Origin of the sequence: Halomonas sp. B23F22_10 (genome assembly GCF_043496975.1) — a bacterium.
In the GTDB taxonomy this organism is placed as follows: Bacteria; Pseudomonadota; Gammaproteobacteria; order Pseudomonadales; family Halomonadaceae; genus Halomonas; species Halomonas smyrnensis.
In genome coordinates this window covers 54590-109379 of the sequence record NZ_JBIEKF010000003.1, presented here as the reverse complement: position 1 = coordinate 109379, position 54790 = coordinate 54590, and the positions used below count along the sequence as shown (strand labels likewise).

Genomic DNA, 54790 nt, shown 5'->3' with positions numbered 1-54790 from the left:
ACCCCTCGCTCCAGCTTGCCCCGGCATACCCCACACTAGCTGGAGTGGGACATGCCGGAACCGTTGCGGGCTTCCCAGTCACTCGCCGCCCGCATGCCTCTCTGCTGATCGACGAACAGGCAGATCAGGATGGCGACGATGAACAGCCCCGCACACAGCAGGATCGAGGCCTTGAGCCCGACCACCGACTGCAGCAGCCCCAGGGCGACGATGCCCACCACCCCGGCGAGCTTGTTGGCCAGGCCCCAGAAGCCGAAGAACTCGGCGGCCTTGCGGCTCGGCGAGAACAGCCCCACCAGGGCACGGCTGGCAGACTGGCTCGAGCCCAGGCTGAGCCCCGCCAGGCAGCCGACCAGCAGGAACAGGTGCTGGGCCTGCCAGTCGAGGCCCAGCGCGGCGTTGAACCAGGCGGTGAGCGCGGGCGTGGCCCAGATCGCCAGGATCGCCGCCACCCACAGCACCAGGGTGATCAGGTAGGTCCCCCGGGTGCCGATGCGGTCCTGGATCGCGCCGAAGCCGATCGCCCCGGCGGCGGCGGTGATCTGCACGATGATGAACATGACATTGCGCACCGACTCGTCCCAGCCGATCACCTGGGCGCCGTAGATGAAGGCGAAGGCGATGATGATGTAGACCCCGGCCATGGAGAACAGCAGCGACACCAGGAAGATGGCCAGGTCGCGGAAGCGTCGCAGCTCGTGGAGGGTGGTCGAGACCCGCCGCCAGGCGATCGTGCGATAGGACAGGCCGCTGTTCTGCGGCGTGCCGCGCTCCTTCACCCACAGGAAGGTGGGAATGGCGGTGACCAGGAAGAAGCCGGCGGCGAAGGGCCCGACCCAGCGGATGCGCTCGAAGTTCTCGGCGCTGGCCTCGCCCAGCACCACCAGGGTGAAGCCGGCGGCGAACAGCCCGCCGACGTAGCCCAGCGCCCAGCCGAAGCCGGAGATGCGGCCCAGCGACTCCGGCGGCCCGAGCCCCGGCAGGAAGGCGGCGATGAAGGACTCGCCCATGGAGTAGGCGTAATTCGAGACCACGATCAGGATCAGCCCCAGCCACACGTGGCCCGGGGCGACGAAGTAGAGCAGCGCCGTGGCGACGATGGTGACCACGTAGCTGGCGAACAGGAAGCGCTTCTTCTCCGCACGGTAGTCCATCACCGCCCCGCACAGCGGCCCGGTGATCACCACCAGCAGGTAGCTGATCGCCAGCGCCAGGCTCCACAGGAAGTTGGCCCAGCGGTAACCGTCGCCGCGGTCGCCGACGATCACCGTGGTGAACAGCTCGCCGAACACCACGGTGATGATCAGCAGGGTGTAGGCCTGGTTGGCGAAGTCGAACATCGCCCAGCCCAGGATCTCCTTGCGCGAGGCCCGGGGCGTCGCGGGCGCGTCGGCGGTGGTCACGCTCATGGCGGGGCATCCCTGTCGCGAAAGAGGCCAAGATAGCAGCCGCGCCTCTCGCCGACTATCGACGACACCTCGGTGACGCCATCGACAATAGCTCGGGGCTGTTCCGGCGACGAGTCTGCGAGCGGGGCCGGCCCACCGGGGCGCTGTGACCCCATCCCTGGGCGCTAACTTTTACCATCCATGGCAAAAACCCCCTCTTCGCCCCGTCGCCGGCGCCCCTGACTCCTCCCTCCTACTCCCCCGCTACACCAGATCCCGCGGAATCGTCTCGTCCCAGGTGCGCGCGAAGATGCGGGTCTCGCCCTCCCAGGTGTCCAGGGTGGCGCGCAGGCGGAAGCTGTCCGGGTCGCTGGTCATCAGCGTTCGGGTCAGGGTGCGCACCTCCCAGTCGCCGCGCCGGAAGGTGCGTTCCCATTCGGTCCAGCCGCTGACGCTGTCGTAGCTGCCGTAGGAGTAGCGGTAGCGCTCGGTGACCCGGCCGGCGATCTCCAGGTCGATGGCGTCGAGCCGGTAGCGCCCCTCGTCGTTGATCACCTCGAGGGTGGTCTGGTCGTTGGCCAGGTCACGGATCACCCGCCAGCTCTCCTGGGTGGGTTGGATCAGGGTCTTGGCGATCGGCGGTGCGCCCTCGGGCTCGAGGAAGGCCGGCAGCGCCGCCTCCTCCTCGGGCTGCGGCGCGCGCACCGGCAGCATCAAACGGCTGCGCCCGGGGCACAGCGTCAGGGTGACCGGCCGCGGCGCCGGCCAGGCCAGCGGCCAGTAGCTGGTGGACAGCGACAGCCGGATCGCGTGCCCGGCCGGGAACTGCTGGGCGATGTGCTTGAGCGCCACCGTCACCCGATAGCGCCGGCCGGGCTCCAGCGGCTCGGGATGCTCGTCGCTGTCGCGATGGGTCAGGTTCAAGAGGCCGTAGGACACCCGGGTGGCCTTGTCGTCCTCGGCGACGTCGATCAGCCGCAGCGCCACCATGGCCACCGGCCGGTCGGCCTCGAGCTCCAGCTCGACCGTGGGCTGGCCGCAGATCTCGATCGCCGCCTCCAGCCGCGGCGTCTGGAACACCAGGCAGCCGCCGTCCTCGTCGCGCTGGTCGTGGGGCAGGTCCGGCGGCGCGTTGTAGGAGCACCACTTGCCGGCATAGAGCCCCACCGACAGCGGCGAGCGCAGCGTCATCACCTCGTCGTCCCCCGCCACGTCCGGCGCCTCGGGCAGCAGGTCGTGGCCCACGCTCAGGCGGAACGACGCCGGCACGATGCGCGGCGACGGCCAGCCCGGCTCGGCCACCCAGCGCCCCGGTCGCTCGGCGTAGCGCGCCGAGGGCGGCACCGACTCCTGCATCCACACCCGCAGCATCGGCTCGTCCATGATCCCGGTGTCACGGCCCTTGAGCCACTGGTCCCACCAGCGCAGCGATTCCTGCAGGAAGCCGATGGCCGGCCCCGGCACGCCCAGGTGCGGATACTTGTGCGACCAGGGGCCGACCAGCCCCTTGCGCGGCACCTCGAGCCCCGCCAGCAGGCGGAAGACGGCGTTGCAGTAGCCGTCGGCCCAGCCGCTGATGGCGTACACCGGACAGCGGATGGCGGCGAAGTCCTCGCACACCGAGCCGTGTTTCCAGTAGTCGTCGCGGCGCTGGTGCTCGAGCCACTGGGCCAGCCACAGGCCGCTGCCGTCGAGGCGCTCGAGCCACATGTCTCGCCAGCGGTCGCCGACCAGCGCCGGGTCCGGCGGGCAGGCGTTGCCGTCGAACATGGTCGAGGCCCAGGACAGGTTGTCGCCCAGCAGGCAGCCGCCCATGTGGTGGATGTCGTCGGCGTAGCGGTCGTCGGTGGAACACAGGGTGATCACCGCCTTGAGCGCCGGCGGCCGCAGGGCGGCGATCTGCAGGCCGTTGAAACCGCCCCAGGAGATGCCGATCATACCGACCTCGCCGCTGCACCAGGGCTGGGCGGCCAGCCACTCGATGATCGCCACGCCGTCGGCCAGCTCCTCGGGCAGGTACTCGTCGGTGAGCACGCCGTCGGACTCACCGGTGCCGCGGATGTCGACCCGCACCCCGGCGTAGCCGTGGCCGGCCCAGTAGGGATGGCTCTGGACGTCGCGGGCGGCGGTGAGGTCGCGCTTGCGATAGGGCAGGTACTCGAGGATCGCCGGCACCGGGTGCTCCTCGGCGTCCACCGGCCGCCAGATGCGGGCCGCCAGGCGCGTGCCGTCGGCCATGGGGATCCAGGTTTCCTGCTCCTGAACCCGGCGGGGAAAGTCCTCGACGATGCGCATCCTGCTGCCCTCCTTCTTCAGCCCACGATGTCCTCGAACTCGAAATTCAGCCGCGCCGCCAGGCGCTCGTAGTGCTCCAGCAGCCGCTCGGCGCGGTCGGCGCCCATCCAGACATGCGCCAGCGCGAAGCTGTAGCTGTCCTGCTCCGGCAGGGTCGACAGCCGCTGGCCGGGCGCCACCTGCAGGTGGATCACCGTGCCCGGGAAATCCGCCTCCAGGGCGGCGATCTCCTCGTCGCCCGGCACCCTGACGGCCACGGCATCGACGAAGAACACTCGATAGAAGAACTTGGCCGCCACCGCGAACTCGCCCCGGCGATGCGGCATGCCGGGCCGCCGGCCCAGCGCCAGGTCAACGGCGACCTGCTGGTGGCTGGCGCCGTCGACCTTCTCGAACAGGTCGCAGTGCGACTGCGACAGCCGGGTGTTGATCTCGAGCAGCCAGATGCGGTCCTGCACCTCGTCCCAGAAGAACTCGATGTTGAACGCCGAGTTGTCGAAGCCGATGTGGCGCATCACCCGCTCGGTCAGCTCGCGCATGATGGCCTGGACGGCCTCGGGCAGCCCGGACGGATAGCGGTAGTGGAAGAAGCTCAGCACCTGGGGATAGCGCAGCGAGTCGACGATGCCGTAGCTGACCACCTCGCCCTCGAAGACGTAGCCCTCCACGGTGCACTGCCAGCCGCCGATGATCGCCTCGGCCATGCAGAAGTGGCCTTCCACGGCGGAGATCTCGCCCGGCAGCCGGGCCTGCTCGAGCACGGTGTTGAAGGGATCGGCGATCAGGCCGATCTCGGCGCGGAGGCGCTCGATGGCATGGTAGAAGTCTTCCGGGGTGTCGATGCGAAAGCCCAGCCGCGAGCCGGAGGACTTGATCGGCTTGACGAAGAACGGGAAGTGGAGCCCCTGCTCGCCGATGTGCGTCAGGGCCTCGTCGTCGAAGGGATCGAAGGCGGTGAAGGCCGGGATGTGCGCCGCGATGACCTCCTGCTGCACCCGCCGGCTCCAGTACTTGTGCTCGCACTTGAGCAGGCTCGACAGCGTCGGCGAGCGGGTGCCGAAGCGCTCGCAGAGGATCGGCAGCATGGTCGAGACGGGGAAGTCCATGTAGCCGACGATGGCGTCCACCGTGCCGTCGAAGGCTTCCAGCTGGGCGGTGGACTCGTCGAGCATGGCGGCGATGTCGAAGACCTCGGTGTCGTAGACCGCCTCGGGGGCGATGACGCCGTGGAAGCGGCAGTCCTCCGCCCCCTTCAGGCCCTCGAGCCGCTGACGATTGAAGTCGTCCAGCCCCACCACGAAGACGTTGCGTACTGCGGTGTTCATGATCGCTCCCTGCCGCCCGACGGCGGCGCCACGGGCCGATCCCGGGCGCCGTCACGGCGACGCGAACATTACTCCTGCAGCATAGTCCAGCCGGCGACGCCTCAGACGCCGCGCGCTCGCCTCGATGGCCTCGAGGGCGGCCCACTCAGGGAGACAAGAACAGCAAGGAAAAGCGGCGAAGGGGCCGGCAACGCCGGGATCAGCGCTTGTCTGTCCCCGCGGGCTCGCCGGATTCACGGGCCAGGCGCTCCACGGCATCGCCGCCCTCGCGGGTCAGCCCCTCCAGCCGCTCGATCTGCTCGCCCAGCCGCGGCAGCGCCTCGCGGCGATAGCTCGCCAGGTCGTCGACCGCCGCCATGACGTCGGCGAAGGCGCCCTCGAGGGCCTTCATGTCGAGGTTGGCGGAGGCGGCGCGGGTCTGGATGTCCACGCCCTGCTGGCGCAGCGCCCGGGCGGTGCCGGCGATGGTCTCGCTGGTGGTGGCGTTGAGCGACTCGACGCGGTCGAGCACCAGCCGCTGGTTGGCCAGCGCCAGGGCCACGGTGGCCGCCACGCTCAGCGCCGACACCGTGACGTTGACCGCCCGGTCGACGCCGCGCATCAGTTCGCGGTTGTTGCGGATGATCACCTCCAGCGCCAGCACGCCCTGCTGGCACACCGCCTGCTGCTGCTGGAGGTCGAGGATGCGCTGGCGCAGCGGGAACAGCAGCTCCTCCTCGACGAAGGCGCGGCGGTCGTCGTCGGCGATCTCGTCGCGGGCCGCCATCAGGCGCTCGTCGATCAGCCGCCCCAGCGACACCTGACGCTCGAGCTGGTCGAGGGTGGCGCGCATGGCCTCCTGGTCGTCGGACAGCGTCAGGTTGTCCCGCTCCAGCATGTCGCGGCCGCCCTGGAGATCGGCGATGATCGCCTCCAGCGCCTGCTGGGCGGTCTCGAAGCGGTGGAAGTAGCGCTGCAGCCGGCTGCTGGCGCCCGGCAGCAGCCGACGCAGCCGGTCGAAGCGGCCGGGCTCGAGGCGATGATGGCGCGGGTCCAGGTCGTCCATGCGGCCGCGCAGCGCCACCAGCGCCTTGGCGACCGGCCCGCCCTCCTCGCCGTGGCGAGCCAGCTGGCGCAGCGGCGTCTTCAACATCTCGCTCTGGCGCGCGGCCTGCTGCTGGAGCTCGAGGCCCATCTCGTCCACCGCCCGACGCTGGCGGGCGGCGGCGCCCTCGGCCTCGTCGCCCAGGGTCTCGGCCACGAAGGCCTCGGCCATGGCGGCGAGCCGCGGGTCCGCCGCGGCGCGCCCGGCCTCGTCCGCCGCCGGCCGCTCCAGCTCCTCGGCGATGCGTTCCACGGGCGGCAGCGACAGCGGGCTGCCCTCGGGCTGAGGCGCGTCGGTCATTGGCAGGCTCTCCTCTTCTCTCGCTGATGCCATGTCTTCTCTGGCTGTGGCTGCCGCGAATGACCGCGGCCAGGACGTGCCGCCAGTCTATCCGGCGCGCCCGGTCAGGTCTCGCGGCCGTAGCGCCCGGCGCCGTCAATGAAGCGGCGCAGCTCCTCGCAGGCCTGGTCGGCGCCGACCCGGGCCCGCGGGCGGCCGGTGACGATGCGCGACAGCGCCACGCTGGTGTCGTCCAGCGCGGTCAGCGCCGCCTCGTTGCGCGCCGCCAGCCGGCGCAGCGATTTCTCGGTGTCCTCGATCAGCGCCAGCCGGCGGCGCAGGGCGTCGGTCTCGTTGGCCGACAGATTGCCGGCCTCATGGCCGAGGCGGCGACGGATGAAGTCGACGTCGAGGCCGGCCACGCCGCGGGCCTGGGAGGCCATGGCGGTGAAGTTGTCCACCGCCCCCATGCACACCTCGACCACCAGCGAGCGGGCCCGCTCATGGGCCAGCTCGCCGGCCGTGAAGCGCGAGGCCATGACCTCCAGCACGTTGCCGTAGCGGCTATAGAGGCGGTCGACCTGGGCGGCGTGATCGGCACGGTCGACTTCCAGCAGCGCCCGCTTGGCCCGGCACAGCGCCTGCACCACCTCGTCGGCGTCGGCCGGCGGATGGTCGGGATCGAGCTCGCTGACGCCGGCCTCCCGGGCCGACTCATGGCGGCGGCGGGTGGCCTCGGCGCGCAGCATCTCCTCGAGCCGGCGCTTGTGCCGCCTCCCCCGGAACCGCCGCCAGCGCCGTTCCAGCGGCAGCTCCACGGCGATGGCGGCGAGCCCCGCCAGCCAGCCGCCGAGGCTGGGGTCGAAGCCGCCCCACAGCGAGGTCAGCCACATCAGCAGGCTGAGGAAGGGCACCAGAAAGGCATAGCGCACCACCACCTGCCAGCGGCTGGGATGCTCGACGGCCAGCGCCAGCCGCGGGCTGGCCAGCCCCGCCAGGCACCAGGGCAGGCAGGTCAGGAACAGGCCGTAGGCGGCTCCCTGAAGGAATCCCAGCATGGCGTCGTCATGGCCTCCCGTGGCTACTCTCTGTGATGACGGTCTCATGATGAGGCCAGCACGGCCATCCCGCCACCCCAGGCGGGGTGTCGTTGATCGTCCACAGTTGGCGCAGCGGCAGGGATTCGCCCACCATGGGTAACATCGGCCGGCAGCGTAGCGGCCGACTCCCCTGCAACGAAGCCTCCAGCACCGGAAGGAGATACACCATGAAACGGACCCTGATGCTTAGCCTCGGCGCCCTGCTGACCCTGGCCCTGGCCGGCTGCGGCACGACGACCGGCGAACGCGCCGCGAGCGGTGCGGGCGTGGGCGCCGCGGTGGGTGCCGGCGCGGCGGCCGTGACCGGCGGCGATGTGAGCCAAGGCGCCGTGATCGGCGGCGGCGTGGGCGCCGCCACCGGCGCGGCCACCGACGAGGAAGACATCAACCTCGACGAGCGCTGATCGCGCTCAGCGGCAGACCCGCCAGCCGCGCAGGGCCAGGTGGAAGTGATCGGCATGCGCGGCGTTGTATTCCGGGCCCAGCACGGTGCCGAAGACATCACAGGCGCCCTGCCGGGCCCGCTCCAGGAAGTCACCCTCGGCATCGTCGCCGCCCCAGTCGCCGGGCAGCGCGATGCGCCGACCGTCGGCCAGCCGATAGGCGGCCACGTCCAGCGCCTCCGCCGTGGCGTGCTGGCTGCGCCGCCCCTCCTCGCGGCCATAGATATTGCGGCAGGCGAAGCTGCCGTAGTGCTCCACCGTCGCCACGGGCTGGCCGAACAGCGCCCGGGCGGCGGGCTGCAGGCGATGGCGCTCGTAGCGCAGCCAGGCCACCGCCAGCGGACAGGTGGCCACGAAACTCGAGCTGAATCTCACCCCCGAACGCTCCAGCCGCACCACGTTCTCGAGCGGGCAGCCCGCCACCGGCTCGTGATCGGCCAGCGGCGTATAGGCCAGCGCCGGCTCGTCGCTGCGCGCCAGCACCGCCAGACACGCCTCGGGATCGTCCTGCAGGCGGCCGAGCTTCCAGCGTGTCACCGGCGTCGGCGGGTCTTCCACGGCCAGCGGCCGCCAGGGATTCCAGCCGGCGGGCAGCTTCCACACGCCCTTGTCGAAGGCGATGCCGACGCCGACCAGCCCCAGCAGCAGGATCAGGGTCCTCCCGCGCATTCACTCACCTCCCCTCGTGACGCATCCATGTCAGGCATTCGTCCTCGGCCTACCGTCTCACAAGACCAGGCTGACGATCAGCGCCGCGCCTCCCATCAGCAGGGCGGTGATCACGGCCAGGATGACCAGCCGATCCAGCCAGCGATCGAGGAGCGTCCAGTCGAGGCGGTGCGACCGGCGATGCGGGGTGGCCCCGCGTCGTCGCGACGGGGAGCCCGGGGACCTGGGCGACATGAGCAAGCTTCCTTGTGCATCCTGTCTTCTGAGCTTAAGGGGGGCGCCGCAACGAAGCCAGCGGGCGCGTCCATTCGGCCACGGCCATTGTGTCGCGCCGCGGTCGCCCCCATATAACCTTGAGCAAGCTAATGACTGGAGCCCTCATGCCCCGCCTCAACGAGATTCCGCTCTCGGTGCTCGACCTCGCCCCGATCCGCCAGGGCGGCAGCGCCGCCGAGACCTTCAACGACAGCGTCACCCTGGCCCGGCTGGCCGAGCGGCGCGGCTTCGAGCGCTTCTGGCTGGCCGAGCACCACAGCATCGACGGCATCGCCAGCGCCGCCACCTCGGTGCTGATCGGCCACGTCGCCGGCCAGACCTCGCGCATCCGCGTCGGCAGCGGCGGCATCATGCTGCCCAACCATCCGCCGCTGGTGATCGCCGAGCAGTTCGGCACCCTGGAAACGCTCTATCCGGGCCGCATCGATCTGGGCCTGGGCCGCGCCCCGGGCGCCGACGCCGCGACCATGGCCGCCCTGCGCCGCGACGCCTTCGCCGGCGTCGACGACTTCCCCCAGCGCCTCGAGGAGCTCAAGGGCTATCTCGACGACGAGCGCCCCGGCCAGCGGGTGCGCGCGGTGCCCGGCCAGGGCACCCGGGTGCCGCTGTGGCTGCTGGGCTCCAGCGACTACAGCGCGCGGCTGGCCGGCCGCGAGGGCCTGCCCTTCGCCTTCGCCGCCCAGTTCGCGCCGGCCCGGCTGCACGAGGCGCTCCGGGACTATCGCGACAACTTCCGGCCCTCGGCGCTGCTCGACGAGCCCTACGCCATGGTCGGCCTGCCGGTGATCGCCGCCGACAGCGACCTGCAGGCCGGGTACCTGGCCAGCACCGCGCGTCAGAAGTTCCTCGGCCTGGTGCGCGGCCAGCGCATCCTGGCCCTGCCGCCGACGGAGCACCTGGACTGGTCGCCGCTGGAGCAGTCCCAGGTCGAGCAGTTCCTGGGCGCGGCGGTGATCGGCGGCCCGGAGACCGTGCGCGAGGGCCTGGAGGCCTTCCTCGAGGCCACCGGCGCCGACGAGCTGATGCTGCACACCGACGTCTACAGCCTCGAGGATCGGCTGCGCAGCTACGAGATCGTCGCCGACCTGTGGCAGGCCGGCGACTGACGGACAAGAGACGGAAAAAGGCGGGAACGGAGCCGGGCCGGCGGCCTACGCCGGCCCGCCGAGCGGCAGCCGGATGCGCGCCGCCAGCCCGCCCAGCGGCGCCGCCTCGAGGGTCAGCCGGCCGCCGTAGAGCGCCATCAGGTCCTCGACGATGGCCAGGCCCAGGCCGCTGCCCGAGCGCCGCTCGTCGAGCCGCGCGCCCCGTGCCAGCGCGGCCTCGCGCTGCTCGGGGCTCATTCCCGGGCCGTCGTCCTCGATATCGAGGCGGGCCTCCCCGGCCTCGCCGGCGACCCGCAGCGTCACCCGGCCCTGCGCCCAGTTCAGGGCGTTCTCGAGCAGGTTGCCGACCATTTCCTGCAGATCCTGGGCGTCCACGCGCAGCGACAGGGCATCCTCGAGCTCGGCGTCCAGCACGATGCCGCGCCGCTCGGCCAGCCGCCCCAGGCCGTCGATCACCGGCGCCAGCGCCTCGTCGGCCCGCACGCGCCCGGCCAGCGAGGCGCCGCCGGCGGCCGAGGCACGGGCCAGATGGTGGCGCACCGCCTCGTCGAGGCGGGTCAGTTCGGCGCGAATACGCTCCGGCTCGGGATGGCGACCGGCCAGGGTGCCCAGCACGCTGATCGGCGTCTTGAGGGCGTGGGCCAGGTTGCCGGCGGCGGCGCGACCGCGCTCGATCAGCCGGCGATCGCGGGCCAGCACCTCGTTCATGGCCCCGGCCAGCTCGCCGAGCTCCGCCGGCAGGCGGGTACCGAGGCGCGCCTCGCGGCCGGCCTCCACCTCGCGCAGATCGGCGTGCAGGCGGCGCAGCGGCGCCAGTCCCCAGCGGATCTGCGCCGCCAGCCCGCCCAGCAGCAGCACGCCCAGCGTCAGCAGCGACAGCCACAGCAGCCACTCGAAGCGCGCCACCTCGTCATCGAGCTCCTGACGCGACACCGCCAGCCCGACCCGCAGCGGGCGAGGATCGTTGGCCAGCCGGATGCGGCGCTCGATCAGTCGCAGCGGCTCGCCGCGCGGCCCGGTGATGTCGCGACGGGTCACGCCATCGCCGCTCCCGCTCAGCGGCAGCCGCTGGTCCCACAGCGAGCGCGAGATGCGCGTCGTGCCCTGGCCGTCGCCGACCTGCCAGTACCAGCCGGAGAACACCCGCTCGAAGCGCGCGTCGCCCAGCGCCGGCGCCACCGTCAGCCGGCCGCTCAGCGGCTCGCGCTCCACCGACGCCAGCAGCACGCGCAGCATCGAATCCAGGCGCTCGTCGAAGGAGGCGGTGACGGTCTGGCGGAAGGTGTAGGCGAGCCCGCCACCGGCCAGCGGCAGCACCACCAGCACCAGCACCCCGGCGGCCAGCAGCAGTCGGCGCGCCAGGCTCCAGCGGGTCGGGATCACGTCGGCTCGTCCTCCGGCGCCACCAGCCGATAGCCCTGGCCGCGGCGGGTCTCGATGCGCTCGCCGCCGAGCTTGCGCCGCAGCCGGCTGATCTGGACGTCGATGACGTTGGAGTCGGGCTCGTGGTCGCGGTCGTAGACGTGCTCGGCCAGCTCGCTGCGGCTGACCACTCGCGGCGTGGCGTGCATCAGATAGGCCAGCAGCCGCGATTCCTGGGCGGTCAGCGAGACCGGCCGCCCGGCCAGGGTCACGCTGCCGGTGTGGGTGTCGTAGGACAGCGCGCCGGCACAGAGCACCGGGTGGGCGTGGCCGTGGCTGCGCCGCACCAGGGCATGCAGGCGGAACAGCACCTCGGCGGTCTCGAACGGCTTGGTGACGTAGTCGTCGGCCCCGGCGGAGAAGCCGGCGGCCTTGTCGGACCAGCGCTCGCGGGCGGTCAGCACCAGCACCGGCAGGGCGATGCCGTCGTCGCGCCACTGGGCCAGCCAGCGGGTGCCGTCGCCGTCGGGCAGCCCCAGGTCGAGCACCACGGCGTCGTAGCGCTCGGTGCGCAGCAGGTAGTCGCCCTCGCCGCCGGTGCCGGCGGCCTCCACCAGCAGCCCGGCCTCGGAGAGCGCCTCGGAGAGCGCCTCGGCCAGCGCCCGATCATCCTCGATCAGCAGTACCTTCATTGGCGTCGCATGCCCTCGATGTTCACTCCCTCGATCTCCATCAGCCGTCCGTCCTCGGCATCGAACTCGAACTCCACCACCTGCCCCTGGGGGCCGAGCATCTCGATCTCGTAGCGGCGCTCGCCGTCCTCGTGATCCAGCTCGATCTCCAGCACCTGGCCGCGATAGCGCGCCTCGAGCCAGTCGAGCACCTCGGTCAGGGGCACGATGCGCCCGCTGTGCACCGCCTCGTGCAGCGCCTGCCATTGCTCGTCGTCATCGCCCTGGGCGCCGATCATCGGCCCGCCCAGGGCGGCGACCAGCAGGCTCGCGGCGAGCGCCCCGGCCAACCGGCGGGGCCGCCGCCATCTTGAAAACGTGTTCATGGCGGCAGAGTGCCAGACGGCGCATGAATGCACCATTAACGCCGCCGCCAGCGGACCGACAGCCGCGCCCAGGCAGGCCGAGGGAACGCCTCGCCCCGCCGGGCCGCGACGTGAACCGAACGTGAACGGCGGCGTCAGCCCACGGCAAGACGACCGGTGCGATAACGACATCACGAGGCCGCACTCGAGGCCTCACCCCGACGCCACACGACAAGGAGAGCCACGATGAAGACGCTCACTCACTGGATCGCCCCCCTGACCCTGGCCGGCATGACCGGCACCGCCCTGGCCGATGGCGGCGGCCTGAGCCAGGATGATCTGATGCGCCTGCTCGACGGCGCCGATGCCTACGGCTTCAGCCACTATGCCGAGCTCGACCTCGACGACGACCAGCGCCTGGAGCTCGAGGGCTGGCGCAACGACGGCTGGGGGCTCGAGGTCGACATGCGGGTCGAGGATGGTACGCTGCTTCACGAGGCCCAGGCCCGCAGCCAAATCCCCGACTGGAGCCTCACCGGCGACCAGCTGCGCCAGGCGCTGGCCAATGCGCACCGCAACGGCCTGCAACGATTCTCCACCCTCGATGTCGATGGGGTCGACGATATCGAAGTCGAAGGCCTCGACGGCGACGGCCGCGAGCTCGAACTCACACTCGATCACGGCCTGAAGGTCACGGGAGTGGAACATGACTGATCGACGCCAAGGGCAAGACCACAACGCCGCCTGGATGGCGGCCCGCCAATGGCGGGAACGGGCGCGCCAGGCGCGCCCGACCGGGGGCATGAGCGGCCCCCGGCTGGTGCTCACCTGGCTGCTGTTCGGCGCCATGATGATCGTCGGCACCCTGCTCGGCCTGGTGTTCCTGCTGGTCGGCTGGCTGATGCTGCCGTTCCTGCGCCACCGCATGAAGAAGCGCATGGAGCAGATGCGCGCCGAGCAGGCCGAGGACGTGGGCGGCGGCGCCCATCGCGAGGCCTCGTCCCGGGAGCGCGAGGCGCGCCGGGGCCGCGGCGTCGGGCATGACACCCTGGAAGGCGATTACGTGGTCAAGGACGACGAGCGCTAGGGCCCCGGCGGCGATTCACAAGCGGCCTAGTCCCGACGGCGCTCGTCGCCGATTGCCTCCCCGTCCCGGCGAGCCAGCTCGCCGCGCAGCGCACCCACCTCCTCGCGCAGGGCGCGCACCTCGCCGTGCAGGTCACGGATCAGGTCGCGATTGGCCCGGTGCAGCCGCGACTGCTCGCTCTCCTGATCATCGACGAACAGCGAGCCGACGTAGGCGGCGAAGCTGCCGAACAGCCCCACCCCGGCGATCATCAGCGCCACCGCCACCATCCGCCCCAGGGTGGTGACCGGGAAGAAGTCCCCGTAGCCCACCGTGGTCACGGTCACGAAGGCCCACCATAGCGCCTCCTCGGCGGTGTCGATGGCGCTCTCGGGATTCGGCCCCTCGACCAGCAGGATGGTCACCGAGCCGAAGGCCACCAGCAGCAGGGTCGCGGTGGCGGCCGAGGCGAAGATGCCCTCGGCGCGATTGCGGAACAAGAGCCGCCAGATCATGTGCAGCGACTTGATCGCCCGCAGCAGGCGGATCACCTGCACCACCCGCACCAGGCGACCGGCGAACAGCAGCCCCGCCGGGATGCTCGCCACCAGGTCGATCCAGCCCCAGCGCATGAACCACCACTTGTTCGGGGCGGCCCGGAAGCGCACGCAGAAGTCGGCGAAGAAGAACAGGCAGGCCACCAGGTCGAGATAGTGCAGCAGCCGCGAGACCTCGGGCCGCAGGTCGAAGAGCACGTCCACGGCCAGGGCGCCGAGCACGTAGAAGGACAGGATCAGGATCAGCAGCTGAAAGGGCGTGAGGCGTTCGTTCATGGCGGGGCGGTCAGCGTCCGTGGCACGAGCCTTCGCACCTTACGCCCCCGGCGCCCGCTTGTCGCCCCGGCTCCTCGAACGAGGGCCGGGGCGAGACGCACGACGGGCCTAGTGCGCCAGCATCTGCTCGGCGATCGCCTCACCGTTCATGCCGGCGGGATAGAAGGTCGGCCAGTTCTCGACTTCTTCCAGCAGGGCCTGGCGATCGTCGCCCCAGTACAGGTGGTAATGATGGGCATCGCGGGGGGCGATCGCGTGATCGCTGAACTGGATGAACGCCGGCAGCGCCTCTCCGCCGGATTCGCGTTCGAAGACATAGCGGACCCCGCGATTGCCGGCCGCATAGGTCAGGATCTCGTAGCCGTTGTAGGCGTACTCGCCGGTACGCGTGCCTTCCGCGTCCTCGAAGGTGACCTCGTTGCCGTCGATCACCAAACCTTCGACGTCCGTGCGATATCCCGCCTCGTAGACGCGCCTGACGTCTGCGGCGGTCTTGTCTTCATCATCCCCCGCCTTGGCGGCCATCACCGGATCGAGAGTGCCGTCCTGGAGGTAGGGATAGACCGACTGCCACTCGCCCTGCCAGTCCGCCAGCGACCGGTCCTCGACCTGGTCATCGTCGAAGTAGCCGGCCTGGATATCCTCGTCGTGGGCAGGCTCATGGCCGTGAGCGTGATCGTGGCCGTGATCATGGTCATGGGCATCATCGGACGCTTGGGCCAAGGCTCCCTGACCGCCGGCCATCACCAGCAGACCGATGGCCATAACGCCGAGTTTTCCGGGGTGTGACATGTTCGCTACCTCTCCTCAGGGTGGTCGATCTCGCCGGGCATCCGGCATTAAAGCAATGTTATAACATACCTAAATAGGCGCACGAGGCCCGACTCGTCGTCGAGGCTCAGGTGAGCCCGGCGACCCCCAACCCTCTGCTATCCGAGCGACGCCGACCTGAGCACCATGGCCAACTGATCCAGGCGCACCGACACACACGCATCGGCCGGCAGTCTCTGCCGGCCGATGCGTTGTCGGGCATTTGACGAGCGTGCCGGCGCGCTACTCCAGCGGCTCGTAGGGCAGCCCGACGTAATTCTCGGCGATGGTGGTGAGCCCCGCCTCGGAGCCGGTGACGTAGTCGAGCTCGGCCTGCTGCATGCGGGTGCCGAAGTCCTCCTCCTCGGAGAACTTGTGCAGCATCGAGGTCATCCACCAGGAGAAGCGCTCGGCCTTCCAGATCCGCTTGAGGCAGGTCTCGGAGTAGCGCGGGATCAGGTCGGTGCGGCCCTCCTGGTAGACCTTGATCAGCAGCCGGTAGAGGGTGTTCACGTCGCTGGCCGCCAGGTTGAGGCCCTTGGCGCCGGTGGGCGGCACGATATGGGCGGCATCGCCGACCAGGAACAGCCGACCGTACTGCATCGGCTCGACCACGAAGCTGCGCAGCGGGGCGATGCTCTTCTCCAGCGACGGGCCGGTGACCAGCGCCTCGGCGACCTCGTCGGGCACGCGGCGCTTGAGCTCTTCCCAGAAGCGCTCGTCCGACCAGTCCTCCACCTTCTCGTCCAGCGGCACCTGGATGTAGTAGCGGCTGCGGGTCTCGGAGCGCATGCTGCACAGCGCGAAGCCGCGATCGTGTCGGGCGTAGATCAGCTCGTCGGCCACCGGCGGCGTGTCGGACAGCAGGCCCAGCCAGCCGAACGGATACACCCGTTCGAACGCCTTGATGCGGTCTTCGGGGATCGAGCGCCGCGACACGCCGTGGTAGCCGTCGCAGCCCGCCACGTAGTCGCAGTCGAGACGCACCGTCTCGCCGCCCTTGTCGAAGGTGACGTAGGGGCTGTCGCTCTCGAGGTCGTGGGGCTGGACGTTGTCGGCCTCGTAGATCGTGGTACCGCCGCCGGCCTCGCGGGCCGCCATCAGGTCGCGGGTCACCTCGGTCTGGCCGTAGACCATCACCTGCTGGCCGCCGGTCAGCGCGGCCAGGTCGATGCGCACCCGGCGGTTGTCGAAGGCCAGCTCGACGCCCTCGTGGGGCAGGCCCTCGGCGTCCATGCGCTCGTCCACGCCGGCCTCGCGCAGCAGGTCGACCATGCCCTGCTCCAGCACGCCGGCGCGGATGCGACTCAGCACGTAGTCGCCGCTCTTGCGCTCGAGGATGACGTTGTCGATGCCCTGCCGGCTCAGCAGCTGGCCCAGCAGCAGCCCCGAGGGGCCGGCTCCGATGATGGCGACCTGTGTCTTCATGGCGAACTCCACCGTGTAGGGGTTTATCGTTGTAGAGTTGCATTTTTCCCTTAACCGGCCGCCGTTATAAGGCAATTTCGCCGCCAGAAATTGGACATTCCCGGCATTCATGACCGACATTGGTCGTAGCCCCACTCAGGATGCGCCGCCATGCCCGACTCCCTCGTGCCCGTATTCAAGCTCTACGGCGAGACTCGCCAGTGGCCGACGCCGGACCTGCTGCACTGCGAGTCGATCCCCGAGCGCAGCCAGCGCCACGACTGGCATATCCGCGCCCACCGTCACGCCGACCTCCACCACCTGCTGCATCTCTCGGCGGGCGGCGTGCGGCTGGAACTGGAGGGCGGCAGCCGGGCCTTCGATGCCCCGCTGCTGATCGTGGTGCCGGCCATGAGCATCCACGGTTTCCGCTTCTCGCCGAACACCGAGGGCCACATCGTCACCCTGTCGCGCCCGCTGGTCGAAGGGCTGCAGCAGCGCCTGGGCGACCAGGCCGGCGTGCTGGCCCGCCCCGAGGCCCATCCCCTGACCGCGCCACGGCAGCGCGAGCGCATCGCGACCCTGATCGGGCAGATCGACGACGAGTATCGCCACCCGGCCCCGGGCCGTCGCCGCCTGCTGGAGGCCCTGATGGAAGCGCTGATCGTGGAGGCGGCCAGGCTGGCCGCCCCGGCCGCGGCTACCCAGGGGCCGGCGCCCCGGCAGCGCGATGAGGCCAGGACACACCTGCAGGCGTATCAGACGCTGATCGAGGCGCACTACGCCGAGCAGCCCGGCATCGAGTGGTTCGCCGAACGGCTAGGGATCACCAGCGCCCACCTCAACCTACTGTGCCGACGTCTGGCAGGCCGCAGCGCCCTGCAGCTGCTCCACGAACGCCTGCTGCTGGAGGCCAAGCGCCAGCTCATCTACACCAACCTGACGGTGGGCGAAGTGGCCGACGGGCTCGGCTTCTCCGAACCCGCCTACTTCACGCGCTTCTTCAAGCGCCTTGCCGGCACGCCGCCGCGCGACTTCCGCCGGCACCAGACCGAACGGGAAGAAGAGCCGTCCGGTACGCCCTGAGCCTGCCTCACGCCAAGCGCCGACGGCCGCCAGCCGCCAGCCGCCAGCCGCCAGCCGCCAGCCGCCAGCCGCCAGCCGCCAACGCACCACGTTCGTCGCATTGTCGCGATCGACGCGACTGCGAGGCTCCTGACTGCGCAGTGCAAACATTAGTTCGTAATGCGCACAAAGGCGGGTGCCACATTTTCGGCTCCTGCCCCTGATCAGGAAACCGACACGTCATGAATCTACGCCCCCTTCCCCTCCTGCTGCTCGGCCTGTCGGCCGGCATGTCCGGCGCCGCTCTCGCCGAGACCGAGGTCGTCATGCTGGGCACCGGCACACCGGTGCCCAACGGCGACCGCGCCGGGGCCGGCGTGGCCGTCATCCACGACGGCGAAGCCTATGTGTTCGACGTCGGCGCCGGCGTCGTCGAGCGCACGACCCAGGCCGCCGAGCGCCACGGCATCGAGGCCCTGAGCCCCATCAATATCGACCATCTGTTTCTGACACACCTGCACAGCGACCACGTGCTCGACTATCCGGAGCTGCTGGCCACCTACTGGTGGCGCCGCAGCGACCCGCTGCAGGTCGTCGGCCCGCAGGGCACGCAGGCGATGAGCGATGGCATCTACACCATGCTGGCCGAGGACACCCAGACCCGCCTGGCAGACAAGAGCCCGGTCACCAACCCCGACGCGGCCTACGCCGTCGTCACCGAGATCGAGGGCCCGGGGGTGGTGTTCGACGAGGACGGCGTGCGCATCGAGGCCTTCCCGGTCTCCCACGGCCACTGGGACAAGGCCTTCGGCTTCAAGGTCACGACCCCCGACAAGACCGTGGTCATCTCCGGCGACACCTCCCTCAACGACGAGGTCCAGCGCCAGGCCGAAGGCGCCGATATCCTGGTCCATGAGGTGATCAGCCGCAACGGCTGGGAGGAGCTCCCGGAGCAATGGCAGGCCTATCACCAGTACGCCCACACCCTCACTGACGAACTGGCGGGGCTGGCCACGGCTGCGGAGCCCGACCTGCTGGTGCTCTACCATGTGCTGTACTACGTAGCACCGATCGAGTCCGCCCTGGTGGAGGTCCAGCAACAGTACGACGGCGAGGTGGTGCTGGCCGACGACCTCGACGTCTACCGCTGATCGCTCGCCCACTAGCCTTCGTCCCGTACCGCCCCGCCGCGGCCGAAGCTGCCGGAAGATCATCGTGTCTGACCCACATGAAAAAAACCGGCCCTAGGGCCGGTTAATCCATCGCCTGTGGGCAGGCAAGGTCAAAAGGAAGTCACGCGATCAGAAGTGGAACTGGGCGCTGGCCTGCAGACGGCTGGCATCCACTTCCTCGCCGTTGATCCGCTCCAGGTCTATGAGCTGGTACTCCATGCCCACCGTCATGCGCGAATTGACGTCCCAGATCAGATTGACGTGCGAGTACTGCACGGTATCGGCCAGGCTCTGGAAGCCCGGGGCGTCGTCAGGCAGGTCCTGCTCGACCCGCGAGGTACCGATGGAGCTTGACCAGGCGTCGTTCCAGCGATGTTCCAGCGACACGCCGACGCTCTGCAGGTCGACGGCCTCGAGGTCGCCATTGGCGTCCAGGTAGGCATCCGGCGCCCGATTCTTGGCGGCCCCGGGCGGCACGAAGTCCAGGTAACCTCCCAGGCCACTGCCCACCATCATGTTGCCCTTGAGTGTGGTGCTCCCCATTGGCAGCGCCCCTTGGGCGATCACGCCATAGCCAGTGGTGCTCTCGTCCTGACCGCTCACCGCCGAGTCGGTGGAGAACTGCCGCACCACCCCGGAGATCCCGAAGTTGCGCTTGTAGCGATAACGCAGGGTCAGGTCCGGCAGCTCGGTGTTCTCATCAACCGTGCCACCGGGGCCGGCATCGGAGATGGAGTACTCGGGATTCTCGAGGGCCACCGCAAAGGTGTTGCCGCCCGCCTGATGGGTATAACGCACCTGCTCGGGCCGTCCGGCGGCATAGCCGATAGGATCGCCAAGCTTGAGCGTCCGCGGTGCGCCAAGGAAAAGCATGGCGTTGGACCAGGTCTGACCCGCCAGAAAGCCGTTGTACTCGCCGTAGGCGTGGCGCAGGTTCCAACTGTTATCGGGGACGAAGTGGCCCTCGACATAGGTCTTGAGCATCTCGTCACCGAAACGCGTCTGGGTGCGGAAGTTGAGGCGAGACTCCTGGGCGGTGAAGGTCGTCTTGCCGTCGGTGGCATTGCCTTCACTGGCGGCTGCCAGCGGATCGGTGACCTCGCCAAGGTCATAGTCGAAGTCGTAGAGGGCATCGAACTTGACGTAGCCGCCGAAGGCGACATCGGTGTTGGTGCCGGGAATATTGAAGGTACTGCGATGGGCCCAGGGCGGGCCCACGCGGCTCGGCTCGCCGGTGACTACCGGCTGGCCAGCCTCGACCACATCGAAGGCAATGACGCTCTGGGCAGGCAGGAGGCTGGCCGGCAGCAGGGCCAGCAGCAGAGTCTTCTTGGCTTGCATATCGATCTCTCTAGTTGGTTGTTATGTATGCGTTGAACAACATTGTTTTTATGAAATAAAAACTGAATCAGAACTCTTTTGAGTCTCAACACCTCCTTTTTACGCAGCAGTCTGGGGCGCCACCGATTTCTCGGTGGCGCTCATCTCTGAGTGAATGACGGGATTAGCGCAGGCTTACAGCAAGAACAGGCCGGTCAGCGCGGGGAACAGGATCAGCAGTGCCAGGCGCAGGAAGTCCGAGGCGATGAACGGCGACACGCCGCGGAAGATCTCGCCCAGCGCCACGTGCGGCGCCATGGCCTTGATCACGAACACGTTCATGCCCACCGGCGGGGTGATCAGCCCCAGCTCCACGGTCAGCACCGTGACGATGCCGAACCACACCGGGTCGACGCCCAGTGACTGGATGATCGGGAACACCACCGGCACCGTGATCACCAGCATGGCGATGGCATCCATGAACATGCCGAGCACGAAGTACATCAGCAGGATGCACAGCACGATCACGATCGGCGCGAGGTCCATGCCGTAGAGGAAGTCGCTGATCGAGAACGAGATCCGCGACACCGAGATGAAGTAGCCCAGGGTGTCGGCACCCACCAGCATGAAGAACACCACCGTCGACAGCGACAGGGTCTCCTGCACCGCGCGCCACAGGTCGCGCCCGCGCAGGCCCTTGGCCAGGGCATAGAGCAGGGTGGCGAAGGCCCCCACGCTGGCGCCCTCGGTGGGCGTGAAGATGCCGAAGTAGATGCCCAGGATCATGATCAGGAATACCGCGAAGAACGGCACCAGTCCGCCCAGCGAGGCCAGCTTCTCGCGCCACGGGGTGGCCTCGCCGGCCACGGCCAGCGACGGCTTCATGCGCATCACCACGGTCACGGTCAGGGCGTACATCACCAGCCCCATCAGCCCCGGCACCAGCCCGGCCATGAACATGTCGCCCACCGACTGCTCGGTGAGGATGGCGTAGATCAGCAGCGCGATGGACGGCGGGATCATGATGCCCAGGGTGCCGCCGGCGGCCAACGCCCCGGTGGCCAGGCCGCGGTGATAGCCGTAGCGCTCCATCTCCGGCAGCGCGACGCGGGTCATGGTGCTGGCGGTGGCCAGCGACGAGCCGGAGATCGCCGAGAACACCCCGCAGGAACCCACCGCGGCGATGGCGAGCCCGCCCTTCCAGCCGCCGCAGATCACCCGGGTGGCCTGGAACAGCTTGCCGGCCATGCCGGAATGCGCCGCCAGTACGCCCATCAGGATGAACATCGGCACCGCGCTGAAGCTGTAGTTGGACAGCACCTCCACCGGCACCGTCTTGAGCTGGGCGATGGCCGCGTCCCAGCTGATCACCTGGGCGAAGCCCACCACGCCGACGATCAGCATGGTCAGCGCCACCGGCACGCGCAGGATCATCAGGATCAGCAGCGCGCCGAGGCCCAGCGCGCCGATCATTTCACTCCCCATGGGACACCTCCGACTCGTGACCGAACAGCGCGCCGAGCAGCGCCTCGATCAGGCTGCGCACGCCCAGCAGCAGGCTCAGCAGCGACGCCGCGTAGTAGATGGGACTCATCGGCAGGCGCAGGTCCTGGGTCACCTCGCCGTGGGAGGCGGCACTCTGCGCCGAGTCGAACAGGCCCAGGCAAAGGATCAGGCCCAGGGCCGCGAAGCCCAGCAGATAGACCCCGTGCAGGCGATGCTTGATGGCCGGCGCGAGGCCATGGGAGAAGGCCTCCACCACCACCTGGCTCTTCTCGACGTTGGCGGCCATGGCCGCCAGCAGCGAGCACAGCATCAGATAGCTGACCAGCTCGACGCTGCCGGTCACGCGCAGGGCGATGGCGCCCTCGGAGAGGCGATACAGATAGCGGGTGCTGACATCGGCGATGGTCACCGCCAGCAGGGCGACCAGGGCGACGCCGGCCACCACCCGACAGACGAGGGCCAGCCCGCGGCTGGCCCGTTCCAGATAGGCCGTCATCATGGCTTATTCCTGGGGAGCCGCGCAGGACTCGCTGGCCGCCAGCGCCGCCTCGTAGACCTCGCGGCCCGGCAGGCCGCGCTCCTCGAGGCCGGCGAGGTAGCCGTCGATGCCGTCCTGGAGCGGCTTCTGCCAGTCGGCGTCCTGCAGCGGATCGGCGATCTCGCGGATGGTATGGCCGGCCTCGGCGGCCTCCTGCTTGCCCTCGCGGTCGAGGCGGTCGAACACCGCGCCGGCGTTCTCGGCCCACTGCATGCCGGAGTTGTCGTCGATCACCGCCTGCTGCTCGGGGCTCAGGCGGTCATAGGTGCGCTGGCTCATGGTGGCGACGAAGATCAGCGAGTAGAACGGCACCTCGGTGTGGTGCTCGGTCAGCTCGTTGAGGCGAAACACCTTCATGCCTTCCCAGGGGAAGCTCAGGCCGTCGATCACGCCGCGCTGCATGGCGGTGTAGATGTCCGGGGCCGGCATGCCGACCGGGCTGGCACCCATGTTCTCGAGGATATCGCCGGCCACGGAGGTCGGGCGGCGGATGCGCAGCCCCTCGAGGTCCGCGGGCACCTGCACGTCGGTGTCGATGGTGTGGATGCCCCCCGGCCCGGTGGTGAACATGAACAGCGGGCGGGTGTCCTCGTACTCGGCGTCCAGGTGGCCGTCGTCGTAGAGGCTCTGCAGCACGCAGGCGCCCTGGGTGGCGTTGGTGGCCACGCCAGGCAGCTCGACGATCTGCGACAGCGGGAAGCGCCCGGCGGTATAGCCCTGAGCGGTGGCGCCGATGTCGGCGATGCCGTTGGCCGCCGCCTCGTAGATGCCATCGGGCTTGGCCAGGGTGCCGGAGGGATACATCTCGACGCGCAGCTCGCCATCGGACGCCTCCTCGATGGTCTGCGCCCAGTCCTCGAAGAGGTCCTGGTTGATGGCAGAGGCGCCGGGCCAGAAGTGGGCCATGCGCAGGGTGGTGGCGGCCTCGGCGGAGGCGGCGGTCAGGCCGGCCACGGAAGCAGCCAGCAGGCAGGCGGTGACATGAGTCTTCATGGGGCTTCTCCGAACGTCTTGTATCGTTGTGATGCACCATGGAAAGTTCGCATGGTGAACATGTGTTCGTGATTTAAGCCTGAAGATAAACCACCCGCCGCTTAGGCGAAAAGCGACTTTGGTCGCATCCGGGATCCATTAACCCCATTAAACTCAGCGCGATCTTCCCTCCAGCACCTCGGTGTAGCGCAGGCCGATCAAGGCATGTTCACGCATCAGCATCTCGGCCCGCGCGCCCTCACCATCACGCAGCGCCTGAAACACCAGCTCGTGCTGCATCTGCGCCAACTGCAGCTTGCGATATTCCCTTTCCAGCCATGCCGTATCGAGGATGATCGAATCCGCCGCCGCGAACGGCAGGTGGTTATTACGAGCGATCGCATCGCCGACGACATCACTCCCGGCCGCGGCCACGATCGTCCCGTGAAAACCGAGATTCAACTCGCTCCAGTCGGCGACATCGTCCTCGACGAGATATCCCTTCGCGAGCAGCTCCCGTCCTTTTTGGATCCAATTGGCCAGCTGATCGTGAAGTTCGGATGACAGTCCCTGCTCGGCGAGGCGTCGCGCCGCCAGCCCCTCCAGGACCCCTCGCACCTCGACCGCACAGCGCACGTCGGTGTCGGAAAACTCGCGCACTTGAAAGCCGCGCTTGCCGGCCCGCTGCAGCAGCCCCTCCTGCTCCAGGGTGCGAAACGCCAGGCGAACCGGCGTTCTCGAGACGCCCAGCTGCTCGGCGACCGCGACCTCCCCGAGCCTTTGGCCGGGGACAAGCTCGCCCTCACTGATCCATCGACGCAGCTGACCCACCACGCTCTTGCCACTGTTACTCACCTGATTTCCCTACCTTCATCATTTGTTTGACTACCCAACGATCACTGGATCCAACTAAAGGATAAGTTGACCTCTTGAGGGCAAAAAACCTTAACTTTGGATCCAAAGAAAAACGACCTTGACCGAGTCACCGAGGAGATCCCATGACCCATCAAGCGCCCTACCCCAAGAATACCTGGTACGTCGCCTGCACTCCGGAAGAGCTGGAAGACAAGCCTCTGGGCCGTACCATCTGCAACGAGCCGATCGTCTTCTTCCGTGGCGAGGAAGGCAAGGTCGCTGCCGTCGAGGACTTCTGCCCCCACCGTGGCGCGCCGCTGTCGCTGGGCTTCGTGCGCGACGGCCAGCTGGTGTGCGGCTATCACGGTCTGGAGATGGGCTGTGACGGCAAATGCTCGAGCATGCCGGGCCAGCGAGTCAGAGGCTTCCCGAGCATTCGCGCGTATCCGGTCGAGGAACGCCACGGCTTCGTGTGGATCTGGCCGGGCGACCCCGAACAAGCTGATACTGCGCTGATTCCCGAGCTGCATTGGGCCGAGGATCCGGGCTGGGCCTACGGCGGCGGGCTCTACCACATCCACTGCGACTATCGCCTGATGATCGACAATCTCATGGACCTGACCCACGAGACCTACGTGCACGCCTCCAGCATCGGCCAGCCGGAGATCGAGGAAGCGGCTCCCGTCAACCGCACCGAAGGCGACGAGGCGATCACCGAGCGTCACATGGAACGCATCCCCGCCCCGCCCTTCTGGCAAGCTGCGCTGCGCGGCAACGGCCTGGCCGACGACGTGCCGGTGGATCGCTGGCAGATCTGCCGCTTCACGCCGCCCAGCCACGTGCTGATCGAGGTCGGCGTGGCCCACGCCGGCCACGGCGGCTACGAGGCGCCGGCGGAGGTCAAGGCCTCAAGCATCGTGGTCGACTTCATCACCCCCGAGACCGACACCTCGATCTGGTACTTCTGGGGCATGGCGCGCAACTTCAACCCGGAAGATCAGGCGCTCACAGACCGCATCCGCGAGGGGCAGGGCCAGATCTTCGCCGAGGACCTGGAGATGCTGGAGTCGCAGCAGCGCAACCTGCTGCGCTACCCCGACCGGCAGCTGCTCAAGCTCAATATCGACGGTGGCGGCGTCCAGGCGCGTCGCATCATCGACCGGATCCTCGCCGAGGAACGAGAGCCCCAGTCTGAGGAGGCCACCTCATGAGTCAGGCATCCCTTTCATTGATCGTCGAGGTCAAGGCCCGCCGCGAGGAAGCCCAAGACATCGTCACCTTCGAGTTGGCCGACCCCCACGGCCGGCCGCTGCCGGCCTTCGGCGCCGGCGCGCATATCGACGTACGGGTGAAGGACGGCCTGATACGTCAGTACTCGCTCTGCAACCCCCCCGAGGAACGCGACCGCTACCAGATCGGCGTGCTGCGAGATCCGGGCTCGCGGGGCGGCTCCGAGGCCATGCACGACGAGATCCAAGAAGGCGACCTGCTGCAGATCAGCGCGCCCAAGAACCACTTCCCGCTGGAGCCGGCCGAGCGCATCCTACTGCTGGCTGGCGGCATCGGCATCACGCCGCTGCTGTGCATGGCCGAACGCCTGGCCCATACCGACACTGACTTCAGTCTGGACTACTGCACCCGCTCGCCGGAGCGCACGGCCTTCCGCCAACGCATCGACGCCTCCACCTTTGGCGACCGGGTGCGCTTCCACTTCGATGACGGCGAAGCGTCACAGAAACTCGACCTCGAGGCGCTTCTCGGCACCCCGGATCCCGAGGCCCGAGTCTACGTCTGCGGCCCTTCCGGCTTCATCGAGGCGGTGATGTCCAACGCCAAGGCCCGCGGTTGGCCAACCGACCGATTGCACAGCGAATACTTCGCCGGTGCCGTGACCACCAGCGATGATGACGACAGCTTCGAGGTCAGGCTCGCCAGCAGCGGCGACAGCTACACCGTGCCGGCCGACAAGACCGTGCATCAGGTGCTGGCCGAGAACGGTGTCGAGATCATGGTGTCCTGCGAGCAGGGCGTATGCGGCACCTGCCTGACAGGCGTGCTTGAGGGTGAGCCCGATCATCGCGACCTCTACCTCGAAGACCATGAACACGCCGCCAACGACCAGTTCACCCCCTGCTGCTCGCGCGCCAAGAGCAAGGTCCTGGTACTGGACCTCTGAGCCCTCCCCGTTCCCCATAACCATAACGACACAATGAGGATGCCATGCGACTCACCCCGATCGTGACCGGTCTCACCCTGGCCTGCGCCCTGACCAGCCAGGCATCGTTCGCCGAGACGACCCTGCGCGTCGCCCATGTCTGGCCCGGCGGCTCGCTGATCGACAAGGAACTCTTCCAGGCCTGGGCCTCCAGCGTCGAGGACGCCTCCGACGGCCGCCTGGAGGTAGAGGTCTATCCCGGCCAGACCCTGACCAAGTCCGACAAGACGTACGAGAGCACCGCCAACGGCATCGCCGATATCGGCGCCTCGGCACAGGGCTATACCGCCGGCCGCTTCCCTCTGACCCAGGTAGTCGAACTGCCCGGCGTGTCGTCCAGCGCCGCCCAGGGTGCCTGCATCCTGCAGTCGCTCTATGACCAGGGGCAACTGGACGACGAATACGCCGATACCCGCCCGCTGTTCCTGTTCACCACCGGCCCGGGCTATCTGCATACCCAAGAGCGCGCGATCGAGACACCCGAGGACCTCGCGGGTCTGCGCCTCCGCCGCCCCACACCACTGGTCGGCGACATGTTCGAGCGCCTCGATGCGCAGGCCGTCGGCATGCCGGCCCCGGACGTCTATACCGCCATGCAGCGTGGCGTGGTCGACGGGCTGAGCTTCAACTGGGAGGCCATGAAGACCTTCCGGCTCAACGATCTGGCCAATCACCACACCGAGATTCCGCTCTACGACCTGTCGCTGTTCGCCACCATGAGCCAGCGCAGCTACGAGCAGCTGCCTCCTGACCTGCAGCGCGTCATCGACGAGCACAGCGGCCCCGAATGGGCTCAACGCGCCGCCGCCGTCTACGACGAGCTGATCCAGCAGGGTCGCCAGGAAGCCGAGGCGGCCGGCGACGAGATCCTGGTCATTGAGAATGCCCTCGATGACGACGACTGGGGTCCGGTGCTGCAGGACACCATCGATCGTTATCTAAACGAAAATGGTGAGCGCGCCAAGGCGGTCTATGACGCCGCCATGGCTCTCAAGAGGCAGTGCTCGGCCTGATACCCCATCTCCAATGTCTCGACGCGAAACGGCGGCCCTGGGGCCGCCGTTTCGCGTTGTTCCGCCTTGCCAGCATCAGCCTGAATGCCGGGGCCTTCGATCATTCACCGACGCCAGGCCATCAGGCAGAAAAAAACCCCGCCGAGGCGGGGCCTTTCGCGTCCTGTGGACGGCTGTGTTCGGTGCTGCGTCTAGAAGTCGAAGAACACCGTCTCGCCCTCGCCCTGCAGGCGGATGTCGAAGCGATAGCGCACCCGGCCATCGGCCTCCTCGCGCCGGGCGATCAGCGTCTGGCGGCGGGCCGGGGATTCGACGGCGTTCAGCACCGGGCAGGCGGCGTTGGCCTCGGCCTCGTCCTCGAAGTAGAGGCGCGTCTGCAGGTGGATGTTCACGCCGCGGGCGAAGATCGCCAGGTTGATGTGCGGCGCCATCACCCGCCCGTCGCCGCGGGTGACGGCGCCCGGCTTGATGGTTTCGAGGCGCCACTCGCTGGCGCCCTCGGCGGTGGTGGCGGTGCGGCCGAAGCCGTTGAACGGCTGCTCAAGGTCGAACTCGGGCCGGTACTCGCCCCGGGCGTCGGCCTGCCAGGCCTCGAGCAGGGCGTCGCGCACCAGGTCGCCGTTGCCGTCGATGACGGTGCCGACCACTTCGATGTGCTCGCCCTCGGCCTCGGGCCGGGCCATGCGGTTCCAGATTTCCTCGTCACGCTCCGGCAGGCCGGCCACGTCCAGGGCTAGGCCGATATGCACGTACGGGCCGGCGGTCTGGGACGCGGTCTCGCGAAGCATCAGCTCGGCGGTGGGCTGGGAATTGGGCTGTTTCATGAGGGTCCCCTGATCCTGTATCACTGATTCTCGAACCAGCTCATTGATTTTCGAAATAGGTCTGCAGCTCGCCGCGTACCACCAGGTCGAAGCGGTAGGCCAGGCAGTCCATGGGGCGGCTGCGCGCCATGTCGAGACGACCGGTCATGGTCTCGACGGCTTCGGGGTCGCGCAGGGTCTGCACGATCGGGCACAGCGGGATCAGCGGATCGCCCTCGAAGTACATCTGGGTGATCAGGCGCGTGGAGATTGAAGGCCCCATCACCGAGACGTGGATATGCGCCGGGCGCCAGGTATTGATGCCGTTGCCCCAGGGGTAGGGGCCGGGCTTGATGGTGCGGAAGCGGTACCAGCCCTGCTCGTCGGTGAGGCAGCGGCCCACGCCGCCGAAATTGGGGTCGAGCGGTGCCAGGTAGCCGTCCTTCTTGTGGCGGTAGCGGCCGCCGGCGTTGGCCTGCCACATCTCCACCAGGGTATGCGGCACCGCCTTGCCGTACTGGTCGACCACGCGGCCGAACATGATGATCCGCTCGCCCGCCGGCAGGCCGGCACTGCCCGCCAGGGCGGGATCCTCGCGGAAGTTCATCAGCAGGTCGTTGTCGTGGCGCCCCATGCGCAGCCGGCGGAAGTCAGGGCCGGTCAGCTCGGAGGCGCTGGGCGTCTGCAGGCTGACCAGGGACTGGCTCGGCGAGCGGGCGACGCTGGTCTTGTAGCCGGGGGCATAGGCCGGGGGATGCCAGTCACGGTCGCGCTCCACGAAGCGCTTGTTGTCGTTTTGCATCTCGAGTTCTCTTGCTGGCGTGAAGTAGGACGACGCACCGCGGGCGCGCCGGACCGATATCGGCAGTGTGGCGCCCTGCCTCAGGGCTGCCAATTGACGTCTCGCCGAGACCCCATAACCCTATGGTTATGGGTTGAGCATCATCACATCAGCGCTCGGAGGCCGTCTCGCGCAGCGCCTCGCAGAAGGCCTCCAGCGCCAGCGAGGGCTGCATGCTGGCGTTGATGCACAGCCCCACCGAACCGCCCTGCCCCTCCAGCGGCAGCGACAGCTCGACCAGTCGGCCGGCCTCGAGCTCCTCGATCACCGCCTCCCGGGGCGCCACCCAGATCGCCTCGCTGTCGCGGGTGTAGCCCAGGCTCACCGGCAGCGACAGGGTCTCCAGCAGCCGGCCGGGTCGCTCCAGCCCATGGCGCACGAAGAAGCTGTCGACCCGCTGACGCAGCGTGGTCTGCGGCGGCGGCAGCACCCAGGGGAATTCGACCAGCCGGCCGGGCGCCAGGGAAGCGACGCCGGCCAGGGGATGGCCGGCGCGCACCACCAGCACCAGCGGCTCGTAGTAGAGATGCTCGAAGGTCAGGTCGCGGATCTCGCGCGCCTCGGTCATGCGCCCCACCACCAGGTCGAGCTCGCCGAGGCGCAGCTGCGAGAGCAGGGAGGCGCTGCGCCCCGTCACCACGTCGACGCCGACCGACTCCGAGGACTGGGCGGCCTGCCAGCGCCGAATGGCCAGGGGCAGCAGGCGGCTCTCCACGGTGGACAGCGCCCCCACGCGCAGCCAGCGCGCCCCCTGATGGGCATCGCCGACCGCGCCGATGCCCTCCTCCAGCGCCCGGATCGCCGGCCCGGCGTGGCGCAGGAAGGTCAGGCCGGACTGGGTCAGCGCCACGCCCTGGGCCCCGCGCTCGAACAGCTCGGCGCCGAGGATCTCCTCGAGCTCGCGGATGGTCTTGGACACGCCCGGCTGGCTGATCGCCAGGCGCTCGGCGGCGCGGGCGAAGCTGCGCTGCCGCGCCACCTCGAGAAAGGCCTGCAGATGGCGCAGCTTGATGCGTGAGCTCAGCATTGGGGCTCCTCCGACGTCAGTCCTGCGCCTCGCCCCAGCCCAGCTGCTTGGCCAGGGCGAAGGCATGATTGGCCGCCGGCACGCCGCCGTAGACGGCCACGTGCATCAGCACCTGGCGCAGCTGGGCCTCGCTGAGGCCGATGCGCCTGGCGGTCTTGAGATGCAGCTCCAGCTCCTCGCGCCCCAGGGCGGCCAGGATGCCAGTGGTGATCATGCTGCGCTCGGCGCGGGTGAGGTCCTCGTTGCCCCACAGCTCGCCCCAGGCCAGACGGGTGATCATCTGCTGGAAGGGCGCGTCGAGGCTGTTGGCGTTCTCGGTGGAGCGCGCCACGTGCGTCTCGCCCAGCACCTGCTTGCGGGTCTCGAGGCCCTCGGCGTAGGCCACGCCCTGCTCGCCGACCCGCGCGCGATCCGCGGCCATCCACTTGAGCAGCCGCTTGGCGACCATCTCCGGGGCCTCCACCGAGGGCACATGGGCGATGCGCTCGATAACCTCGAGCGGCGCGCCGTCGCACTCGGCGGCCAGGGTCTGCAGCGTCTCGGGCGGGGTGGCCATGTCCTCGCTGCCGCCCAGCAGGTGCACGTCGACTCCGTGGCCCTTCAATTGACCGCGGAAGTCGGTGCGACCGAGCATCTCGCACAGCCGCGCGTAGCTCTCGTCGTCGGTGCGGCCCATCTGCACGCGCCAGCCCTGGTCCAGCGCCGGCACGCGCGCCACCAGATCGGGCGCAAACCAGCGCGGTACGATCTCGCCGGCCATCGCCGCCAGGCCCTCTTCGCGCACGCGTCCGGCCCGGGTGGCCCACAGCTCGGCATTGCCGATCACCGCGCCGGTATTGGTCAGGGTCGCCGACAGCAGTCGCTCGGCGTGCGCCTTGAGCAGCTGCTGGCCGATCACGCCGCCGATGGAGGTGCCGACAAAGTGGAAGTGCGCCGCGCCGGCCTGTTCGGCCAGGGCCAGCGCTTCGGCGGCCAGCGCCTCGGGGGTGATCTCGCCGCCGTCGGCCGGCCAGGCCTCGCTGGCGCCGTGGCCGGGCAGGTCCCAGGTCAGCACCCGGTAGCGCGGCAGAAGCGCCGCCAGCAGGTCGTCCCAGACCGCCTGGGTCATGCCCAGCGGATGGGCCAGGATCACCAGCGGATTGGCCTCGGCGCCGAGCAGGCGATAGGCCACGCTGCGTCCGTCGATGTTCAGAAATGCCATGCGTTCTCTCCGTACAGGAAACGGGAAGGGCTGGCGACGCCGGCCCCCGAGACGGTCGAGCGTCTCTTTCTACACTCTCTCGATCAGCGTGGCGATGCCCTGCCCCACGCCGACGCACATGGTGCACAGCGCGTAGCGCTTGCCGGTCTTCTGGAGTTCCACAGCAGCGGTCTGCAGCAGCCGCGCGCCGGACATGCCCAGCGGATGGCCCAGGGCGATGGCGCCGCCGTTGGGATTCACCCGGGGATCGTCGTCGGCAAGACCCAGGTCGCGCATGCAGGCCAGCGCCTGGGCGGCGAAGGCCTCGTTGAGCTCGATGACGTCGATCTCGTCCAGCGACACGCCGGTGCGCTCGAGCAGGCGACGCACGGCCGGCACCGGGCCGTAGCCCATGATGCGCGGCTCGACGCCGGCGGTGGCCATGCCGACAATCCTCGCCATCGGCGTCAGGCCATGCCGCTTCACCGCGGACGCGCTGGCCACCAGCATCGCCGCGGCGCCGTCGTTGACGCCGGAGGCGTTGCCCGCGGTGACGCTGCCGCCCTCGGCCTTGAACGGCGTCGGCAGCCTGGCGAGCTTCTCGACGGTAGTGCCGGCCCGCGGGTGCTCGTCAGTATCGAAGCTCAGCGGCTCCTGCTTGCGGCGCGGGATCTCGATGGCGACGATCTCCTCGGCGAAGCGACCGGCCTCTTGTGCCTTGGCGACCTTGGCCTGGGAGCGCGCGGCGAAGGCGTCCTGATCCTCGCGGGAGATGCCGAACTGCTCGGCGACGTTCTCCGCGGTCTCGGGCATCGAGTGGGTCTCGTAGACCTTCTTCATCAGCGGATTGACGAAGCGCCAGCCGATGGTGGTGTCCTCGATCTGCTGGCCACGGGCATAGGCGCTCTCGGCCTTGCCCATCACGTAGGGCGCGCGGGACATGGACTCCACGCCGCCGGCCAGGGCCAGGTCCATCTCGCCGGCCTTGATGGCGCGGAAGGCGGTGCCCACCGCGTCCATGCCCGAGCCGCACAGACGGTTCATGGTGGTGCCGGGGATGGATGCCGGAAGGCCCGCCAGCAGCGACGACATGCGCGCCACGTTGCGGTTGTCCTCACCGGCCTGGTTGGCGCAGCCCATGAAGACTTCCTCGATTGCCGCGGCCTCGAGCTTAGGCGCCTCGGCCAGCACCGCCTTGAAGATGTCGGCGGCCAGGTCGTCGGGGCGCCGGCTTGCCAGGGTGCCGCCGAAGCGGCCGATGGCGCTGCGGCGGGGATGACAGAGATAGACGTCGGTCATGCGGTGATCTCCTGGTTTACTGGCCCGCGTGGGCTTGAGCGGTGCGATCCTTGAGCGCGCGCAGCACCTCGAGTTCATGGGCGCTAGGCTCCGGGGTGCTCTCCAGGGTCTCGGCGAAGCGGATCTCCCAGCCGGTGGCCTCCTGGACCTGCCCGGCGGTCACGCCCGGGTGCAGCGACACTACCACCAGCTCCTTGGTCTCGGGGTCCGGCTTCATCACGCACAGGTCGGTGATCACCCGGGTCGGGCCCTTGCCGATGTTGGGCACGCCATCGCGGCCCTTGCCGTCGCGGCCGAAGCCCAGGGTGGTGATGAAATCGACCTGGTCGACGAAGGCGCGCTTGGAGTGCTTGAGGGTGATGAACACCTCGCCCGCGTTGGTCGCGATCTCCGGCGCCCCGCCGCCGCCCGGCAGGCGCACCTTGGGCGAGGTGTAGTCGCCAATCAGGGTGGTGTTGAGGTTGCAGTAGCGATCGATCTGGGCGGTGCCGAGGAAGCCGACGTTGATCTTGCCGCCCTGCAGCCAGTAGCGGAACATCTCCGGCACCGAGACGGTGGTCAGCGCGGTCTCGCACAGTTCGCCGTCGCCGATCGACAGCGGCAGCACCTCGGGCCTGGTCTGCAGGGTGCCGGATTCGTAGATCAGCACCACGTCCGGGGCGTGGGTCAGGCGCGCCAGGTTGGCGGCCTCGCTGGGCAGGCCGATGCCGACGAAGCAGGTGGTGCCGTTCTCCAGCGCCCGCGCGGCGGTCACCGTCATCATCTCGCCGGCGGTGTAGTCCAGGCTCTTCTCGACGTGGCTCATCAGGCATTCCCCCCGGCGTTCATGACGTTCTCTTCGATCCACTGAGTGAAGGCATCGCGGTCGCGGGCGATGGCGTCCCACTCCTTGTAGAAGCGGTTGTTGCGCGGGTAGTAGCCGTGCGCGTAGGACGGCAGCGAGCCCTGCTCGGCCACGGCGATGGCGTCGATGGCCCAGCCCGGGATCACGCAGGCGTTGGGATGGGTGTCGAGATCGTCGACGATCTCCTCGACCGTGACGATGCTGTGCGTGGCGGCCAGTATCGCCTCCTTCTGCACGCCGACGATGCCCTCGACCAGCACATTGCCGGCGCGGTCGGCCTTCTGGGCGTGGACGATAGAGACGTCGGGGCGCACGGACGGCACCGCGGCCAGGCGCTCGCCGGTGAAGGGGCACTCGATGAACTTGATCTGGTCGTTGACGTTGGGCAGCTCGCTGCCGACGTAGCCGCGCAGCACGGCCAGCGGCAGCCCGGCGGCGCCGGCCTCGAAGGCACAGGCCATGGCGGCGTGACTGTGCTCGAGGATCTCGACCCTGTGCGGCCAGCCCTTCTCCACCGCGTCGCGCAGGCGGTGCAGCGAGCCCACGCCGGGGTTGCCGCCCCAGGAGAAGATCACCTTCCTGGCGCAGCCGGCGCCGATCAGCTGGTCGTAGACCAGGTCCGGCGTCATGCGGATCAGGGTCAGGTCGCGCTTGCCCTGGCGGATGACTTCGTGCCCGGCGGCGAAGGGAATCAGGTGGGTGAAGCCCTCCATGGCCACGGTGGCGCCGTCTTCGACGTAGCGCGCCACCGCGTCATGCAGGCTGAGGATCTCGGCCATGATAGTCGCCTCTTGAGGGGAACGCCCGGATCGAGGAGTGTGCAGGGATCGCCGGCGTTCACGGTTGCTGTTCGATCTCCATGCACGCTGAAAGTTCGCTATGCGCACATAGATTTGCAGTACGAACAAATTAATCCGCACGCCCGGCGGCGTCAAACGCCGGAAACGCCAGGAGCCGGCATGGCCGGCTCCTGGTATCGATCGAATTTCGATTATTTTTCAAACATTTACTCAGCCTTCTAGCCAGCGAGCCGCACGCGCGACCTGGGCCTTGCTGCTACCAAGGTATAAGGCTGGATCCGTGGCGGCCTCGAGCTCATCACGGGTGATCGCGCCCGCCAGCTCGGGGTGCCGCTCCCCCAGCAGTGCCTCCAGGGCCTGCGCATAGGGGCAAGCCGCCTGTCGGGCGCGCTCGGCCGCGTCCGCCGCCAACGCCTTGGCGGCATCGGGCCCCAGCTGCGGCGTCAGCCGCCGCGCCACCGGCTCGGCCATGATCGCGCCGCCGGTCACCGCGAGATTGCGGCGCATGGCCTCGGCGTTGACCTCCAGCCCCTCGAGCAGCACGGCGGCCTGCTCCAGCGCGCCTTCCAGCAGCAGCACACCGTCGACCAGCGGCGTCCACTCGGCGTGCCACTCGCCGAGCCCACGCTCCAGCGGCTGCGCCGTGGCGTTGAGGATCACCGAGGCATGGCCATGGATCCGGCGGCAGGCCCCGCGGATCATCGCGCAGCGCACCGGATTGCGCTTGTGGGGCATCGACGACGATTCGCCCATGCCCTCGCCGGCGGGTTCTGCCACCTCACCCAGCTCGGTCTGGGTCAGCAGCGAGACGTCCAGCGCCAGCTTCTCGGCGGCACCGGCCAGCGCATCGACGGCGCTGGCCAGGGCATGGATCGGCTGGCGATCGGTGTGCCAGGGCAGCACCGGCGCCACCAGGCCGAGCCGCGCGGCGAGGCCGTCCATGACGCCGAGGCCGAGGCCCTCCCGGCCCGGCCCGTCTAAACCCGAGTGCACGCCCACCGCACCGCCGAACTGCACCGGCAGCGGCAGCCCGGCCAGCCGCCGGCGCCCCTCCTCGAGGCCCAGCGCCCAGTGCGCCACCTTGACACCGAAGGTGATCGGCAGCGCCTGCTGCATCAGCGTGCGCCCCACCATCACGGTCTCGTCGTGGCGCGACATCAGCGCGATGCCGGCGGCTCGACAGCGCTCCAGCAACGCGTCGAGCCGCGCCAGCCTCGGCGCGAGCAGCAGCATCAGGGCGCTGTCGACCACGTCCTGGCTGGTGGCGCCGAGGTGCCAGTAGCGCTTGAGATCGTCGGGCAGCGCGGCGCGGCCGGCCTTGACGAAGGGAATGGCGGCGTTGCCGCCGCTGGCGATGCCCGCGGTGATGGCGGGCACGTCGAAGGCATGCCCCTCCAGATGGGCCCTCATGCGCTCGGCGGTGCCGGCGGGGATGGCGCCCTCGGCCTCCTGGGTCTCGACCAGGGCCAGCTCGAAGGCCAGCATCGCGCCGACGAAGTCCTCGTCGCGGCTGGCCGCCTGGGCCTCCTGGCTCATGAAGGGGGACTGGAGCATATCGACGGGCATGGCAGAATCTCCGCGGTGGGCAGGAAGTGGCAATCCAGAGCGACCATGGCGACTCGGACCAAGGTCGTACAAGTGTTCGCATTTCGAACATTATGCTAGATTGTTGGCGGATGCCCCATCAACTCGAGACGGATAACCTGCGATGATGCGCCCATGCAAGACGACACCCTGACACCGGACGATCGCGACTTCGTCACCGCCCTGGCCAGCGGCCTGGAGGTGATCCAGGCCTTCGATGACGACACCCCGCGCATGACGCTGAGCGAGGTCGCGGCCAAGACGGACATGAACCGTGCCCGCGCCCGCCGCTTCCTGCTGACGCTCCATGCCCTGGGCTACGTGCGCAAGCAGCAGCGCCACTTCGAGCTGACGCCCAAGGTGCTGCAGCTCGGCTATTCGTATCTGTCGGCCAACCAGTATCGCGCGGTGATCCAGCAGTATCTGGAAGACATCACCACCGAGATCGGCGAATCCTCGTCGCTGGGGGTGCTGGACGGCGACGAGGTGACCTACGTGTGCCGCTCGTCGGCCCGACACCGCCTGATGGCCATCACCCTGTCGGTCGGCACGCGCCTGCCCGCGGCCTACACCTCCATGGGCCGGGTGCTGCTGGCCCAGCTGCCCGACGACGCGCTCGACGCCTACCTCGAGCGGGTCACGCTCGAGGCCCATACCGAGCGTTCGATCATCGACAAGGCCCAGCTGCGCCACTGCATCGAGCGGGTCCGCCAGCAGGGCTACAGCATCGTCGACCAGGAGCTGGATCCCGGACTGCGCTCCCTGGCGGTGCCGGCCTTCGACGCCACCGGCACGCTGCTCGGCGCCATCAACGTCAGCACCAACGCCGCGCGCATCGACTTCGACACCCTGACCCAGTCGTTCCTGCCGCTGCTGCAGGACAAGGTGCGCCTGATCCGGTCCCACGTCAGCTGAGACCGATTCCCCGGCACGACGGCAGGGAGGCTTACGTGCTCGACATTCTCGCCATCACCACCCCGATCTTCCTGATCATCGGCCTGGGCTATCTGGCCCGGGCCGGCGGCATCATCGAGGCGGCACCGCTGCAGGGCGTCGGCACCTTCGTCATGTACTTCGCGTTGCCAGCACTGGTGATCCGCGCCCTGACCGAGCACCCGCTGGGCGAGGTCTTCGACCCCACCTACCTGCTGGCCTACGGCGGCGGCTCGCTGGCGGTGTTCGCGACCGGGCTGACGCTGGCCATGACGCTGCAGCGCAAGCCGCTAGGCACCGGTGCCATCCAGGCGCTGGGCATGTCGGCGTCCAACAGCGGCTTCATCGGCTATCCGGTGGCGGCCATGGCGCTCGGACCACCCGCGGCGGTCTTCCTGGCCCTGAACATGCTGATCGAGAACCTGCTGATCATCCCGCTGGCGCTGATCCTCGCCGAACTGGGCCACCAGGCCGGCAACGGCCTGCGCGAGACGCTGCACCAGACGGGGCGGCGCCTGGTGCGCAACCCGGTCCTGATCGGGCTCTCCATCGGCGTGCTGCTGTCGGCGACGGGGCTGTCGCTGCCCTCGCCGCTGACCCGGGTCATCGACATGCTGGCCGGCGCCGCCGGCCCCGCCGCGCTGTTCGTGATCGGCGGCTCGCTCTACGGGCTGAAACCCAAGGGCATGGTGCGCGACATCGGCCAGATCGCGGTGGGCAAGCTGGTGCTGCATCCGCTGGCGGTCTTCGGCGCCTTCCTGCTGCTGCCGGACGTCACCCCCACCCTGCTCACCGGCGCGCTGCTGTTCGCCTGCGCCCCGATGATCAGCATCTATCCGCTGCTCGGGCGGCGCTTCGGCCTGGACGACATCGCCGCCGCCACGCTGATGGTCAGCACCCTGACCTCCTTCGTGACCATCAGCCTGATGCTGTGGCTGAGCCGTCATCTGGCGCTCTTCGCCGGGGCCTGATGCGGCCGCAACGCAAGGGCCGACATCATGGCGGCCCCGAAGGGACAGGAAGTGGCTCTCAGCCGGCCACGATCAATGCTTCCAGCGCGGCATGGTAGCCGCGGCTGCCGAGGCCGGCGATCACGCCGTCGGCGCGCAGCGAGACATAGGAGTGATGGCGGAAGCTCTCGCGCTTGTGCACGTTGGACAGATGCACCTCGATGACCCGGCCGTCGAAGGCGTTCAGGGCATCGAGAATCGCCACCGAGGTGTGCGTGTAGGCCGCCGGGTTGATGATGATCGCCCCGGTGCCGTCCAGGCGGGCGGCGTGGATGGCATCGATCAGCTCGCCCTCGTGATTGCTCTGACGGCACTCGATCGTCCAACCGTGATCGGCGGCCTTGGCGCGCAGGGCGTCGTCGATGTCCGCCAGGGTCTCGTGACCGTAGATCTCCGGCTGGCGAGTGCCCAGCAGGTTGAGGTTGGGGCCGTGCAGCACCAGGACCTTGCCCACGCTCATCCGTCATTCTCCTTCAGCAGTTCCCGTTTGTAGTGGGCGAACAGGGCGGCGGCCTGTTCGTCGGCCGCGGCGCGCCTGTCGGCATCCTCGCAGAAGCGCTTGAAGGCGTCCACGCCCTGGAAGACGAACAGGCTGACGCCGCTCATCACGCTGGCCCCGGCCGCCCGGGCGGCGGCGATGAACTCGGTGACCGCCGGCACGTAGACCGCATCGAAGATCCAGTGACGGGCCTCGATCAGCTCGCCGGGCATCGGGCAGCCGGGGCTCTTCTCGTGGCCGATGGGCGTGCAGTTGACCAACCCGTCGCAGCGCGCCACCGCCGCGGCCAGCCGCTCGGGACGAATCCACGAGGCCGGTAAGCCCTCGGCCTCGAGCTCCTCGCAGAGTCCGCGAGCCTTGGCCGCGTCGAGGTCGAGCAGCACGATCTCCTCGGCGCCCAGCCGGCCGAGCCCGAAGGCCACCGCCTTGCCCACGCCGCCGGTGCCGACCAGCAGCACCCGCCCCGGGGCGCGCTCGCCAAGGGTGGCGCGAAAGCCGCTGACGAAGCCGGTGAAGTCGGTGTTCTCGGCGACGATGCGCCCGTCCTCGAACACCAGGGTGTTGGCCGCGCCGACCATGCGGGCGCCCTCGGTGACCGTGTCGGCCAACCGTACGGCATCCTCCTTCCAGGGAAAGGTGACGTTGACGCCGCGATAGCCTTGCGCCATCACCCGGCGCACCTGGCTTGCGAGGGTATCGACAGGCATCTCGTTGGCGTCGAACAGGTCATAGGTGGCAGGAATGCCGGTCAGCTCGCCCAGTCGCACGTGCAGGTCCGGCGCGCTGGACTTCATGATGGCCTTGCCAATCAGGCCCAGTTGCATGGTCTTGTCTCCTGAGCACACCCCGAGGATGCGCGTGATGGCCGAGGGTCTCGTCGGGCGTGGGCACAGACGCAAGAACCGGAGAATGCCAGGCAGCCATTGACAGCTCCAGCGAGCGCGGCAAACTCGTTCGCCGACCAATCAACAGCCGCCCCTCCCCTCCGATCACGGCGCAACATGACACGCCGGGCTCGGATGGTAGGGAACATTAATATAATAAGCCGTTAACCATAGAGAATCTCAAGATGCTCAAATACCTTCTCGCTGGACTGACCATCGCCGCCGGCTCCCTGCCCCTCTCCGGCACGGCACTGGCGGACTATCCGGAGCGCAACCTCAAGGGCACGATCCAGTGGGGCGCCGGTGGCGCTACCGACAACGTCGCCCGCAGCCTCACCCCCCACGTCGAGGACGCTCTGGACACTACCGTGGTGCTGACGAACCGTCCCGGCGGCACCGGCGTGATCGGCATGCACTACGTCATGCAGCAGCGCCCCGACGGCTACAACCTGCTCTACGGCGCCGAGAATCCCCAGCTCTATCGGCTGATGGGCCTGGCCGACTTCGGCTACGACGACATGACGCCGATCAACATCATCGGCCAGGGCCAGGTGGTGATCGCCGCCCCCGCTGACAGCCCCTACGACGACCTCAGTGATCTGCTCGAGGCCGCCCAGGAGGCGCCCGGCACGCTGCGCATGGGCGGCACCGGCGCCGGCGGCCTGCCCAGTACCCTGCACGCCATGATCAACGCCGTGGACGACCTCGACGTGCGTACCGTCACCTTCGGCGGGGACGGCCCCGGCATCACCGCCATGCTCGGCGATCACATCGACTTCATGCCGCTCAGCCTGGCGGCGGCGCGCGAGCATATCCAGGCCGGCAAGCTCAAGGGACTGGCGGTGCTGTCCAGCGACGAGATCGCCTCGCTGCCGGGCGTGCCGCCGATCACCCAGGCGCTGCCGGATATGGCGTCCTTCCTGCCATGGGGCCCGTTCTGGGGCGTCTTCGTGCGCCAGGACACGCCGGACGACATCAAGGCGACCCTCGAGGACGCCTATGCTCAGGCCGTGGATAGCGAGGACTTCCAGACCTTCCTGGCCAACTTCGGCGGCCAGCCGCTGAACCTGCGTGGCGACGAGGCGAAGGCCTACCTCGACAACTGGCAGTCGGTCACCGCCTGGTCGATGTATGACGCCGGCGCCGTCGAGACCTCTCCCGAGGCATTGGGCATTCCCCGCCCCTAGCCCTTACCCGACATGACGGCCCGGGGCCGTCAGACCCGGGGCAGCGAGTCCGCCGCTCGCTGCCCCCGCTGGAGTCTTCCATGAGCCGCACCCCTCCCAAGCTGCAGCCCGGCGAGCGCGCCTTCGACTGGCTGCTGCTGATCTTCAGTCTCGCCGTGTTCCACCAGGCCTACCGGATCACCGGCTTCTCCTCGATCAACTCCGCCGGCGCCTTCCCCATCGCCCTGTCGCTGATCATGATCGCCTCGTCCATCGCCGTGATCGTCAGCCACCGCCGCCGACCGAAACCGGACAGCCACGGCCCGCTCGACGAACTCGTCCGCTTCCTGCGCCAGCACTTCCCACCGGTCGTGCTGGCGTTCTGCGCCCTGACCGTCGCCTATCTGGCGGTCATTCGGCCACTGGGCTTCTTCCCCAGCACCTTCGGCTTCCTGGCACTGAGCTTCGTCTTCCTGCGCCGTGACCGGATCGTCGGCTCGCTGCTGATCTCGGCGTTCGCCATCGCCGTGATCTATGGCCTGTTCACCCTGGTCTTCCGCGTCTATCTTCCCTGATCTCCGAGACTCCCCATGAGTGACACCTTCTCCTATCTGCTGATGGCGTGGCTGGACCCTCAACTGCTGATGCTGACGGCGCTCGGGACCTTCGCCGGCATCTACGTCGGCGCTATCCCCGGGCTATCGGTGACGATGGCGGCCTCGATCCTGATCTCCTTCACTTTCTCGTGGGACATCAATCACGCCCTGGCGCTGATCGTCGGCATCTACTGCGGTGGCGTCTACGGCGGCTCGCGCAGCGCTATCCTGCTGAACATTCCCGGAGCGCCCTCGGCGGTAGTGACCGCCTTCGACGGCTATCCACTGGCCAAGCGCGGCGAGGCCGGCCAGGCGATCGGCCTGAGCACCGTGATGTCAGTGATCGGCGGGCTGCTCGGCACCCTGGTGCTGGCCGGCAGCGCGCCCTTCCTGGCCGACGTGGCCCTCGAGTTCGCGCCCCGCGACTACTTCCTGATTGCGGTCATGGGACTGCTGCTGGTCAGCACCCTGGCCGGCAAGTCTCTGGCCCGCGGCATCTTTTCAGTGGCGCTCGGCGGCATTATCGGGCTGGTCGGCATGGACCCGGTCACCGCCCAGGGTCGCTTCACCATGGGCAGCATCGACCTGATGGGCGGTATCCACTACGTGGTAGTGATGATCGGCCTGTTCGGGGTGGCCGAGGCGTTCTACCAGCTGCACGCCCTGCACCAGGCGCCGGTACGCCAGAAGGTTGATCGCATCGTGCCGGCCCTGGGCATGGTGCTCAAATACCTGCCGCTGTCGATCCGCACCTCGCTGATAGGGGTCATCGTCGGCGCCCTGCCGGGCACCGGCGGCGATATCGCCTCGCTGTTCGCCTATGACCACGCCAAGCGCTCGGTGAAAGCTCCCTCGCGGCCGTTCGGCGATGGCGCCTACGAGGGTCTGGTAGCGCCGGAGACCGCCAACAATGCCGCAGTCGGCGGCGCCTACGTGCCGATGCTGACCCTGGGCATGCCAGGCGACGCAGTGACCGCGATCATCATCGGCGCACTGGTGATCCACGGTCTCAATCCCGGCCCCATGCTGATGGTCGAGTCGCCGCACATCTTCTGGTTCACCGTCGGCAACCTGGCACTGGCCAATATCTTCCTGCTGATCTTCGGGCTGACCGGCATCCGCCTCTTCACCAAGGTGGTGGAGCTGCCCAAGGCGCTGCTGATCCCGCTGATCGTGGTGCTATGCGTGGTCGGCACCTACTCGATCAACAGCAGCATGACCGAGGTCTACTGGATGCTCGGCTTCGGCATTCTCGGCTACTTTCTGAAGATATTCGGCTTCCAGATGGGGCCGATCATCCTCGGCGTTATCCTGGGGCCGCTACTCGACGAGACCTATCGCCAGGCGATGTCCTCGGTGGGCGACAGCGCGACGGCCTTCCTCGCCGCGCTGGTCACCAACCCGCTGTCGCTGCTGCTGACCACCGCGATCGCGCTACTGCTGCTGGGTCAGACCCCGGCTCGGCAGTGGCTGCTCACGCGCTGGCGTCGCGGCTGAGGTTTCTCTCCCGGTAAAAAAGAAGCGCGGCCCTGAGAGCCGCGCTTCTTTCGTCGCGTTGCCAGCCTATCAGGCAGCGGTGGCGTCAGGCGTCTCCTGACGCCGGCTCTAGCAGCCGCCGCCAGACCGCGATCACGGCCTGGCGATGCGCGGCGAAGTCGGCGTTGTCGCCGCGGGCGGGATCGCCGGTCAGCGCCGCACGATGGGCCGCGGTGCGGCAGGCCAGATAGGCCTCGCGCAGGCGCTCGCCGTCCTCGGCGGGCAGCCGCTCGCACTGCTCCAGGGTCTCGAGGATGCGCATGTTGTCGCTCCACTGCAGCAGCGCCGGGCTGTCGTGGGCCATCGCCAGCACCGCGTACTGGCACAGGAACTCGATGTCGACCATGCCGCCCGGATCCTGCTTGAGGTCGAAGTCTTCGCCCTGGCTCGCCAGGTGCTTGCGCATCTTGTGGCGCATCGCCACCACCTCCTCGCGCAGCGCCTCGAGGTCGCGCTCGCGACCGAGGATCTCGCCGCGCACGGCGTCGAAGCCCTCGGCCAGGGCGTCGTGGCCGGCCACCACCCGGGCGCGCACCAGCGCCTGGTGCTCCCAGGTCCAGGCCTCGCGGCGCTGGTAGTCGGCGAAGGCGTCGAGGCTCGACACCAGGAGCCCGGCGTTGCCCGAGGGCCGCAGGCGCATGTCGACCTCGTAGAGGCTGCCGGCCGGGGTCACCGCGGTGAGCAGGTGGATGATGCGCTGGCCGAGGCGGGTGAAGAACACCGCGTTGTCGATCGGCCGGTCGCCGTCGGTGCTGCCGCGGGTGGCGCCGTCGTGGAGGAACACCAGGTCCAGGTCGGAGCCGTAGCCGAGCTCGATGCCGCCGAGCTTGCCGTAGCCGATGATCAGGAATTCCGGCGCCTGGCCGCAGCGCTCGCCGTCGCGGCGCAGCGGGAAGCCGTGCTTGCGGGTCAGGTGCTTCCAGGCCATGGCCAGCACCGTCTCGAGGATCACCTCGGCGATGTAGGTGAGATAGTCGCTGACCTTCATCAAATGGCGGGTGCCGGCGATGTCGGAGGCCGCCACGTGCAGCACCTGGGCGTGCTTGAACACGCGCAGCGCCTCGAGCTCGGCCTCCTCGTCGCCCTCGGGAATCCGCCCCAGGGCCTGGCGCAGCTCGTCGGCCAGCCGCGCCTTGTCGGCCGGGGTGTAGAGGGTGTCCGGGGTCAGCAGCTCATCGAGCAGGATCGGATGGCGGGCCAGCTGCTCGGCGATCCAGGGGCTGGCGCTGCACAGGTGCATCAGATGCTCCAGCGCCTCGGGGTTCTCGCGCAACAGTGCCAGGTAGGCGGTGCGCCGCAGCACCGCCTCGACCAGCGGCAGCACCCGCTGCAGGGCCACGTCGGGCACCTCGCTGTCCGCGGCGGCGTCGAGCAGCAGCGGCATCAGCGCCTCCAGGCGCTCGTAGCCGATGCGCTGCATCGCCTGCACCTGACGCGAGTCGCGCAGCGCGCGCAGGCGGCGGCAGGCGGCGGCCGGATCGGTGAAGCCCGCCTCGCGGAGGCGCGCCTCGGTCTCCTCCTCGCCGGGCTCGCCGCGCCACAGCGCCCGCCACTCCTCGCGCTCGCGGCTGCCCGCCGGGGCAGAGGCATCCTCGTCGGCGTCCTCGGGGTCGGCGATCACCGCGTCGAAGTGGCGGCGGACCCGATCGCGCACCTCGTCGAGCCGCGCCGTCAGCGCCGGCCAGTCCTCCATGTCCAGCGCCAGGGCCACCCGCTCGCGGGCGACTTCCTCGGCCGGCAGGGTCTGGGTCTGGCGATCCTCCAGCGCCTGGATGGCGTGCTCGAGGTCGCGCAGGAAGACGTAGTCGGGGATCAGCTCGTCGACCACCGCGGCGGGCAGCAGGCCCAGGTCCGGCAGGCGCTCAAGCGCCGCCTTCAGCGAGGTGACCTGCAGCTCGGTGTCGCGGCCGCCGCGGATCAGCTGGAAGGCCTGGACCACGAACTCCACCTCGCGGATGCCGCCGGGGCCGAGCTTGATGTTGTCCTGCATGCCGCGGCGGCGCACCTCGCGGTTGATCATCGCCTTGAGCTCGCGCAGCGACTCGATGGCGCCGAAGTCCAGGTAGCGGCGATAAACGAAGGGCCGGATGCTCGCCAGCAGCTCGGCGCCGGCCTCGAGGTCGCCGGCCACCGGGCGCGCCTTGAGCATGGCGTAGCGCTCCCACTCGCGGCCCTGGTCCTGGTAGTAGCTCGCAAGCGAGGCGAAGTTGCCGACCAGCGGGCCGCCGTCGCCCAGCGGGCGCAGGCGCATGTCGACGCGGAAGGCGAAGCCGTCGGCGGTCACCGCGTCCAGCGCGCCGATCAGCTTCTGGCCGATCTTGGTGAAGTATTCCTGGTGCTCGAGCGCCTTGCGCCCGCCCACCGTCTCGCCTTTCTCGGGAAAGGCGAAGATCAGGTCGATGTCGGAGGAGAGGTTGAGCTCGCCGGCGCCGAGCTTGCCCATGCCGAGCACCACCAGGCGCTGCTCGCCGCCGTCGGCGCGCGGCCCGGGGCGCCCCCAGCGCGCCTCGAAGTGGCGTTCGAGCCAACTCAGCGCCTGCTCCAGGCAGGTCTCGGCGAGCCGGGTGACGGCGGCCGCGGTGGCCCACATGTCGATGCCCGGCGGGCGGGTCAGGTCGCGCCACACGATGCCCAGCATGCGCGCCTGGCGGAAGCGGCGCACCGCGGCGTGCATGGCCGCCTCGTCCTCGGCGCTCTCCAGCCGCTCGGCGAGGGCCTCGCTCAGGGCATCGGCGTCCGGCGCGGCGTCCAGCTCGCCCTGCGCATCGAGCCGGGGCAGCCAGTCGGGATGGCGGTTCAGCGTCTCGGCGACGAACTCCGACACCGCCAGCACCCGCGCCAGCTGCTCGCGGCGCTGCGGCGCCAGCGCCGCCCAGCTCTCGCCGGGGCCCTCCTGCTGGCGCATGTCGGCCAGGTTGTCGGCCTGCTCGAGGGCCGTGGCCAGGCGCTCCCGGGCGTGTTGCAGCGGGGCCGCCAGCGGCTCGGGGATGGCATCCAGCGGCAGGAAGTCGTCGGGCAGGGCCATGGGCGTCTCGCATCCGGTTGATCGATGCCCTCAGGATACCCAAGCCGGGGCGCCACGCACTAGCCGGCGCCCGCCCACCTCAGCCCAGGAAGCGATCCCAGGCGATCAGCCCCCAGGTCAGCCCGACGGTCATCAGCGAGATCATCACCGCCGCCGAGCCGATGTCCTTGGCACGCCCCGAGAGGCGGTGGCGCTCCGGGCCGATGCGGTCGACCACGTTCTCGATGGCGCTGTTGAGCAGCTCGACGATCAGCACCAGCAGGCAGCTGCCGATCAGCAGGATCCACTCCACCGGCTCGCGGCCCAGCCACACGGCCAGCGGCACCATCACCAGGCACAGGCCGAGCTCCTGACGGAAGGCGGCCTCGTGGCGGTAGGCCGCCCCGAGGCCCTTGAGGGAATAGCGGGTGGAGTGCACCAGGTGGCGCCAGCCGGTGTGTCCGGGTTTCATCGATAGCATCCATCAGCGTTCGGCGTGGAACGCCGATAGTAGCAGAGCCATATTGGGCAATTGTTACGTCGACGCCGGCGCGGCTCAATGCGCCTCGATCATCGCCGCGAGATCCACCGACAGCCGGTCCAGCACCTGGGACCAGCTCAGGTAGGGCGTCGAGCCGGTGCCGTTGACCAGCACGCTGAACACGCCCCAGCGCCCGGAGCGGGTGCGGAAGTAGCCGGCCGCGGCGCGCACCGACACCGGCTGGTTGAGGGTGCCGGTCTTGAGCATGACGCGGTCCTGGAAGGTCGCCGGGCCGCGGCGGATGAAGCGCATCACGCCGTTGCTCGGCGACTGCAGGGCGGCGACGAAGCTCGGGAACAGCGAGGGCTGGCGGAACATGTGCTCGAGCAGCACGTTCACTCCGGCGGCGCTGGTGCGGTTCTCCGGCGTCAGGCCGCTGCCGCTGTCCAGGCGCAGCGGGCCGTGGCCCGGCAGGCCGCCGACGAAGGCCTCGATGGCATCGCCGCCCTGGCTCAGCGAGGGGCGCGGCGTCGTGGCCAGGTCCAGCGTCAGGGTGTCGGCCATGAAGTTGTTGGAGTAGTTGAGCGTGCGCAGCAGCAGCTCCTGCAGCGGCTTGCCATCCACCGCGGCCAGGCGCGAGGCGCCGGCCGGCGGCTCCAGGGTGGTGGTGACGTGGCCGCCGGCCACCGCGATGCCGGCCTGTTCGAGCATCGCCATCAGGGTGCGGCCCGCCTGCTCGGCGGGGTCCGAGCTGGTGCGATAGAGCTCCCGCGGACGGGCATTGGTGGAGATCTGGCCGGACACCCGCATCACGTCGCCGTCGCCGTCGGTCACCCGCAGCGCCGAGAGCTCGGTGCCGCTGTCGGGCGGCCGGGTCTCGATGCGGTTGTCGATGCGCACCAGGTCGGCCTGGCCGTCGCAGGGCGTGACCCGGGCCGGAGCGCCGGCGGTGCGCGCCGGAGCCACGGTCACGCACCAGTTGCCGTAGTTAACCGCCGCCGAGGAGAGCAGCGCGCTGTAGGCGTTGTCGACCCGACGCTGGCCCTCGCAGCGGTCGGTGGTCAGGCAGGCCACCGGGCCGAAGCGCCACTGGCTGACCACCAGCCGCCCGGTGACCTCGCGCACCCCGGCCTGATGCAGCCGCTGCACCAGCCGCCACAGGTCCTCGCTGGTCAGGGCCGGATCGCCGCCGCCGTCGAGGATCAGATCGCCCTGCAGCACGCCCTCGGCATCGGGCTCGGCGCTGCCGAGCAGCCGCGTGGTGAAGCGGTGCTGGGGGCCGAAGCGCGCGAGCGCCGCCGCCGCGGTGTAGATCTTGGACACCGAGGCCGGCGACAGCTGGCGCTCCGGCGAGAGGCTGCCCAGGGTCTCGCCAGGCCCGCCATTGCCCAGCAGGCGCGCCTCGGCGCCGATGCGAAAGCCGTCATCGGCCAGTTCCTCGAGATGGGAGAAGCCCTGCCCCAGGGCGGTCAGGGGCAGCAGCAACAGCAGGCAGAGCGAGAGACAGCGAGGCAGCATGGGCGTCATCCGTGAGATCGAAGGGCACAGGAGAAAGCGCGGCAGGGCCGCAGTCTACCCGTGCCCCCGATGCGATTCGACCGACCGACACCGATCGGCAAGAAGAGGGGGCGAAAAGCAGAGGAAGACCGGGGACGGGGCGATGAAGGTTTTTGGCCATGGGGGCATCGCGCCCCTCCTGCACCCTAGTGCGCGGAGACCCCGGAGAAGGCCTGGATGACCACCACCCCGCCGACGATCATGGCGAGGCCCAGCGCCGCCGGCACATCCAGGCGTTCGCCGTAGACCAGGACGCCGATCAGCGTGACCAGCACGATGCCGAGCCCGGCCCAGAAGGCGTAGGCGATGCCCACCGGCAGGGTGCGCAGCGCCAGGGTCAGCAGGTAGAAGGCCAGCACGTAGCCCACCACCACGGTCACGCTCGGCCACAGCCGGGTGAACTCCTGGGACGCCTTCAGCGAGCTGGTCGCCACCACCTCGGCGACGATCGCCAGTGCCAGATACAGATAGGCCATCAGACACCTCCCCGCGCCAGCCGGCGGCGCATCACGAGATCGAACAGGGTATTGAAGACCATGGCATAGGCCAGGAAGAACAGCATGAAGCCGAGATCCAGCCAGAAGGCCTCCACGAGGCCGATGCCCATCCACCAGGCGACCGCCGGCAGGGTCATCACCAGCAGGCCCAGCTCGAAACCGAACGACTGGGCGAAGCGCTGCCCCAGGCTGCGGCGACGGGTCGGCACCAGCGCATCGAAGGCGCGATTCCAGACCAGATTCCAGAGCATGGCGGCGGTGGCCAGCCCCGTGGCCAGCACGCCGATCTCCCCCATGTCACGGCCGGTCAGCCAGCTGGCCAGCGGCGTCACCATCAACAGGCCGCCGGCCTCGAACAGCGTGGTATGGGTCAAACGTTCCTTCCAGGAGCGCATCGTCACCTCCCGAGATATCATCACGAGGCCAGCCGGCCTCGACCTGGCGGACTATTCTCGCCAATATGGCGATGGATACGAGTTGGATTCCATCTAAAAAACCGATAGGTCACCCATGCGCTGGACCCTCGATCAGCTGGAGGTGCTCGTCGCCTGCGCCGAGTGCGGCTCCTTCTCCGCCGCCGCCCGCCACCTGGGCCGCGCCCAGTCGGCGGTAAGCACCGCCATCGCCCACCTGGAGGTCGACCTGGCCTGCACGCTCTTCGACCGCGACGGCCGCCTGCCGCGCCTGACCGAGGCCGGCGAGGCGCTGCTGCACGAGGCCCGCGCGGTGCTGCGCCAGTGCCAGCGGCTGGATTCCCGCGCCCGGGCCATCGCCGAGGGCGAGGAGGCCCGGCTGGTGCTGGCCATCGACGAGGCGCTGGTCGAGATGCCGCCGGTGGACGAGACCCTCGAGGCCCTGGCCCATCACTACCCCGCCCTGCAGCTGACCCTGCTCTACGGCGCCCAGGGCGATATCGCCGGGTGGGTGGAGGACCGCACCGCCGATCTCGGCATCCTGCTCGGGCGCCTCGGCCGCGGCCCGCTGCTCGAGGGCGTGCCGATCGCCCATCTGCGCCAGGCGCTGGTGGCCGGCCGTGACCATCCCCTGGCCGGCCGGGGCGCGCCCTCCCTCGGCGACCTGGCCGACCACCGCCAGCTGCTGATCGCCTCGCGCTCCACGGGCGACGACGAGGCGCCGCTCGGCACCCAGTTCTGGCGCCTCAACAGTTTCTACTCGATCGGCGAGCTGGCCGCCCGCGGGCTGGGCTGGGCGATGGTCCCCGAGCATATCGCCCGCTACCCGCCGTTTCGCGAGCACCTGGTCGCGCTGTCGGACGAGACCCTGGGCACCCTGCCGGTCATCGAGGTGGAGACGGTCTCGCGTCGCGACGCCGCCCAGGGGCCGATCGCCCGCTGGCTTCGGCAGACGCTGAGCGAAAGGTTCTGCGATCGCCGCAGCCGCTGAGCCGCCTCACTCGACCGGCAGCAGCCCCGGGCGATGCGGCAGCTCGGCGACCATCTTCCACAACGGCTGGCCGCTGAGGTGGTACTTGCGCTCGAAGTGGGTCAGGAAATCCCCCTCGGGATCGTGCGCCTGCACCGGCGCGGCGACGCCGGTCGCCTGCTCGAGGGCCAGCGAGAACTCCTCGACGTAGAGCCGCCAGTTGGAGCGCAGCTCCAGCCGCCCGCCCAGCGCCAGGATGGCGGGGAACACCGGATGCCCCTGCCAGCGCATCTTGAGGTGCGTCGACTTGGGATAGGGGTTGGGATACAGCAGGTAGTGGCGCACCGGCCGCCAGCCGGCCGCCAGCGCCAGCCGCCAGAAGTCCACCAGATCGGCGCGCACCAGCAGGGCGTTGTCGGGCGGCGCGCCGTGCTCGCGGGACAGCCGGTCGGCGCTGCGGTCCACGCCGATCACCACGCAGTCGGGATGGGCCTCGGCCAGCCGCCGCGTCGACAGCCCCACGCCGCAGCAGGCGTCGAGGATCAGCGGCGCCTCGCCGCGCGCCACCCGCCACGCCTCGGCCGCGGCGAAGGCCTCACGGGTATGGTCGGCCAGCGGCTTGCGCAGCGGGTGGGTCAGGGCCCGTTCGACCCGGCGCGCCAGATCGTGATGGGGGCCGGGCTGGTTGGAGGTGATGATGCGGGAACGCTCGGTCATGGCGGTGATCGGTCGGGGGCTTGGGAAGGCGTGCATTCTACCAGCCATGGGCCGGCCCGCGGGCCTCTCGCCAGCCCCGCCGGCGGGGTTGTGGAAAACCCCTCCATGCCCCGCATGACGGCGCACCGGGCCGGGTGCTATGATCCTTGGCCAAAAGGACAATAGCAGCCCATATATCAACCGCACTACGAGGAACCCGGCTTGTCACATTTACCGGTGATCGTGGGCATGGGTGGCGTGAATCCCGCCGGCCGAGCCTCGGGACATCAGGCGTTTCGCCGCACCGTGCTCGACGCCTTGCCCGACGACGTCCAAGCCCAGACCCTGCTAGGCCTGGCGGCCATGATGCGCCTGGCCAGCGCCCAGGCGGACGATGCCTGGCACGACGCCGACGGCAACCCCCTCGACGCCGCGGCCATCGTCGAGCAGACCCGCCAGCGCGTGCTCGACCATACCCTGATCCGTCGCAACGAAGACCCGCGCTTCAACGCCGAGGGCCTGCCCGCCAACCGTCGCGCCAGCCTCGACCTCGAGACGCCGATGACCTTCCGGGTACGCCGTCGCCAGCTGCCGGACAGCCTGCCGCCCACCTGGCAGGTCCGCGAGATCGACCGCAAGCACCTGGAAGTGACGGTGCCGGCCGGCGAGATGGACGTGATGCTGCCCGAGACCCGTCCGGCCCAGGTACGCGCCGCCGGCCAGCTGCCCTCCGGCTTCGAACCCGGCCAGCTCTACCGCAGCGTGCACCACCCGCGCGGTTTGTCGATGGCGATCTTCGCCGCCAGCGACTGCCTGGGCGACAGCGGCCTGGCCTGGGATGCCCTGCATGACCGGCTCGACCCCGACCAGGTCGCCGTCTACGCCGGCAACTCCATCGGCCAGCTCGACGACGACGGCTGGGGCGGGCTGCTCAAGAGCTTCGCCACCGGCAAGCGCGCCACCTCCAAGCAGATGCCGCTGGGCTACGGCCAGATGCCGGCCGACTTCCTCAACGCCTATGTGCTCGGCAGCGTCGGCAGCACCGGCGCGGCCCTCGGCGCCTGCGCCAGCTTCCTCTACAACCTGCGCCTGGGCGTCGACGACATCCGCGCCGGCCGCCGCCGGGTGGTGATGGTCGGCACCGCCGACGCGCCGATCACCCCCGAGATCATCGAGGGCTTCCGCACCATGGGCGCCCTGGCCGACGACGAGAGCCTCAAGGCGCTGGACGCCCTGGAGCTGCTCACCGACCCGGACTACCAGCGCGCCTGCCGGCCCTTCGCCCGCAACTGCGGCTTCACCATGGGCGAGTCCAGCCAGTTCGTGATGCTGATGGACGACGCTCTGGCGCTGGAGGTCGGCGCCGAGGTGCTCGGCAGCGTGCCGGACGTGTTCGTCAACGCCGACGGCTGGAAGCGCTCGATCTCGGCCCCCGGCATCGGCAACTACATCACCCTCGGCAAGGCCGCCTCGCTGGTGCGCGAGATGCTCGGCGAGACCGCCCTGCGCGAGCGCACCTTCCTGCACGCCCACGGCACCAGCACGCCGAAGAACCGCGAGACCGAGTCCCACGTCTTCGACATGGTCGCCCAGGCCCACGGCATCGAAGACTGGCCGGTGGTGGCGGTCAAGGCCTTCGTCGGCCACTCCCAGGGCAGCGCCGCCGGCGACCAGCTGGCCAGCGCGCTCGGCAGCTTCGCCCACGACCTGCTGCCGGGCATCCCGACCCTGGACGACCGCCAGCCCGAGGACCTGCACGCCGAACGCCTGCGACTGTTCCGCGAGCCGCTGCGCTTCGCGGCCGACGCCGCCTTCGTCAACGCCAAGGGCTTCGGCGGCAACAACGCCACCGGCGTGGTGCTGTCGCCGGCCGTCACCGAGCGGCTGATGACCGCCCGCCACGGCGAGGCGGCGATGAGCGAATGGCGCAGCCGCCGCGAGGCCACCCGCCAGGCCGCCGCCGCCTACCGCCACGAGGCCGACCGTGGCCGCTTCCAGCCCCGCTACCGCTTCGGCGAGGGCGTGCTGGAGGGCCCCGAACTCGAGGTCGGCGCTGACAGCATCCGCATCCCGGGCTACGCCAGGCCGGTCTCGCTGGCCGTGGACAACCCCTTCGGACGCCTCGACGACGGAGAAGCGTGATGAACGTCGCCGTCTACCCCGGCACCTTCGATCCCATCACCAACGGCCACTTCGACCTGATCGAGCGCGCCTCGCGGCTGTTCGACAAGGTGGTGGTGGCCATCGCTACCAGCCCCGGCAAGGGGCCGACGCTGGATCTCGACACCCGGACCGCCCTGGCGCGCCGGGTGGTCGAGGGCCTCGACAACGTCGAGGTGACGGGCTTCTCGGGGCTGATGACCGAGTTCATGAAGCAGCAGCAGGCCCGCGTGCTGCTGCGCGGGCTGCGCGCGGTCTCGGACTTCGAGTACGAGCTGCAGCTGGCCAACATGAACCGCGCCCAGATGCCCGAGCTCGAGACGGTGTTCCTGACCCCCGAGGTGGAGAACTCCTACATCTCCTCGAGCCTGGTGCGCGAGATCGCGCGGCTCGGCGGCGACGTCTCGAAGCACGTGCATCCCGAGGTCGCCGAAACGCTGAAGCGGCATTACAATACCTGACCATGGCACTCGGGCATGATGCCCGAGCCCGCCGGCCGCGATTTTCGTGAGGTACTCCATGGCCCTGATGATCACCGACGAGTGCATCAACTGCGACGTCTGCGAACCCGAATGCCCCAACGGCGCCATCTCGCCGGGGGAAGAGATCTACGTCATCGACCCCGGCCTGTGCACCGAGTGCGTCGGCCACTATGACGAGCCCCAGTGCCAGCAGGTCTGCCCGGTGGACTGCATCCCGCTCGACCCCGAGCGCAAGGAGAGCCAGGACCAGCTGATGGCGAAGTACGAGCGCATCACCGCCGCCTGAGCGGCTCACCGCCGCAGGCGCCGCGACGACAGCCCCACGACGCCCCGCCTCGCGCGGGGCGTCGTGTTTTCAGGTCGCGTCGATATCTCGGCGCCGCGGCGGCTCGCCTCGCAGCCCAGGCGGCGCCAGTACCAGCCCCAGGCGCCCGGCGTCCACTCCTTTCATGGCTCGCCCCTCCTGCGATGGTGACGATCGGGGACGCATCCCCGGCCTGCTCTCCCGCGTACGGGCCGTCGACGCCGGGCCGCTTGCACCGCCCGATGCCAGCGGCCATGCTCCCCGCCTCCAGCCACCGACCGGAGCCACCGTGACCGCGACCGCCCCCGCCTCGTCTGCCCGATCCTCCCAGCGCATCTGGGCCCTGGCCTGGCCGATCATCCTCTCCAACATCACCGTGCCGCTGCTGGGCCTGGTCGACACCGCCGTGGTCGGCCATCTGCCGGACTCCCGCTACCTGGCCGCGGTGACGCTCGGCGCCACCCTGTTCGGCTTCCTCTACTGGGGCTTCGGCTTTTTGCGCATGGGCACCACCGGGCTGACCTCCCAGGCGGCGGGGCGGGAGGACGACGAGTCGGTGAAGACCCTGCTGGGCCAGTCGCTGCTGCTGGCGGCGCTGATCGGCGGCGTGCTGATCCTGGCCGGCGACCCGCTGATCGCGCTCGGCCTCGGGCTGCTCGACGGCAGCCCCGAGGCCACCCGGCTCGCCGCGGAATACGCCGGCATCCGGCTGCTCTCGGCGCCGGCGGTGCTGGCCAACTACGCCATCCTCGGCTGGTTCCTGGGCCAGCAGAACTCGCGGGTGACCCTGGCGCTGCTGGTGCTGACCAACGGCGTCAACATCGTCCTCGACCTGGTGTTCGTGATCGGCCTGGGCATGACCAGCGACGGCGTGGCCTGGGCCACGGTGATCGCCGACTACACGGCGCTGGCCTTCGGCCTGTGGCGAGTGTGGCACCAGCTCGAGGGCCTCGGCGGACGCTTTCGCCGCGCGCGGCTGCTGCGACGCTCGGCCTACCGTGAGCTGTTCGCGGTCAACGCCCAGCTGTTCGTGCGCACCCTGGGGCTGCTGTTCGCCATGGCCTTCTTCACCTCCCGCGGCGCCGCCCAGGGCGACACCGTGCTGGCGGCCAACGCCGTGCTGCTGCAGTTCATCATGCTGACCTCGTACGGGCTGGACGGCTTCGCCCACGCCGCCGAGGCGCTGACCGGCCGCGCGGTGGGCCGTTCCCGCTGGGACGAGTTCGGCGACTCGGTGCGCGCCGCGGCGCGCTTCTCGCTGCTCACCGCGGGCCTCGCCGCGCTGGCCTTCGCCCTCGGCGGGCCCTGGCTGATCGCCCTGCTCACCGGGCTGCCGGAGGTGCGCGACACCGCCGGCGAGTACCTGCCGTGGATGGTCGCCATGCCGATGATCGCGGTGTGGAGCTACCTGCTGGACGGCGTCTTCATCGGCACCACCTCCACCCGCGAGATGCGCAACAGCATCTTCATCGCCCTGGCGGTCTATCTGCCCGTCTGGTGGCTCACCCGCGGCCTCGGCAATCACGGCCTGTGGCTGGCCTTCAGCCTGTTCACCGCGGTGCGCTCGGGGGTGCTGATCGCCTATTACCTTCACTACCGCCGCACGCGCTGGTCGGGCGCCGACGCTTGACCCTTTCCCGGTTCGGCGCGGTGCGCTCGGGGGGGACGATTGCCGCGCGCCACTACCGCCGCATGCGCCGGTCGGGCGATAACATGTCGCGTTCGTCGGGCGGAAAAACTTAGACATTCGTCGGCTTTGGCTACATTTCACCTTTACGCTGGCATCAATTGGCCCGAGGCTTGCCTTCACTGCCGCTATCCGGCTTTTCATCCGCGAACAAGGTAACGTCATCATGCTGAAGGTAATCTCGCGTCCGGCCGTGAAGCTGGTCGAACGCTACCTGCCCGACCCCTACATCTTCGTGCTGCTGCTGACCGTGATCGCCGCGGCGGCGGCGATCGCCGTGGAACGCCAGACGCCGCTGGCGGTGCTGCGCTTCTGGGGCGACGGCTTCTGGAACCTGCTGACCTTCTCCATGCAGATGCTGCTGGTGCTGGTCACCGGCTTCATGCTGGCCAGCTCGCCGCC

At 69.3% G+C, this 54790-nt stretch carries 54 protein-coding genes (1 of these 54 only partly in view); 20 read left to right on the top strand and 34 right to left on the bottom strand.

The annotated features are described in order from the left end of the window. Positions 1-35: 35 nt before the first annotated feature. The 5 genes from ACGTNF_RS07600 to ACGTNF_RS07580 form a co-directional block, all read right to left on the bottom strand. Positions 36-1409: an MFS transporter gene (locus ACGTNF_RS07600; RefSeq protein WP_394601165.1), complete on the bottom strand. Its 1374-nt coding sequence runs from the start codon at positions 1407-1409 to the stop codon at positions 36-38. 243 nt (positions 1410-1652) lie between these two features. Next, positions 1653-3683 (bottom strand): CocE/NonD family hydrolase, encoded by a 2031-nt coding sequence (locus tag ACGTNF_RS07595; RefSeq protein ID WP_394601164.1) that lies wholly within the window; start codon positions 3681-3683, stop codon positions 1653-1655. A gap of 17 nt (positions 3684-3700) precedes the next feature. After that, positions 3701-5008: an ATP-grasp domain-containing protein gene (locus ACGTNF_RS07590; protein WP_394601163.1), complete on the bottom strand. Its 1308-nt coding sequence runs from the start codon at positions 5006-5008 to the stop codon at positions 3701-3703. Between the two features lie 199 nt (positions 5009-5207). Continuing rightward, complete coding sequence (locus tag ACGTNF_RS07585; protein WP_152477949.1) at positions 5208-6392, bottom strand: toxic anion resistance protein; 1185 nt, start codon at positions 6390-6392, stop codon at positions 5208-5210. Positions 6393-6496: 104 nt separating this feature from the next. Next, the gene (locus ACGTNF_RS07580) at positions 6497-7429 is read right to left on the bottom strand and encodes a cobyrinic acid a,c-diamide synthase (RefSeq protein WP_394601162.1); all 933 of its coding nucleotides are present in this window, start codon (positions 7427-7429) and stop codon (positions 6497-6499) included. Positions 7430-7638: 209 nt separating this feature from the next. Here ACGTNF_RS07580 and ACGTNF_RS07575 point away from each other — a divergent pair, with 209 nt between their 5' ends. After that, a complete protein-coding gene (locus ACGTNF_RS07575; protein WP_016855242.1) occupies positions 7639-7875 on the top strand; it encodes a YMGG-like glycine zipper-containing protein in 237 nt (78 codons plus the stop codon). A gap of 6 nt (positions 7876-7881) precedes the next feature. Here the strand turns inward: ACGTNF_RS07575 and ACGTNF_RS07570 are convergent, their stop codons facing one another. Both ACGTNF_RS07570 and ACGTNF_RS07565 read right to left on the bottom strand, forming a co-directional pair. Further along, positions 7882-8583, bottom strand: coding sequence for an extensin-like domain-containing protein (locus tag ACGTNF_RS07570; protein ID WP_394601161.1), 702 nt, complete (start codon positions 8581-8583; stop codon positions 7882-7884). A 57-nt stretch (positions 8584-8640) separates the two neighbouring features. After that, positions 8641-8817 (bottom strand): hypothetical protein, encoded by a 177-nt coding sequence (locus ACGTNF_RS07565; protein WP_394601160.1) that lies wholly within the window; start codon positions 8815-8817, stop codon positions 8641-8643. 146 nt (positions 8818-8963) lie between these two features. Here ACGTNF_RS07565 and ACGTNF_RS07560 point away from each other — a divergent pair, with 146 nt between their 5' ends. Next, positions 8964-9965 (top strand): LLM class flavin-dependent oxidoreductase, encoded by a 1002-nt coding sequence (locus ACGTNF_RS07560; protein ID WP_394601159.1) that lies wholly within the window; start codon positions 8964-8966, stop codon positions 9963-9965. Positions 9966-10010: 45 nt separating this feature from the next. On the opposite strand, the gene ACGTNF_RS07555 is transcribed toward ACGTNF_RS07560, so the two are convergent. Genes ACGTNF_RS07555 through ACGTNF_RS07545 form a run of 3 tightly spaced genes read right to left on the bottom strand, consistent with a single transcriptional unit; the run spans position 10011 to position 12384 of the window. Next, the gene (locus ACGTNF_RS07555) at positions 10011-11348 is read right to left on the bottom strand and encodes a sensor histidine kinase (RefSeq protein ID WP_394601158.1); all 1338 of its coding nucleotides are present in this window, start codon (positions 11346-11348) and stop codon (positions 10011-10013) included. Beyond that, complete coding sequence (locus ACGTNF_RS07550) at positions 11345-12019, bottom strand: response regulator transcription factor (protein WP_016855246.1); 675 nt, start codon at positions 12017-12019, stop codon at positions 11345-11347. The genes ACGTNF_RS07555 and ACGTNF_RS07550 overlap by 4 nt, the downstream gene beginning before the upstream one ends. Further along, positions 12016-12384, bottom strand: coding sequence for a PepSY domain-containing protein (locus ACGTNF_RS07545; RefSeq protein WP_016855247.1), 369 nt, complete (start codon positions 12382-12384; stop codon positions 12016-12018). Before ACGTNF_RS07545 ends, ACGTNF_RS07550 begins: the two co-directional genes overlap by 4 nt. A gap of 225 nt (positions 12385-12609) precedes the next feature. Here ACGTNF_RS07545 and ACGTNF_RS07540 point away from each other — a divergent pair, with 225 nt between their 5' ends. Continuing rightward, entirely contained in the window at positions 12610-13077 is a 468-nt protein-coding gene (locus ACGTNF_RS07540; protein ID WP_394601157.1) for a hypothetical protein, read from the top strand. Next, a complete protein-coding gene (locus ACGTNF_RS07535) occupies positions 13070-13450 on the top strand; it encodes a hypothetical protein (protein WP_394601156.1) in 381 nt (126 codons plus the stop codon). The genes ACGTNF_RS07540 and ACGTNF_RS07535 overlap by 8 nt, the downstream gene beginning before the upstream one ends. A gap of 26 nt (positions 13451-13476) precedes the next feature. Here the strand turns inward: ACGTNF_RS07535 and ACGTNF_RS07530 are convergent, their stop codons facing one another. From ACGTNF_RS07530 to pobA, 3 genes are all read right to left on the bottom strand, one after another. Then, positions 13477-14262: an ion transporter gene (locus ACGTNF_RS07530; protein WP_394601155.1), complete on the bottom strand. Its 786-nt coding sequence runs from the start codon at positions 14260-14262 to the stop codon at positions 13477-13479. Between the two features lie 108 nt (positions 14263-14370). Then, positions 14371-15054 carry a ZinT family metal-binding protein gene (locus ACGTNF_RS07525; protein ID WP_394601154.1) on the bottom strand — a complete coding sequence of 228 codons (684 nt, stop codon included), beginning with the start codon at positions 15052-15054 and terminating at the stop codon, positions 14371-14373. A 261-nt stretch (positions 15055-15315) separates the two neighbouring features. Further along, positions 15316-16500 (bottom strand): 4-hydroxybenzoate 3-monooxygenase, encoded by a 1185-nt coding sequence (gene pobA, locus ACGTNF_RS07520; protein ID WP_394601153.1) that lies wholly within the window; start codon positions 16498-16500, stop codon positions 15316-15318. Between the two features lie 150 nt (positions 16501-16650). Here pobA and ACGTNF_RS07515 point away from each other — a divergent pair, with 150 nt between their 5' ends. Both ACGTNF_RS07515 and ACGTNF_RS07510 read left to right on the top strand, forming a co-directional pair. Then, the gene (locus tag ACGTNF_RS07515; RefSeq protein ID WP_394601152.1) at positions 16651-17565 is read left to right on the top strand and encodes a helix-turn-helix domain-containing protein; all 915 of its coding nucleotides are present in this window, start codon (positions 16651-16653) and stop codon (positions 17563-17565) included. 221 nt (positions 17566-17786) lie between these two features. Next, the gene (locus tag ACGTNF_RS07510) at positions 17787-18695 is read left to right on the top strand and encodes an MBL fold metallo-hydrolase (RefSeq protein ID WP_394601151.1); all 909 of its coding nucleotides are present in this window, start codon (positions 17787-17789) and stop codon (positions 18693-18695) included. Between the two features lie 150 nt (positions 18696-18845). Here ACGTNF_RS07510 and ACGTNF_RS07505 read toward each other — a convergent pair whose 3' ends face one another. The 5 genes from ACGTNF_RS07505 to ACGTNF_RS07485 form a co-directional block, all read right to left on the bottom strand. Then, positions 18846-20057, bottom strand: coding sequence for a DcaP family trimeric outer membrane transporter (locus ACGTNF_RS07505; RefSeq protein WP_394601150.1), 1212 nt, complete (start codon positions 20055-20057; stop codon positions 18846-18848). 174 nt (positions 20058-20231) lie between these two features. Then, a complete protein-coding gene (locus ACGTNF_RS07500) occupies positions 20232-21521 on the bottom strand; it encodes a TRAP transporter large permease (RefSeq protein WP_394601149.1) in 1290 nt (429 codons plus the stop codon). Beyond that, on the bottom strand, positions 21511-22041 hold the full coding sequence (locus ACGTNF_RS07495; RefSeq protein ID WP_394601148.1) for a TRAP transporter small permease: 531 nt from the start codon (positions 22039-22041) through the stop codon (positions 21511-21513). The genes ACGTNF_RS07500 and ACGTNF_RS07495 overlap by 11 nt, the downstream gene beginning before the upstream one ends. Before the next feature lie 3 nt (positions 22042-22044). Further along, a complete protein-coding gene (locus ACGTNF_RS07490; RefSeq protein ID WP_394601147.1) occupies positions 22045-23073 on the bottom strand; it encodes a TRAP transporter substrate-binding protein in 1029 nt (342 codons plus the stop codon). Positions 23074-23226: 153 nt separating this feature from the next. Beyond that, positions 23227-23907: a GntR family transcriptional regulator gene (locus ACGTNF_RS07485; RefSeq protein WP_394601146.1), complete on the bottom strand. Its 681-nt coding sequence runs from the start codon at positions 23905-23907 to the stop codon at positions 23227-23229. A gap of 143 nt (positions 23908-24050) precedes the next feature. Between ACGTNF_RS07485 and ACGTNF_RS07480 the strand changes: the two genes are divergently transcribed. The 3 genes from ACGTNF_RS07480 to ACGTNF_RS07470 are packed head-to-tail and all read left to right on the top strand — an operon-like array spanning position 24051 to position 27135. Beyond that, the gene (locus ACGTNF_RS07480; protein ID WP_394601145.1) at positions 24051-25118 is read left to right on the top strand and encodes an aromatic ring-hydroxylating dioxygenase subunit alpha; all 1068 of its coding nucleotides are present in this window, start codon (positions 24051-24053) and stop codon (positions 25116-25118) included. After that, entirely contained in the window at positions 25115-26083 is a 969-nt protein-coding gene (locus ACGTNF_RS07475; RefSeq protein WP_394601144.1) for a PDR/VanB family oxidoreductase, read from the top strand. Before ACGTNF_RS07480 ends, ACGTNF_RS07475 begins: the two co-directional genes overlap by 4 nt. A 44-nt stretch (positions 26084-26127) precedes the next feature. After that, positions 26128-27135 (top strand): TRAP transporter substrate-binding protein, encoded by a 1008-nt coding sequence (locus ACGTNF_RS07470; RefSeq protein WP_394601143.1) that lies wholly within the window; start codon positions 26128-26130, stop codon positions 27133-27135. A gap of 191 nt (positions 27136-27326) precedes the next feature. Here the strand turns inward: ACGTNF_RS07470 and pcaG are convergent, their stop codons facing one another. The 8 genes from pcaG to ACGTNF_RS07430 form a co-directional block, all read right to left on the bottom strand. After that, a complete protein-coding gene (gene pcaG, locus ACGTNF_RS07465) occupies positions 27327-27959 on the bottom strand; it encodes a protocatechuate 3,4-dioxygenase subunit alpha (RefSeq protein WP_394601142.1) in 633 nt (210 codons plus the stop codon). 40 nt (positions 27960-27999) lie between these two features. Then, a complete protein-coding gene (gene pcaH, locus ACGTNF_RS07460) occupies positions 28000-28740 on the bottom strand; it encodes a protocatechuate 3,4-dioxygenase subunit beta (RefSeq protein WP_394601141.1) in 741 nt (246 codons plus the stop codon). 148 nt (positions 28741-28888) lie between these two features. Beyond that, positions 28889-29806, bottom strand: coding sequence for a pca operon transcription factor PcaQ (gene pcaQ / locus ACGTNF_RS07455; RefSeq protein ID WP_394601140.1), 918 nt, complete (start codon positions 29804-29806; stop codon positions 28889-28891). Positions 29807-29822: 16 nt separating this feature from the next. Then, positions 29823-31007, bottom strand: coding sequence for an alpha/beta fold hydrolase (locus tag ACGTNF_RS07450; protein WP_394601139.1), 1185 nt, complete (start codon positions 31005-31007; stop codon positions 29823-29825). 69 nt (positions 31008-31076) lie between these two features. Then, a complete protein-coding gene (pcaF, locus tag ACGTNF_RS07445) occupies positions 31077-32285 on the bottom strand; it encodes a 3-oxoadipyl-CoA thiolase (protein WP_394601138.1) in 1209 nt (402 codons plus the stop codon). Positions 32286-32301: 16 nt separating this feature from the next. Beyond that, a complete protein-coding gene (locus tag ACGTNF_RS07440; RefSeq protein WP_444875009.1) occupies positions 32302-33090 on the bottom strand; it encodes a CoA-transferase subunit beta in 789 nt (262 codons plus the stop codon). Then, entirely contained in the window at positions 33090-33908 is an 819-nt protein-coding gene (locus ACGTNF_RS07435; RefSeq protein ID WP_394601137.1) for a CoA transferase subunit A, read from the bottom strand. Before ACGTNF_RS07435 ends, ACGTNF_RS07440 begins: the two co-directional genes overlap by 1 nt. A gap of 231 nt (positions 33909-34139) precedes the next feature. After that, positions 34140-35495 (bottom strand): lyase family protein, encoded by a 1356-nt coding sequence (locus tag ACGTNF_RS07430; RefSeq protein WP_394601136.1) that lies wholly within the window; start codon positions 35493-35495, stop codon positions 34140-34142. 153 nt (positions 35496-35648) lie between these two features. Here ACGTNF_RS07430 and ACGTNF_RS07425 point away from each other — a divergent pair, with 153 nt between their 5' ends. Further along, entirely contained in the window at positions 35649-36428 is a 780-nt protein-coding gene (locus ACGTNF_RS07425; RefSeq protein WP_394601135.1) for an IclR family transcriptional regulator domain-containing protein, read from the top strand. Between the two features lie 35 nt (positions 36429-36463). Further along, a complete protein-coding gene (locus ACGTNF_RS07420) occupies positions 36464-37417 on the top strand; it encodes an AEC family transporter (protein WP_394601134.1) in 954 nt (317 codons plus the stop codon). 58 nt (positions 37418-37475) lie between these two features. Here ACGTNF_RS07420 and aroQ read toward each other — a convergent pair whose 3' ends face one another. Both aroQ and ACGTNF_RS07410 read right to left on the bottom strand, forming a co-directional pair. Further along, positions 37476-37916 (bottom strand): type II 3-dehydroquinate dehydratase, encoded by a 441-nt coding sequence (gene aroQ / locus ACGTNF_RS07415; RefSeq protein ID WP_394601133.1) that lies wholly within the window; start codon positions 37914-37916, stop codon positions 37476-37478. After that, a complete protein-coding gene (locus ACGTNF_RS07410) occupies positions 37913-38779 on the bottom strand; it encodes a shikimate dehydrogenase family protein (protein ID WP_394601132.1) in 867 nt (288 codons plus the stop codon). The genes aroQ and ACGTNF_RS07410 overlap by 4 nt, the downstream gene beginning before the upstream one ends. 245 nt (positions 38780-39024) lie before the next feature. Between ACGTNF_RS07410 and ACGTNF_RS07405 the strand changes: the two genes are divergently transcribed. The 3 genes from ACGTNF_RS07405 (at position 39025) to ACGTNF_RS07395 (ending at position 42098) form a co-directional block, all read left to right on the top strand. After that, entirely contained in the window at positions 39025-40026 is a 1002-nt protein-coding gene (locus ACGTNF_RS07405; protein WP_394601131.1) for a Bug family tripartite tricarboxylate transporter substrate binding protein, read from the top strand. A gap of 80 nt (positions 40027-40106) precedes the next feature. Further along, positions 40107-40580, top strand: a complete 474-nt coding sequence (locus ACGTNF_RS07400; RefSeq protein ID WP_394601130.1) for a tripartite tricarboxylate transporter TctB family protein — start codon at positions 40107-40109, stop codon at positions 40578-40580. Between the two features lie 15 nt (positions 40581-40595). Then, positions 40596-42098 (top strand): tripartite tricarboxylate transporter permease, encoded by a 1503-nt coding sequence (locus ACGTNF_RS07395; RefSeq protein WP_394601129.1) that lies wholly within the window; start codon positions 40596-40598, stop codon positions 42096-42098. Positions 42099-42183: 85 nt separating this feature from the next. On the opposite strand, the gene glnE is transcribed toward ACGTNF_RS07395, so the two are convergent. The 5 genes from glnE to ACGTNF_RS07370 all read right to left on the bottom strand — a co-directional run bounded on the left by glnE (position 42184) and on the right by ACGTNF_RS07370 (position 48071). After that, complete coding sequence (glnE, locus tag ACGTNF_RS07390; protein ID WP_394601128.1) at positions 42184-45162, bottom strand: bifunctional [glutamate--ammonia ligase]-adenylyl-L-tyrosine phosphorylase/[glutamate--ammonia-ligase] adenylyltransferase; 2979 nt, start codon at positions 45160-45162, stop codon at positions 42184-42186. 79 nt (positions 45163-45241) lie between these two features. Then, positions 45242-45613 (bottom strand): diacylglycerol kinase, encoded by a 372-nt coding sequence (locus ACGTNF_RS07385; protein WP_016855253.1) that lies wholly within the window; start codon positions 45611-45613, stop codon positions 45242-45244. Between the two features lie 84 nt (positions 45614-45697). Then, complete coding sequence (dacB, locus tag ACGTNF_RS07380; protein WP_394601127.1) at positions 45698-47140, bottom strand: D-alanyl-D-alanine carboxypeptidase/D-alanyl-D-alanine endopeptidase; 1443 nt, start codon at positions 47138-47140, stop codon at positions 45698-45700. A 185-nt stretch (positions 47141-47325) separates the two neighbouring features. After that, positions 47326-47658, bottom strand: coding sequence for a DMT family transporter (locus tag ACGTNF_RS07375; protein ID WP_394601541.1), 333 nt, complete (start codon positions 47656-47658; stop codon positions 47326-47328). Beyond that, a complete protein-coding gene (locus ACGTNF_RS07370) occupies positions 47655-48071 on the bottom strand; it encodes a PACE efflux transporter (RefSeq protein WP_394601126.1) in 417 nt (138 codons plus the stop codon). Before ACGTNF_RS07370 ends, ACGTNF_RS07375 begins: the two co-directional genes overlap by 4 nt. Positions 48072-48186: 115 nt before the next feature. Here ACGTNF_RS07370 and ACGTNF_RS07365 point away from each other — a divergent pair, with 115 nt between their 5' ends. After that, positions 48187-49080 carry a LysR family transcriptional regulator gene (locus ACGTNF_RS07365; RefSeq protein WP_394601125.1) on the top strand — a complete coding sequence of 298 codons (894 nt, stop codon included), beginning with the start codon at positions 48187-48189 and terminating at the stop codon, positions 49078-49080. Positions 49081-49086: 6 nt separating this feature from the next. On the opposite strand, the gene trmB is transcribed toward ACGTNF_RS07365, so the two are convergent. Then, positions 49087-49776, bottom strand: coding sequence for a tRNA (guanine(46)-N(7))-methyltransferase TrmB (gene trmB, locus ACGTNF_RS07360; RefSeq protein WP_394601124.1), 690 nt, complete (start codon positions 49774-49776; stop codon positions 49087-49089). Between the two features lie 228 nt (positions 49777-50004). On the opposite strand from trmB, the gene ACGTNF_RS07355 reads away from it, so the two are divergent. The 5 genes from ACGTNF_RS07355 to ACGTNF_RS07335 form a co-directional block, all read left to right on the top strand. Beyond that, positions 50005-51897, top strand: a complete 1893-nt coding sequence (locus ACGTNF_RS07355) for a beta-ketoacyl synthase (RefSeq protein WP_394601540.1) — start codon at positions 50005-50007, stop codon at positions 51895-51897. Further along, the gene (coaD, locus tag ACGTNF_RS07350) at positions 51897-52376 is read left to right on the top strand and encodes a pantetheine-phosphate adenylyltransferase (protein WP_035599346.1); all 480 of its coding nucleotides are present in this window, start codon (positions 51897-51899) and stop codon (positions 52374-52376) included. Before ACGTNF_RS07355 ends, coaD begins: the two co-directional genes overlap by 1 nt. A gap of 58 nt (positions 52377-52434) precedes the next feature. Then, a complete protein-coding gene (locus ACGTNF_RS07345) occupies positions 52435-52683 on the top strand; it encodes a YfhL family 4Fe-4S dicluster ferredoxin (protein WP_016855261.1) in 249 nt (82 codons plus the stop codon). Between the two features lie 307 nt (positions 52684-52990). Continuing rightward, positions 52991-54331 (top strand): MATE family efflux transporter, encoded by a 1341-nt coding sequence (locus ACGTNF_RS07340; RefSeq protein WP_394601123.1) that lies wholly within the window; start codon positions 52991-52993, stop codon positions 54329-54331. Positions 54332-54554: 223 nt separating this feature from the next. Continuing rightward, positions 54555-54790 carry the start of a short-chain fatty acid transporter gene (locus ACGTNF_RS07335; RefSeq protein WP_152477920.1) on the top strand. 1075 nt of this gene lie beyond the right edge of the window, so only the first 236 of its 1311 coding nucleotides appear in the window; the start codon lies at positions 54555-54557; its stop codon lies off the right edge, out of view.

Bases quoted from the DNA above. Each gene is read 5' to 3' on its own strand.
- pcaQ (WP_394601140.1), bottom strand. From the start codon at position 29,806: ATGCTGAGCTCACGCATCAAGCTGCGCCATCTGCAGGCCTTTCTCGAG.
- ACGTNF_RS07395 (WP_394601129.1), top strand. From the start codon at position 40,596: ATGAGTGACACCTTCTCCTATCTGCTGATGGCGTGGCTGGACCCTCAA.
- ACGTNF_RS07565 (WP_394601160.1), bottom strand. From the start codon at position 8,817: ATGTCGCCCAGGTCCCCGGGCTCCCCGTCGCGACGACGCGGGGCCACC.
- ACGTNF_RS07585 (WP_152477949.1), bottom strand. From the start codon at position 6,392: ATGACCGACGCGCCTCAGCCCGAGGGCAGCCCGCTGTCGCTGCCGCCC.
- ACGTNF_RS07575 (WP_016855242.1), top strand. From the start codon at position 7,639: ATGAAACGGACCCTGATGCTTAGCCTCGGCGCCCTGCTGACCCTGGCC.
- ACGTNF_RS07470 (WP_394601143.1), top strand. From the start codon at position 26,128: ATGCGACTCACCCCGATCGTGACCGGTCTCACCCTGGCCTGCGCCCTG.
- ACGTNF_RS07440 (WP_444875009.1), bottom strand. From the start codon at position 33,090: ATGAGCCACGTCGAGAAGAGCCTGGACTACACCGCCGGCGAGATGATG.
- ACGTNF_RS07530 (WP_394601155.1), bottom strand. From the start codon at position 14,262: ATGAACGAACGCCTCACGCCCTTTCAGCTGCTGATCCTGATCCTGTCC.
- ACGTNF_RS07490 (WP_394601147.1), bottom strand. From the start codon at position 23,073: ATGAAGACTCATGTCACCGCCTGCCTGCTGGCTGCTTCCGTGGCCGGC.
- pcaH (WP_394601141.1), bottom strand. From the start codon at position 28,740: ATGCAAAACGACAACAAGCGCTTCGTGGAGCGCGACCGTGACTGGCAT.
- ACGTNF_RS07525 (WP_394601154.1), bottom strand. From the start codon at position 15,054: ATGTCACACCCCGGAAAACTCGGCGTTATGGCCATCGGTCTGCTGGTG.
- pcaF (WP_394601138.1), bottom strand. From the start codon at position 32,285: ATGACCGACGTCTATCTCTGTCATCCCCGCCGCAGCGCCATCGGCCGC.
- ACGTNF_RS07370 (WP_394601126.1), bottom strand. From the start codon at position 48,071: ATGCGCTCCTGGAAGGAACGTTTGACCCATACCACGCTGTTCGAGGCC.
- ACGTNF_RS07535 (WP_394601156.1), top strand. From the start codon at position 13,070: ATGACTGATCGACGCCAAGGGCAAGACCACAACGCCGCCTGGATGGCG.
- ACGTNF_RS07480 (WP_394601145.1), top strand. From the start codon at position 24,051: ATGACCCATCAAGCGCCCTACCCCAAGAATACCTGGTACGTCGCCTGC.
- ACGTNF_RS07385 (WP_016855253.1), bottom strand. From the start codon at position 45,613: ATGAAACCCGGACACACCGGCTGGCGCCACCTGGTGCACTCCACCCGC.
- trmB (WP_394601124.1), bottom strand. From the start codon at position 49,776: ATGACCGAGCGTTCCCGCATCATCACCTCCAACCAGCCCGGCCCCCAT.
- ACGTNF_RS07540 (WP_394601157.1), top strand. From the start codon at position 12,610: ATGAAGACGCTCACTCACTGGATCGCCCCCCTGACCCTGGCCGGCATG.
- ACGTNF_RS07515 (WP_394601152.1), top strand. From the start codon at position 16,651: ATGCCCGACTCCCTCGTGCCCGTATTCAAGCTCTACGGCGAGACTCGC.
- ACGTNF_RS07570 (WP_394601161.1), bottom strand. From the start codon at position 8,583: ATGCGCGGGAGGACCCTGATCCTGCTGCTGGGGCTGGTCGGCGTCGGC.
- ACGTNF_RS07450 (WP_394601139.1), bottom strand. From the start codon at position 31,007: ATGGCATTTCTGAACATCGACGGACGCAGCGTGGCCTATCGCCTGCTC.
- dacB (WP_394601127.1), bottom strand. From the start codon at position 47,140: ATGCTGCCTCGCTGTCTCTCGCTCTGCCTGCTGTTGCTGCTGCCCCTG.
- ACGTNF_RS07600 (WP_394601165.1), bottom strand. From the start codon at position 1,409: ATGAGCGTGACCACCGCCGACGCGCCCGCGACGCCCCGGGCCTCGCGC.
- ACGTNF_RS07580 (WP_394601162.1), bottom strand. From the start codon at position 7,429: ATGCTGGGATTCCTTCAGGGAGCCGCCTACGGCCTGTTCCTGACCTGC.
- ACGTNF_RS07425 (WP_394601135.1), top strand. From the start codon at position 35,649: ATGCAAGACGACACCCTGACACCGGACGATCGCGACTTCGTCACCGCC.
- ACGTNF_RS07345 (WP_016855261.1), top strand. From the start codon at position 52,435: ATGGCCCTGATGATCACCGACGAGTGCATCAACTGCGACGTCTGCGAA.
- ACGTNF_RS07595 (WP_394601164.1), bottom strand. From the start codon at position 3,683: ATGCGCATCGTCGAGGACTTTCCCCGCCGGGTTCAGGAGCAGGAAACC.
- ACGTNF_RS07510 (WP_394601151.1), top strand. From the start codon at position 17,787: ATGAATCTACGCCCCCTTCCCCTCCTGCTGCTCGGCCTGTCGGCCGGC.
- ACGTNF_RS07435 (WP_394601137.1), bottom strand. From the start codon at position 33,908: ATGGCCGAGATCCTCAGCCTGCATGACGCGGTGGCGCGCTACGTCGAA.
- ACGTNF_RS07545 (WP_016855247.1), bottom strand. From the start codon at position 12,384: ATGAACACGTTTTCAAGATGGCGGCGGCCCCGCCGGTTGGCCGGGGCG.
- ACGTNF_RS07560 (WP_394601159.1), top strand. From the start codon at position 8,964: ATGCCCCGCCTCAACGAGATTCCGCTCTCGGTGCTCGACCTCGCCCCG.
- pobA (WP_394601153.1), bottom strand. From the start codon at position 16,500: ATGAAGACACAGGTCGCCATCATCGGAGCCGGCCCCTCGGGGCTGCTG.
- ACGTNF_RS07410 (WP_394601132.1), bottom strand. From the start codon at position 38,779: ATGCAACTGGGCCTGATTGGCAAGGCCATCATGAAGTCCAGCGCGCCG.
- aroQ (WP_394601133.1), bottom strand. From the start codon at position 37,916: ATGAGCGTGGGCAAGGTCCTGGTGCTGCACGGCCCCAACCTCAACCTG.
- ACGTNF_RS07590 (WP_394601163.1), bottom strand. From the start codon at position 5,008: ATGAACACCGCAGTACGCAACGTCTTCGTGGTGGGGCTGGACGACTTC.
- pcaG (WP_394601142.1), bottom strand. From the start codon at position 27,959: ATGAAACAGCCCAATTCCCAGCCCACCGCCGAGCTGATGCTTCGCGAG.
- ACGTNF_RS07400 (WP_394601130.1), top strand. From the start codon at position 40,107: ATGAGCCGCACCCCTCCCAAGCTGCAGCCCGGCGAGCGCGCCTTCGAC.
- ACGTNF_RS07365 (WP_394601125.1), top strand. From the start codon at position 48,187: ATGCGCTGGACCCTCGATCAGCTGGAGGTGCTCGTCGCCTGCGCCGAG.
- ACGTNF_RS07505 (WP_394601150.1), bottom strand. From the start codon at position 20,057: ATGCAAGCCAAGAAGACTCTGCTGCTGGCCCTGCTGCCGGCCAGCCTC.
- ACGTNF_RS07500 (WP_394601149.1), bottom strand. From the start codon at position 21,521: ATGGGGAGTGAAATGATCGGCGCGCTGGGCCTCGGCGCGCTGCTGATC.
- ACGTNF_RS07550 (WP_016855246.1), bottom strand. From the start codon at position 12,019: ATGAAGGTACTGCTGATCGAGGATGATCGGGCGCTGGCCGAGGCGCTC.
- ACGTNF_RS07355 (WP_394601540.1), top strand. From the start codon at position 50,005: ATGGGTGGCGTGAATCCCGCCGGCCGAGCCTCGGGACATCAGGCGTTT.
- ACGTNF_RS07430 (WP_394601136.1), bottom strand. From the start codon at position 35,495: ATGCCCGTCGATATGCTCCAGTCCCCCTTCATGAGCCAGGAGGCCCAG.
- ACGTNF_RS07475 (WP_394601144.1), top strand. From the start codon at position 25,115: ATGAGTCAGGCATCCCTTTCATTGATCGTCGAGGTCAAGGCCCGCCGC.
- glnE (WP_394601128.1), bottom strand. From the start codon at position 45,162: ATGGCCCTGCCCGACGACTTCCTGCCGCTGGATGCCATCCCCGAGCCG.
- ACGTNF_RS07405 (WP_394601131.1), top strand. From the start codon at position 39,025: ATGCTCAAATACCTTCTCGCTGGACTGACCATCGCCGCCGGCTCCCTG.
- ACGTNF_RS07495 (WP_394601148.1), bottom strand. From the start codon at position 22,041: ATGATGACGGCCTATCTGGAACGGGCCAGCCGCGGGCTGGCCCTCGTC.
- coaD (WP_035599346.1), top strand. From the start codon at position 51,897: ATGAACGTCGCCGTCTACCCCGGCACCTTCGATCCCATCACCAACGGC.